At 72.4% G+C, this 54,368-nt stretch carries 59 protein-coding genes and 1 tRNA gene (1 of these 60 cut by a window edge); 38 read left to right on the forward strand and 22 right to left on the reverse strand.

The window, feature by feature from the left end:
* The first annotated feature begins 175 nt into the window (after window positions 1-175).
* On the forward strand, window positions 176-1,393 hold the full coding sequence (gene hemW, locus ACE3QY_RS10055) for a radical SAM family heme chaperone HemW (RefSeq protein WP_374455874.1): 1,218 nt from the start codon (window positions 176-178) through the stop codon (window positions 1,391-1,393).
* Window positions 1,394-1,740: 347 nt separating this feature from the next.
* Here the strand turns inward: hemW and ACE3QY_RS10060 are convergent, their stop codons facing one another.
* Window positions 1,741-2,586: a DUF3097 domain-containing protein gene (locus ACE3QY_RS10060; RefSeq protein ID WP_374455875.1), complete on the reverse strand. Its 846-nt coding sequence runs from the start codon at window positions 2,584-2,586 to the stop codon at window positions 1,741-1,743.
* A 46-nt stretch (window positions 2,587-2,632) separates the two neighbouring features.
* Between ACE3QY_RS10060 and ACE3QY_RS10065 the strand changes: the two genes are divergently transcribed.
* Complete coding sequence (locus ACE3QY_RS10065; RefSeq protein WP_374455876.1) at window positions 2,633-2,896, forward strand: hypothetical protein; 264 nt, start codon at window positions 2,633-2,635, stop codon at window positions 2,894-2,896.
* A gap of 17 nt (window positions 2,897-2,913) precedes the next feature.
* On the opposite strand, the gene ACE3QY_RS10070 is transcribed toward ACE3QY_RS10065, so the two are convergent.
* The 3 genes from ACE3QY_RS10070 to ACE3QY_RS10080 all read right to left on the reverse strand — a co-directional run bounded on the left by ACE3QY_RS10070 (window position 2,914) and on the right by ACE3QY_RS10080 (window position 4,926).
* Window positions 2,914-3,282 carry a hypothetical protein gene (locus ACE3QY_RS10070; RefSeq protein ID WP_374455877.1) on the reverse strand — a complete coding sequence of 123 codons (369 nt, stop codon included), beginning with the start codon at window positions 3,280-3,282 and terminating at the stop codon, window positions 2,914-2,916.
* Window positions 3,283-3,343: 61 nt separating this feature from the next.
* Entirely contained in the window at window positions 3,344-4,027 is a 684-nt protein-coding gene (locus ACE3QY_RS10075; protein WP_374455878.1) for a hypothetical protein, read from the reverse strand.
* Between the two features lie 47 nt (window positions 4,028-4,074).
* A complete protein-coding gene (locus tag ACE3QY_RS10080; protein WP_374455879.1) occupies window positions 4,075-4,926 on the reverse strand; it encodes an MBL fold metallo-hydrolase in 852 nt (283 codons plus the stop codon).
* An 81-nt stretch (window positions 4,927-5,007) separates the two neighbouring features.
* Here ACE3QY_RS10080 and hrcA point away from each other — a divergent pair, with 81 nt between their 5' ends.
* From hrcA to ACE3QY_RS10095, 3 genes are read left to right on the forward strand one after another with little or no spacing between them, the layout of a single operon-like run.
* A complete protein-coding gene (hrcA, locus tag ACE3QY_RS10085; RefSeq protein WP_374455880.1) occupies window positions 5,008-6,030 on the forward strand; it encodes a heat-inducible transcriptional repressor HrcA in 1,023 nt (340 codons plus the stop codon).
* Window positions 6,027-7,187, forward strand: coding sequence for a molecular chaperone DnaJ (gene dnaJ / locus ACE3QY_RS10090; RefSeq protein ID WP_374455881.1), 1,161 nt, complete (start codon window positions 6,027-6,029; stop codon window positions 7,185-7,187). The genes hrcA and dnaJ overlap by 4 nt, the downstream gene beginning before the upstream one ends.
* Window positions 7,188-7,195: 8 nt before the next feature.
* On the forward strand, window positions 7,196-7,936 hold the full coding sequence (locus ACE3QY_RS10095) for a 16S rRNA (uracil(1498)-N(3))-methyltransferase (protein WP_374455882.1): 741 nt from the start codon (window positions 7,196-7,198) through the stop codon (window positions 7,934-7,936).
* Between the two features lie 30 nt (window positions 7,937-7,966).
* On the opposite strand, the gene ACE3QY_RS10100 is transcribed toward ACE3QY_RS10095, so the two are convergent.
* From ACE3QY_RS10100 to ACE3QY_RS10110, 3 genes are all read right to left on the reverse strand, one after another.
* Complete coding sequence (locus ACE3QY_RS10100) at window positions 7,967-8,959, reverse strand: Gmad2 immunoglobulin-like domain-containing protein (RefSeq protein WP_374455883.1); 993 nt, start codon at window positions 8,957-8,959, stop codon at window positions 7,967-7,969.
* A complete protein-coding gene (locus tag ACE3QY_RS10105) occupies window positions 8,956-9,477 on the reverse strand; it encodes a SigE family RNA polymerase sigma factor (protein WP_374455884.1) in 522 nt (173 codons plus the stop codon). Before ACE3QY_RS10105 ends, ACE3QY_RS10100 begins: the two co-directional genes overlap by 4 nt.
* Window positions 9,478-9,552: 75 nt before the next feature.
* Window positions 9,553-10,494 (reverse strand): Gmad2 immunoglobulin-like domain-containing protein, encoded by a 942-nt coding sequence (locus tag ACE3QY_RS10110; RefSeq protein ID WP_374455885.1) that lies wholly within the window; start codon window positions 10,492-10,494, stop codon window positions 9,553-9,555.
* Between the two features lie 74 nt (window positions 10,495-10,568).
* Between ACE3QY_RS10110 and ACE3QY_RS10115 the strand changes: the two genes are divergently transcribed.
* The 5 genes from ACE3QY_RS10115 (at window position 10,569) to ACE3QY_RS10135 (ending at window position 15,192) form a co-directional block, all read left to right on the forward strand.
* Window positions 10,569-10,922 (forward strand): HIT domain-containing protein, encoded by a 354-nt coding sequence (locus ACE3QY_RS10115; protein ID WP_374455886.1) that lies wholly within the window; start codon window positions 10,569-10,571, stop codon window positions 10,920-10,922.
* Window positions 10,922-12,133 (forward strand): hypothetical protein, encoded by a 1,212-nt coding sequence (locus ACE3QY_RS10120; RefSeq protein WP_374455887.1) that lies wholly within the window; start codon window positions 10,922-10,924, stop codon window positions 12,131-12,133. Before ACE3QY_RS10115 ends, ACE3QY_RS10120 begins: the two co-directional genes overlap by 1 nt.
* A 231-nt stretch (window positions 12,134-12,364) precedes the next feature.
* Window positions 12,365-13,399: a PhoH family protein gene (locus tag ACE3QY_RS10125; protein ID WP_374455888.1), complete on the forward strand. Its 1,035-nt coding sequence runs from the start codon at window positions 12,365-12,367 to the stop codon at window positions 13,397-13,399.
* A complete protein-coding gene (gene ybeY / locus ACE3QY_RS10130; protein WP_374455889.1) occupies window positions 13,396-13,854 on the forward strand; it encodes an rRNA maturation RNase YbeY in 459 nt (152 codons plus the stop codon). The genes ACE3QY_RS10125 and ybeY overlap by 4 nt, the downstream gene beginning before the upstream one ends.
* Before the next feature lie 15 nt (window positions 13,855-13,869).
* Window positions 13,870-15,192, forward strand: a complete 1,323-nt coding sequence (locus ACE3QY_RS10135) for a hemolysin family protein (protein WP_374455890.1) — start codon at window positions 13,870-13,872, stop codon at window positions 15,190-15,192.
* Here the strand turns inward: ACE3QY_RS10135 and ACE3QY_RS10140 are convergent.
* Entirely contained in the window at window positions 15,173-16,003 is an 831-nt protein-coding gene (locus tag ACE3QY_RS10140) for a class I SAM-dependent methyltransferase (protein WP_374455891.1), read from the reverse strand. The two genes, ACE3QY_RS10135 and ACE3QY_RS10140, sit on opposite strands and share 20 nt — an antisense overlap.
* Before the next feature lie 115 nt (window positions 16,004-16,118).
* Between ACE3QY_RS10140 and ACE3QY_RS10145 the strand changes: the two genes are divergently transcribed.
* The 6 genes from ACE3QY_RS10145 (at window position 16,119) to era (ending at window position 21,776) form a co-directional block, all read left to right on the forward strand.
* Window positions 16,119-16,811, forward strand: coding sequence for a winged helix-turn-helix transcriptional regulator (locus ACE3QY_RS10145; protein ID WP_374455892.1), 693 nt, complete (start codon window positions 16,119-16,121; stop codon window positions 16,809-16,811).
* Entirely contained in the window at window positions 16,808-17,164 is a 357-nt protein-coding gene (locus tag ACE3QY_RS10150; RefSeq protein WP_374455893.1) for a cytidine deaminase, read from the forward strand. The genes ACE3QY_RS10145 and ACE3QY_RS10150 overlap by 4 nt, the downstream gene beginning before the upstream one ends.
* Before the next feature lie 77 nt (window positions 17,165-17,241).
* Entirely contained in the window at window positions 17,242-18,606 is a 1,365-nt protein-coding gene (locus ACE3QY_RS10155) for an FAD-binding oxidoreductase (RefSeq protein WP_374455894.1), read from the forward strand.
* Window positions 18,603-19,901: a class I SAM-dependent methyltransferase gene (locus ACE3QY_RS10160; RefSeq protein WP_374455895.1), complete on the forward strand. Its 1,299-nt coding sequence runs from the start codon at window positions 18,603-18,605 to the stop codon at window positions 19,899-19,901. The genes ACE3QY_RS10155 and ACE3QY_RS10160 overlap by 4 nt, the downstream gene beginning before the upstream one ends.
* 20 nt (window positions 19,902-19,921) lie before the next feature.
* A complete protein-coding gene (locus tag ACE3QY_RS10165; protein ID WP_374455896.1) occupies window positions 19,922-20,698 on the forward strand; it encodes a siderophore-interacting protein in 777 nt (258 codons plus the stop codon).
* The gene (gene era / locus ACE3QY_RS10170; protein ID WP_374455897.1) at window positions 20,691-21,776 is read left to right on the forward strand and encodes a GTPase Era; all 1,086 of its coding nucleotides are present in this window, start codon (window positions 20,691-20,693) and stop codon (window positions 21,774-21,776) included. Before ACE3QY_RS10165 ends, era begins: the two co-directional genes overlap by 8 nt.
* A 13-nt stretch (window positions 21,777-21,789) precedes the next feature.
* Here era and ACE3QY_RS10175 read toward each other — a convergent pair whose 3' ends face one another.
* From ACE3QY_RS10175 to ACE3QY_RS10190, 4 genes are all read right to left on the reverse strand, one after another.
* On the reverse strand, window positions 21,790-22,551 hold the full coding sequence (locus ACE3QY_RS10175) for an IclR family transcriptional regulator (protein ID WP_374455898.1): 762 nt from the start codon (window positions 22,549-22,551) through the stop codon (window positions 21,790-21,792).
* 23 nt (window positions 22,552-22,574) lie between these two features.
* On the reverse strand, window positions 22,575-23,828 hold the full coding sequence (locus ACE3QY_RS10180) for an MFS transporter (RefSeq protein WP_374455899.1): 1,254 nt from the start codon (window positions 23,826-23,828) through the stop codon (window positions 22,575-22,577).
* 109 nt (window positions 23,829-23,937) lie between these two features.
* The gene (locus tag ACE3QY_RS10185) at window positions 23,938-24,750 is read right to left on the reverse strand and encodes a septum formation family protein (protein ID WP_374455900.1); all 813 of its coding nucleotides are present in this window, start codon (window positions 24,748-24,750) and stop codon (window positions 23,938-23,940) included.
* Between the two features lie 2 nt (window positions 24,751-24,752).
* Window positions 24,753-25,241 (reverse strand): flavodoxin family protein, encoded by a 489-nt coding sequence (locus ACE3QY_RS10190; protein WP_374455901.1) that lies wholly within the window; start codon window positions 25,239-25,241, stop codon window positions 24,753-24,755.
* Between the two features lie 58 nt (window positions 25,242-25,299).
* On the opposite strand from ACE3QY_RS10190, the gene ACE3QY_RS10195 reads away from it, so the two are divergent.
* The 7 genes from ACE3QY_RS10195 to ACE3QY_RS10225 all read left to right on the forward strand — a co-directional run bounded on the left by ACE3QY_RS10195 (window position 25,300) and on the right by ACE3QY_RS10225 (window position 32,741).
* Entirely contained in the window at window positions 25,300-26,058 is a 759-nt protein-coding gene (locus ACE3QY_RS10195; RefSeq protein WP_374455902.1) for a class I SAM-dependent methyltransferase, read from the forward strand.
* A 176-nt stretch (window positions 26,059-26,234) separates the two neighbouring features.
* Window positions 26,235-27,962, forward strand: a complete 1,728-nt coding sequence (leuA, locus tag ACE3QY_RS10200; protein ID WP_374455903.1) for a 2-isopropylmalate synthase — start codon at window positions 26,235-26,237, stop codon at window positions 27,960-27,962.
* Between the two features lie 17 nt (window positions 27,963-27,979).
* On the forward strand, window positions 27,980-28,846 hold the full coding sequence (locus tag ACE3QY_RS10205; RefSeq protein ID WP_374455904.1) for an alpha/beta fold hydrolase: 867 nt from the start codon (window positions 27,980-27,982) through the stop codon (window positions 28,844-28,846).
* Window positions 28,847-28,890: 44 nt separating this feature from the next.
* Window positions 28,891-29,619, forward strand: a complete 729-nt coding sequence (gene recO / locus ACE3QY_RS10210) for a DNA repair protein RecO (RefSeq protein ID WP_374455905.1) — start codon at window positions 28,891-28,893, stop codon at window positions 29,617-29,619.
* 120 nt (window positions 29,620-29,739) lie between these two features.
* Window positions 29,740-30,918 carry an LCP family protein gene (locus tag ACE3QY_RS10215; protein ID WP_374455906.1) on the forward strand — a complete coding sequence of 393 codons (1,179 nt, stop codon included), beginning with the start codon at window positions 29,740-29,742 and terminating at the stop codon, window positions 30,916-30,918.
* Window positions 30,919-31,066: 148 nt separating this feature from the next.
* Entirely contained in the window at window positions 31,067-31,930 is an 864-nt protein-coding gene (locus ACE3QY_RS10220) for a hypothetical protein (protein WP_374455907.1), read from the forward strand.
* A 31-nt stretch (window positions 31,931-31,961) separates the two neighbouring features.
* Entirely contained in the window at window positions 31,962-32,741 is a 780-nt protein-coding gene (locus tag ACE3QY_RS10225) for an isoprenyl transferase (RefSeq protein ID WP_374455908.1), read from the forward strand.
* Here the strand turns inward: ACE3QY_RS10225 and ACE3QY_RS10230 are convergent.
* The 4 genes from ACE3QY_RS10230 to ACE3QY_RS10245 are packed head-to-tail and all read right to left on the reverse strand — an operon-like array spanning window position 32,738 to window position 35,889.
* Window positions 32,738-33,154, reverse strand: a complete 417-nt coding sequence (locus ACE3QY_RS10230; protein ID WP_374455909.1) for a Fur family transcriptional regulator — start codon at window positions 33,152-33,154, stop codon at window positions 32,738-32,740. The genes ACE3QY_RS10225 and ACE3QY_RS10230 overlap by 4 nt on opposite strands.
* Window positions 33,141-34,148 carry a metal ABC transporter permease gene (locus tag ACE3QY_RS10235; protein ID WP_374455910.1) on the reverse strand — a complete coding sequence of 336 codons (1,008 nt, stop codon included), beginning with the start codon at window positions 34,146-34,148 and terminating at the stop codon, window positions 33,141-33,143. Before ACE3QY_RS10235 ends, ACE3QY_RS10230 begins: the two co-directional genes overlap by 14 nt.
* Window positions 34,145-34,945, reverse strand: coding sequence for a metal ABC transporter ATP-binding protein (locus ACE3QY_RS10240; protein ID WP_374455911.1), 801 nt, complete (start codon window positions 34,943-34,945; stop codon window positions 34,145-34,147). The genes ACE3QY_RS10235 and ACE3QY_RS10240 overlap by 4 nt, the downstream gene beginning before the upstream one ends.
* Window positions 34,942-35,889: a metal ABC transporter substrate-binding protein gene (locus tag ACE3QY_RS10245; protein WP_374455912.1), complete on the reverse strand. Its 948-nt coding sequence runs from the start codon at window positions 35,887-35,889 to the stop codon at window positions 34,942-34,944. The genes ACE3QY_RS10240 and ACE3QY_RS10245 overlap by 4 nt, the downstream gene beginning before the upstream one ends.
* Before the next feature lie 129 nt (window positions 35,890-36,018).
* Between ACE3QY_RS10245 and ACE3QY_RS10250 the strand changes: the two genes are divergently transcribed.
* The 5 genes from ACE3QY_RS10250 (at window position 36,019) to ACE3QY_RS10270 (ending at window position 40,990) form a co-directional block, all read left to right on the forward strand.
* Window positions 36,019-36,348, forward strand: coding sequence for an antibiotic biosynthesis monooxygenase (locus tag ACE3QY_RS10250; protein WP_374455913.1), 330 nt, complete (start codon window positions 36,019-36,021; stop codon window positions 36,346-36,348).
* A gap of 70 nt (window positions 36,349-36,418) precedes the next feature.
* Entirely contained in the window at window positions 36,419-37,819 is a 1,401-nt protein-coding gene (locus ACE3QY_RS10255; RefSeq protein WP_374455914.1) for a glycine--tRNA ligase, read from the forward strand.
* 264 nt (window positions 37,820-38,083) lie between these two features.
* A complete protein-coding gene (locus tag ACE3QY_RS10260; RefSeq protein ID WP_374455915.1) occupies window positions 38,084-38,701 on the forward strand; it encodes a hypothetical protein in 618 nt (205 codons plus the stop codon).
* 37 nt (window positions 38,702-38,738) lie between these two features.
* Window positions 38,739-39,878 carry a tRNA dihydrouridine synthase DusB gene (dusB, locus tag ACE3QY_RS10265; RefSeq protein WP_374455916.1) on the forward strand — a complete coding sequence of 380 codons (1,140 nt, stop codon included), beginning with the start codon at window positions 38,739-38,741 and terminating at the stop codon, window positions 39,876-39,878.
* Between the two features lie 308 nt (window positions 39,879-40,186).
* Window positions 40,187-40,990 (forward strand): hypothetical protein, encoded by an 804-nt coding sequence (locus tag ACE3QY_RS10270; RefSeq protein WP_374455917.1) that lies wholly within the window; start codon window positions 40,187-40,189, stop codon window positions 40,988-40,990.
* Window positions 40,991-41,015: 25 nt separating this feature from the next.
* Here ACE3QY_RS10270 and ACE3QY_RS10275 read toward each other — a convergent pair whose 3' ends face one another.
* Window positions 41,016-41,435 (reverse strand): DUF5994 family protein, encoded by a 420-nt coding sequence (locus ACE3QY_RS10275; RefSeq protein ID WP_374455918.1) that lies wholly within the window; start codon window positions 41,433-41,435, stop codon window positions 41,016-41,018.
* A gap of 187 nt (window positions 41,436-41,622) precedes the next feature.
* Between ACE3QY_RS10275 and ACE3QY_RS10280 the strand changes: the two genes are divergently transcribed.
* On the forward strand, window positions 41,623-42,891 hold the full coding sequence (locus tag ACE3QY_RS10280) for a deoxyguanosinetriphosphate triphosphohydrolase (protein WP_374455919.1): 1,269 nt from the start codon (window positions 41,623-41,625) through the stop codon (window positions 42,889-42,891).
* Between the two features lie 7 nt (window positions 42,892-42,898).
* Here ACE3QY_RS10280 and ACE3QY_RS10285 read toward each other — a convergent pair whose 3' ends face one another.
* Genes ACE3QY_RS10285 through ACE3QY_RS10295 form a run of 3 tightly spaced genes read right to left on the reverse strand, consistent with a single transcriptional unit; the run spans window position 42,899 to window position 43,896 of the window.
* On the reverse strand, window positions 42,899-43,225 hold the full coding sequence (locus ACE3QY_RS10285; RefSeq protein WP_374455920.1) for a YtxH domain-containing protein: 327 nt from the start codon (window positions 43,223-43,225) through the stop codon (window positions 42,899-42,901).
* A 19-nt stretch (window positions 43,226-43,244) separates the two neighbouring features.
* Window positions 43,245-43,496 (reverse strand): DUF3618 domain-containing protein, encoded by a 252-nt coding sequence (locus ACE3QY_RS10290; RefSeq protein WP_374455921.1) that lies wholly within the window; start codon window positions 43,494-43,496, stop codon window positions 43,245-43,247.
* On the reverse strand, window positions 43,489-43,896 hold the full coding sequence (locus ACE3QY_RS10295) for a phage holin family protein (protein ID WP_374455922.1): 408 nt from the start codon (window positions 43,894-43,896) through the stop codon (window positions 43,489-43,491). Before ACE3QY_RS10295 ends, ACE3QY_RS10290 begins: the two co-directional genes overlap by 8 nt.
* Window positions 43,897-44,011: 115 nt before the next feature.
* Here ACE3QY_RS10295 and dnaG point away from each other — a divergent pair, with 115 nt between their 5' ends.
* From dnaG to ACE3QY_RS10310, 3 genes are all read left to right on the forward strand, one after another.
* Window positions 44,012-45,913, forward strand: a complete 1,902-nt coding sequence (gene dnaG, locus ACE3QY_RS10300) for a DNA primase (RefSeq protein WP_374455923.1) — start codon at window positions 44,012-44,014, stop codon at window positions 45,911-45,913.
* A gap of 61 nt (window positions 45,914-45,974) precedes the next feature.
* A complete protein-coding gene (locus ACE3QY_RS10305) occupies window positions 45,975-46,481 on the forward strand; it encodes a hypothetical protein (protein WP_374455924.1) in 507 nt (168 codons plus the stop codon).
* 52 nt (window positions 46,482-46,533) lie between these two features.
* A tRNA-Asn gene (locus tag ACE3QY_RS10310) sits at window positions 46,534-46,609 on the forward strand.
* A 55-nt stretch (window positions 46,610-46,664) separates the two neighbouring features.
* Here the strand turns inward: ACE3QY_RS10310 and ACE3QY_RS10315 are convergent.
* On the reverse strand, window positions 46,665-47,411 hold the full coding sequence (locus tag ACE3QY_RS10315; protein WP_374455925.1) for a hypothetical protein: 747 nt from the start codon (window positions 47,409-47,411) through the stop codon (window positions 46,665-46,667).
* A gap of 408 nt (window positions 47,412-47,819) precedes the next feature.
* On the opposite strand from ACE3QY_RS10315, the gene ACE3QY_RS10320 reads away from it, so the two are divergent.
* The 6 genes from ACE3QY_RS10320 (at window position 47,820) to ACE3QY_RS10345 (ending at window position 53,813) form a co-directional block, all read left to right on the forward strand.
* Entirely contained in the window at window positions 47,820-48,623 is an 804-nt protein-coding gene (locus ACE3QY_RS10320; RefSeq protein WP_374455926.1) for a hypothetical protein, read from the forward strand.
* Window positions 48,624-48,681: 58 nt separating this feature from the next.
* On the forward strand, window positions 48,682-49,566 hold the full coding sequence (locus ACE3QY_RS10325; RefSeq protein WP_374455927.1) for a LysR family transcriptional regulator: 885 nt from the start codon (window positions 48,682-48,684) through the stop codon (window positions 49,564-49,566).
* A 138-nt stretch (window positions 49,567-49,704) separates the two neighbouring features.
* Window positions 49,705-50,694 carry an ABC transporter substrate-binding protein gene (locus tag ACE3QY_RS10330; RefSeq protein WP_374455928.1) on the forward strand — a complete coding sequence of 330 codons (990 nt, stop codon included), beginning with the start codon at window positions 49,705-49,707 and terminating at the stop codon, window positions 50,692-50,694.
* Window positions 50,691-51,965 carry a glycine betaine/L-proline ABC transporter ATP-binding protein gene (locus tag ACE3QY_RS10335; RefSeq protein ID WP_374455929.1) on the forward strand — a complete coding sequence of 425 codons (1,275 nt, stop codon included), beginning with the start codon at window positions 50,691-50,693 and terminating at the stop codon, window positions 51,963-51,965. The genes ACE3QY_RS10330 and ACE3QY_RS10335 overlap by 4 nt, the downstream gene beginning before the upstream one ends.
* Window positions 51,958-52,863, forward strand: a complete 906-nt coding sequence (locus ACE3QY_RS10340) for an ABC transporter permease (protein WP_374455930.1) — start codon at window positions 51,958-51,960, stop codon at window positions 52,861-52,863. Before ACE3QY_RS10335 ends, ACE3QY_RS10340 begins: the two co-directional genes overlap by 8 nt.
* 26 nt (window positions 52,864-52,889) lie before the next feature.
* The gene (locus ACE3QY_RS10345; RefSeq protein ID WP_374455931.1) at window positions 52,890-53,813 is read left to right on the forward strand and encodes a TauD/TfdA dioxygenase family protein; all 924 of its coding nucleotides are present in this window, start codon (window positions 52,890-52,892) and stop codon (window positions 53,811-53,813) included.
* Window positions 53,814-53,899: 86 nt separating this feature from the next.
* Here ACE3QY_RS10345 and ACE3QY_RS10350 read toward each other — a convergent pair whose 3' ends face one another.
* Window positions 53,900-54,368: the 3' portion of a PIG-L deacetylase family protein gene (locus ACE3QY_RS10350; protein ID WP_374455932.1), read on the reverse strand. Its footprint extends 272 nt past the window's final position; 469 of the gene's 741 nt are visible here — the last part of the coding sequence; its start codon lies off the right edge, out of view; it ends in the stop codon at window positions 53,900-53,902.

Consider the following 54,368-nt stretch of genomic DNA (forward strand, 5'->3'; position numbering starts at 1 on the left):
TTGCCCGCCGAGCCCTCTGGCCCCCCGTGCCGGGGCCCACCCGACCCCCGGTGGGAGGGGTGCCAGCGGATACCGCTGGCACCCGTCCGCCATGTGGGGACCGGGCCGGACCTGTCACAGACGGTTACACCGCGACGGTGAACGGATGCCGTCCCGGGGGTGGTTGGATACCGCTGTGCCCCCCGCTCAGCCCGACGGCGACGTCGCCCCCGAGGACGGCCTGCTCCCCGAGGAGGCGAGGGCCGAGTTCGGCAGCAAGCCCTTCGGTCTCTACGTCCACGTGCCCTTCTGCAGCGTCCGGTGCGGCTACTGCGACTTCAACACCTACACCGCCCACGAGCTGGGGGACGAGGTCGGCGCCAGCCGGTCGTCGTACGCCGAGGCGGCGATCCGGGAGATCCGCTTCGCCCGCAACGTGCTGGGCCACCGCGACGTGCCGATCGACACCATCTTCTTCGGCGGCGGCACGCCCACCCTGCTCAAGCCGGCCGACCTCGGCGCGATCGTGGCCAGCGCCGCCGCCGAGTTCGGGCTGGTCGACGACGTCGAGATCACCACCGAGGCCAACCCCGACAGCGTCGCGGCGTGGGACCTCGAGGAGCTCCGCTCGCTCGGCTTCAACCGGATCAGCTTCGGTATGCAGTCCGCGGTCGACCACGTGCTCCGCACCCTCGACCGCACCCACGACCCGATGCGCGTGCCGGCCGTCGTCGACTGGGCACGGCAGGCGGGCTTCGAGGACGTCAGCCTCGACCTCATCTACGGCACGCCGGGGGAGTCGCTCGCCGACTGGGGGACCTCGGTCGACGCCGCCCTCGCCTGCCAGCCCGACCACGTCTCGGCGTACTCCCTCATCGTCGAGGAGGGCACCGCGATGGCCCGCCAGGTCGCGCGCGGCGAGCTGCCGATGCCCGACGAGGACGACCTCGCCGACAAGTACCACCTCGCCGACGAGCGCCTCGCCAGCGCCGGGATGAGCTGGTACGAGGTGTCCAACTGGGCGACCTCGCCCGACCACTGGTGCCGGCACAACCTCCTCTACTGGACCGGTGGCCACTGGTGGGGCGTCGGCCCCGGCGCGCACTCCCACGTCGGCGGCGTGCGCTGGTGGAACGTCAAGCACCCGGCGGCGTACGCCGAACGGCTCGGGCGTGGCGTCTCGCCCGCCCTCGCCCGGGAGGTCCTCGGCTACCGCGACCAGCGGACCGAGCGGATCCTCCTCGAGATCCGCCTCGTCGAGGGCCTTCCCGTCAGCGCCCTCGAGGCCTCCGGCCGCGCCCAGGTCGCCCGGATGGTCGCCGACGGGCTCGTCGAGCTCGCCGCCGAGCGACTCGTCCTCACCCAGCGCGGCCGCCTCCTCGCCGACGCCGTGGTCCGCGACCTGGTGGAGTAGGTCCGGCTGCTTCGGGCTGGGGACGGTGTTGTCTGGCGCTCGCTCCGCTCGCGCGTGCTCGGCGCCCTTCAAGACGTCGTCTTCCCTCGTCGCTCCCGAGCTGTCTCGCTGCGCTCGCCGCACTCGCTCCCTCCTCACTCCAGACGACGTCGGGCGCCGAGCGCGTGGGCTCGGGAGGCTGGGGCGATCCGGGCGGCGAGCGCCGGGGTACTTAGGGACGGACTGGTAGGTCGTGGATGTGCGTCACCTACCAGTACGTCCCTAGCTAAGTCAGGCGAAGGCGCGACGACGAACGAGCGGGTTACGAGCGCCGCGACACGCGCCGAAGCGAAGCGGAGGCGCCAGTGTCACTGCGTCGTGAAGTCGATGAGCTCCTCGACCCGGCCGAGGAGGGCGGGCTCGAGGTCGGCGTAGGAGCTGACCCGGCCGAGGATGTGCTTCCAGGCGCGGGCGATGTCGGCCTGGTCGCGGTGGGGCCAGCCGAGCTGCTGGCAGGTGCCCGACTTCCAGTCGATGCCCTTGGGGACCGAGGGCCAGCGGGGGATGCCGAGCCGGTCGGGCTTGACCGCCTGCCAGACGTCGATGAACGGGTGGCCGACGACGAGGACGTGCTTGCCGACGGGGGAGCGGGCGATGTTGGCGGCGATCCGCGCCTCCTTCGACCCGGGGACCAGGTGGTCGACCAGGACGCCGACGCGGCGCTGCGGTCCGGGCTTGAAGTCGCGGAGGTGGTCGGCGAGGTCGTCGACGCCGCCGAGGTACTCCACGACGACGCCCTCGATGCGGAGGTCGTCGCCCCAGACCTTCTCGACGAGCTCGGCGTCGTGGCGGCCCTCGACGAAGATCCGGCTGGCACGGGCGACGCGGGCGCGGGCGTGGGGCACCGCGACGGAGCCGGACGCCGTACGCGTGGGGGCCGCGGGTGCGCCGGCGCGGACGGGGCGGGTGAGGATCACGGGCTTGCCCTCGAGCAGGAAGCCCGGCCCCAGCGGGAACGTACGCCGCTTGCCGCGGCGGTCCTCGAGGGTCAGCGTGTCGATGTCGCGGTCCACGGCGACCACCTCGCCGCACCAGTCGGTGGTGACCTCCTCGACGACCATGCCGAGCTCCGTGGGGACCTCGACGGCGCGCCCGTTCCTGGGGACACGCCAGTCGCCGGAGAGGACGTCGGTTCCGTAGCGATCGTGAGGCACCGGGCTACGGTAGGCGGCCGACGACCAGATAGCCGGGGGGCACGCCGTGGACGCACGCGCAGCAAGAGCACGCACCGACGAGCGGCAGCGGCCGGTCCCGACGGTCGATCGCACGGACGCGGCCGGTGCGGGCCGGCGCCGGCGGGGGATCCGCGACCTGTTGCGCCGTGAGGAGGTCGAGGACGGCGTGTTCCGTCCGGTCCGGCTGCCGCTGTGGATCGACCTCGGCATCTCCGCGGCGATCGTCGTGGTCGTGATCGGCGGCTTCGCCGGCTTCATCTGGTTCCTCGCGAGCACCCAGGGACGCTGACGGCCGGCCGACCCGGCTCAGCCCTCGGCGACGCCGTCGCCCTCGGCGCCCTCGCCGCTGTTGGCGGCGGGCTCGTCCTCGGACTCCTCCTCGTCGGAGTCGCCGCTCGACTCGACCGTCGGGTTGCCCAGGTCCTCCTGGGTGGCGTCCATCTCCAGCTCGTCCTGGCTCTTGGTCGCCTCGTCGTCGGGATCGAGCGGCTCGGCGAGCGGATTGTCCTCACCGGGCTGGAGGTCCTCGGGCAGCTGGTCGTCGGAGATGCCGCCCAACGTCGCCTCGTCGGGGGAGGCGGTGCCGCCGGAGTGGTCCGAGTCGGCCGGGCTGGTGCCGCTCCCGGCCTCGGGGGTCTCGCCGGGGTCGGTCTGGGATCCGCTGTTCTCGGTCATCACCCAGTCCTACCGGTGCCCCGATGGGTCGTCCAGCCCCGTGGGGGTGGGCTCACGCGGCTCAGCAGATGCCCGCGTGGAGGTGCGAGCGCAGCGCCGCGCCGAGCTCCTGCGGGGAGGACACCGTGCGGAGGAAGTCGAGTCGCTCGGTGTGGGCACCGGCCGCGTCCAGCCACGACACGTCGACCCCGGAGGTGTCGACCCGCAGCAGGCTCGCCGCGAGCAGGGACTGGAGGGGGAGGCCGAAGGCCGCGGCCATCGCGGAGCGCAGCTCGCCCTCGTGGGCGTCGTTGGCGTGCTCGGCCGTGCGCTGGAGGTAGCCCTGGTTGAGGACGTGGCGACGGTCGCGGAACTGGGCGAGGCCGACCGGCACCGCGAGCGAGTCGCGGTAGAGCGTCACCGCGGTCAGCTCGACCGCCACCAGCGACCGCGGGTCACCGCAGCACTCGCAGCCGCTGCCGCGCACCGCGAGCTGCCCCTCGAGGACGAGGGTGAGCCGCCGCTCGCGCGAGCCCGGCGTCCCCAGCCCACTGGTCACCTCGACCACCCCGTCGACCCCCACGTGGGCGGCCGTGAGCAGGGCAGAGGTGTCGGACGCGCTGAAGACCGGGGTGCCGTGCACGTCGCAGGTGACGTCGTACGTCTCGTCGCGCAGCTCCTCGTCGGTGCCTCCCACCCGGAGGGTGATCGTGGCGGGGCACGACAGCACGCTCCGCGCGATCAGGGCTGCGTGGGCCGGGATCATCGCCACCTCCAAGGATTAGGTAAGGCAACCCTAATCTTGAAGGCGGTTCAGATCAACGGCAACCGCTTCTGGCTGCGCGGCAGGTGCTCGTAGCCGAGGCGTACGGCGCTCACGAGCCGCTCGGGGTCCCACGGCCACTCGCCCTGGGCCAGCGCCTCGGACTGGGGCACCCCGCGGGAGGCGAGGTCGCGGATGGTCTCGGCGATCACGCCGAGCTCGACGCGCTGGTCCTGCACGAACTCCTTGTCCACCACCTGGCCGTGGCCGGGGACCACGACGGTGGCGTCGGTCATCAGCCCGATCACCAGATCGAGGGTCGCCGGCCACTCCAGCGGCCAGGAGTCGTCGCCGATGAACGGCGGGTCGGACTCCTCGACCAGGTCGCCGCCGAGGACGACGTCGGCGTCGGGCACGCGCACCACCAGGTCGCCGGCCGTGTGGCCGCGACCGGGGTGGATCAGCTCCACGGCCCGGTCGCCGAGGTCGAGCTGCACGACCGAGGAGAACGTGTGCGTGGGCAGGTGCAGCGTGGTGGCGAGGACCTCGTCGCGGCGCGGGTTGTCGGTGGCCTGGTCGTACATCTCGAAGGTGCGGGCCGCCGACTCCTCGATGTGGTCGCGCGCCCACTCCGTGGCGTGGATCGGCATCTCGCCGAACTGCTCGACCATCGTGGCGTTGCCGAAGTGGTGGTCCCAGTGCTCGTGGGTGTTGACCAGGCCGGTCAGCGGACCCGCGCCGAGACGGCGTACGTCGTCGGCCACGAGCCGCGCCTCCGCGGCCGAGCCGTGGGTGTCGACCATCAGCAGTCCGTCGGACCCGCCGACGAGGGTGATGTTGACGTGCATCCAGTCGTAGTGCGCCACCCAGACCCGCGGCGCCACCTCGGTGAAGTCGGGCATGCTCGGGACACTACGGGCTGCTAGTAGAGTTGGCACTCCAGCCGAACGAGTGCCAGAACGACTGCCAGCAAGGAGGGCTCCATGGTCGACGACCGCAAGCTCGACGTGCTGCGCGCGATCGTGGAGGACTACGTCGCGACCGAGGAGCCGGTGGGCTCCAAGGCGCTGGTCGAGCGGCACGGCCTCGGGGTCTCCCCGGCCACGGTCCGCAACGACATGGCGGTGCTCGAGGAGGAGGGCTACATCCACCAGCCCCACACCAGCGCCGGCCGGGTGCCGACCGACAAGGGCTACCGGCTCTTCGTCGACAAGCTCGCGACCCTCAAGCCGATGAGCGCCGCGGAGCGGCGGGCCATCTCGACCCTGCTCGACTCGGCGGTCGACCTCGACGACGTGGTGCAGCGCTCGGTGCGGCTGCTCAGCCAGCTGACCCGCCAGGTCGCGATCGTCCAGTACCCCACGCTCTCCCGCTCGACCGTGCGGCACGTCGAGCTGGTGCCGCTGACGCCGACCCGGCTCATGCTGATCCTGATCCTCAGCACCGGTCGGGTCGAGCAGCGCCTGGTCGAGCTCGACGCGCCGCTGGGCGACGCCGACCTCGCCGAGCTGCGCGTGGCCATCAACCAGGCCAGTGCCGGTGTGCAGATCGCCGAGGCGGCTGCGGCGCTGGGCGTGCTGCCCGACGACGTACGCCCCGAGCAGGCCGACTCGGCGCGCGCCGTGGTGACGGTCCTCGCCGAGGCGATGTCCGACCACCGCAGCGATGAGCGCGTCGCGGTGAGTGGCACCGCCAACCTCGCCCGCTACGGCGACTTCGACACCGCCGTCCGGCCGCTGCTGGAGGCGCTGGAGGAGCACGTCGTGCTGCTCAAGCTGCTCGGGGAGTCGGGCGCCGACGCGGTCACCGTCCGCATCGGCCACGAAGGCCCCTACACCGAGCTCGCCGCGACCAGCGTCGTGGCCACCGGCTACGGCCCGCTGGAGAACCACCTCGGTTCGCTGGGCGTGGTCGGCCCCACCCGCATGGACTACCCCGGATCCATGGCAGCCGTGCGCGCGGTCGCGCGCTACGTCTCGCGGATCCTCGATGAAGGAAACCAGTGACCCAGGACCCCTACGAGATCCTCGGCGTCTCGCGCGACGCGAGCGCCGACGACATCAAGAAGGCCTACCGCCGCCTCGCGCGGCAGCTCCACCCCGACGTCAACCCCGACCCGGAGACGCAGGAGCGCTTCAAGGACGTCTCGCGCGCCTACGAGGTGCTGAGCGACCCTGGCAAGCGCGCGGCGTACGACCGTGGTGGTGACGCGTTCAGCCAGGGCTTCGGCGGTGCCGGGCAGGGCTTCTCGTTCACCGACATCATGGACGCGTTCTTCGGCGGCGGTGCCGCGGCCGGTGGACAGCAGCGCGGACCACGCTCGCGCGCACGGCGCGGCCAGGACGCCCTGATCCGGCTCGACGTGACGCTCGCGGAGGCCGCCTTCGGCGTCACCAAGGACCTCAAGGTCGACACGGCGCTGCGCTGCGAGGCCTGCGAGGGCCAGGGCACCGCACCGGGCACGTCGCCGACGACCTGCGAGACGTGCCACGGCCAGGGCGAGGTCGCCGTCGTGCAGCGCTCGTTCCTCGGCGAGATCCGCACGCTCCGTCCCTGCGCGGCCTGCCGCGGCTACGGCTCGATCATCCCCGATCCCTGCCGCGAGTGCTCCGGCGACGGCCGCGTCCGCTCGCGCCGGACGCTGACGGTGAAGATCCCCGCCGGCGTCGACAACGGCACGCGCGTGCAGCTCACCGGTCAGGGCGAGGTCGGCCCCGGCGGCGGCCCGGCCGGCGACCTCTACGTCGAGATGCACGTCGAGCCGCACAAGACCTTCACCCGCCACGGCAACGACCTCCACACCACGGTCTCGCTGCCGATGACCGCGGCGGCGCTCGGCACGCAGCTGACGCTTCCGCTGCTCGAGGCCGACCTCGCGTCCGAGGAGTCGGACACGCAGACGACGTACGACCTCGACGTCCGCGCCGGCACCCAGTCCGGCAGCGAGCAGGTCATCCGCGGCTTCGGCGTGCCGAGCCTGCGGGGCGGCCGCGGCGACCTCGTCGTCAGCGTCGTCGTCGACACCCCGACCCGGCTCGACCCGCGTCAGGAGGAGCTGCTGCGCGAGCTCGCGGCGATCCGCGGGGAGGAGTCGCCCGACGGCCAGGTCGAGGCGCCGCACAAGTCGATGTTCGGCCGGCTGCGCGACGCCTTCCAGGCCTGAGGCCGAGCGTGTCCCTCCCGGTCCACCTCGTCGAGTCGCTGGCCGGCGTCGGTGTCGGCTCCCTCGTCGAGGTGACCGGTGACGAGGCCCACCACGCCGTCGCCGTACGTCGTCTCCGCGAGGGCGAGCAGGTCGTGCTGACCGACGGCCTCGGCACCTCCGTCACCGGGGCGGTGGCCGCGACCGGCAAGCGGGTCTTCAGCGTCACGATCGCCGAGGTCGCGCACGAGGAGGCGCCGTCGCCGGCGATCACCGTCGTGCAGGCCCTGCCGAAGGGCGACCGCGGCGAGCTGGCCGTGGAGGTACTGACCGAGGTCGGCGTCGACCGGGTGGTGCCCTGGGCCGCGTCGCGCTCGGTCGCGGTGTGGAAGGGGGAGCGCGCCGCGAAGTCGCACGCGAAGTGGCAGGCCACCGCCCGCGAGGCCGCGAAGCAGTCGCGCCGCGCCTGGCTGCCGACCGTCACGCCGCTGGCGTCGACGGCCGACCTGGCCGCCGTGGTCGCCGAGGCCGACCTGACCCTCGTCCTCCACGAGGACGCCACCGCGCCGCTCAGCGCGATCGACGTACCCACCTCCGGGCGGATCGTGGTCGTCGTCGGTCCCGAGGGCGGCATCGCCCCCGACGAGCTCGAGGTGCTCGAGGCCGCGGGCGCCGTCACCGTGCGGCTCGGTGCCGAGGTGCTGCGCACCTCCACCGCCGGCGTCGTCGCCGTCGCCGCGCTGCTCGCCCGGACGCCCCGCTGGGCCTAGACCGCTCGCACCTCAACCACCGACGGAGGCTCAGTCGACGACCGTGATCCGCTTGGTGTCGGTGTCGGACATCCCCTGACCCGACGGGTCGTCGGTCTGGGCGATGACGACGTACTCACCGGCCGGGACGTCGAAGAGGTTGAGGCGCTCGATGAAGGGGTAGAGCCCCTCCCCGCCCCACCCCGCGATCGTCGGCACCTCGGCCACCACGGCCGTGCCCTCCCAGCGCTGGACGCGGATGACCACGTTGCCCTCGAAGGAGTTGGCCAGCCCCTCGACGACCAGGCCGCCGTCGTTGTCGACCTCCTGCCCCTCGTCGGGGTTCAGCAGGTTGACGCGCGAGAGCACGTCGAGGTCGGGTGCGGGCGCCAGCGGCTCGCTCGTCGGGACACCGAGCACCTGGTCGATCGGGTTGCCGTCGGCGTAGAACTGGACGGGTGCCGAGGACTCGGTCGCGACCTGGAGCGTGCGCACCACCTGCTCCACCGCCAGTGACGCTTCCTCGGGCGTGATCGACGCCGGCCGCTCGCGCACGGACGGGTCCACCGTGACGCCGATCTGCCCGTCGTCGCCGACCCCGTCGAAGGACCAGTCCCGGATCACGTCGGCCGGCCAGAGGGTGCGGTAGTCCGCGTCGAGGGGAGTGAGTCCCAGGGCGACGACGGCCGCGTCGACCGGGTTCGCGGCGTCCACCTGCCGGCGCTCGCGGTAGAGCCGGACGCCCGCTGGCGCCTCCCCGGCGTAGTAGACGGTCACGGAGAGGCCCTCAGTGCGGACCGGATCCGTCGCCGTGCTGGTGGGCGCCGGGGTGGCGACGTCGGGAGCGGCGCGCCTCGGCGAGCCCCCGGTGGTCAGCGCGAACGCGGTGACCACCGACGCGGCGACGAGCGCTGCCCCGCCGGCCGCCCACCACCCCCGGTGCGTACGACGCCCGGTGGCCGCGCGGATGGCGTCCAGTCGGTCGGCCGGCTCGATGTCGTCGGCCACCTCGTGGAGGAGGTCCCTCATCAGCTGGTCGTTCATGCCGGGTCCTCCCACCAGTCGCCGAGGAGGTCGCGCAGGGCGGCGCTGCCTCGGTGTGCGTGTGCCTTGACCGCGCCGCGCGAGATGTTCAACGCGTCGGCGATCTGTGCCTCGGACCATTCCAGGTAGTAGCGCAGCACCAGCACCTCGCGCTGGCGCTCGGACAGCTGGCGCAGGGCGTCCTTGACCGCGTCGCGCCGGGCGCCGCCCACCGACGGGCCGTCCACGACCACGTCGGCGACCGTGGTCCGCCGCGCGTGCCGCTCGACCACGCCGCGGTGGCGCAGCTGCGAGCGGGAGCGGTTCACGACCGCCTGGCGCAGGTACGCCAGCGCCTTGTCGGGGTCGCGCAGCCGCCCCCACTTGCCGTGCATCGCGACGAACGCGTCCTGCACGACGTCCTCGGCGGCAGCCTGGTCGTGGACGAGCAGCACGGAGAGCCGCACGAGCTGGCGCCAGTGGGCGGCGTACAGCTGCTCCACTGCGGTGTCCGCGTCGGCGGCGGAGAGGTCCGGCACCGGCAGCCCCCCGTGGCGCGGTCTGGTCTGGATGGTCACGCAGTGGGACGCGCGAGCAGGCGCGTCGGTTGACGGCTACCCGACGTGGATCAGCTTGGTGTCGACGCTCGGGCCGTCGCCCTCGGTGCCGCCGCTGGGGTCGTCGGTCTCGCACTGGAGCAGCACGTCGCCGGAGCCGACGTCGGCGAGCGGGAGCTCGACCTCGAACGGGAAGAGCCTGTCGTCCATCCAGCCCTCGGCCTGGTAGCCCTCGAGGGCCACCTCCTCGTCGCCGGCGATGAGGCGGCACGGGCCGCTGGCCTCGAAGGAGTTGGACACTCCCGTGACCGTCAGCGTGTCGCCGGTGACGGTGTCGCCCTCGGCGGGCGAGGTGATGTTGACCAGGCTGAGGGTGCGGAGCGGGCTCGCCTGCTCGTACGGCGTGTCCGACGGCAGGCCGAAGAGGCGGAAGTCGGTGCCGCCCCGCTTGACCTGCACCGGGGCCCGCTCCTGCTGCACGCCCTGCAGCGTGTAGACCAGCTGCTGCATCGCCAGCTCGGCGCCGCGCTCGGACATGCCGTCGGGTCGCTCGGTGAAGGCGTCGGAGGGGATGTCGACGACGAAGACGCCGTCGGGGCTGTAGGCCACCGACAGCTCGACCTGCGGCCACAGCGTGCGGTAGTCGGGGTCGTCGGGCTGCCCGCCGCCTGCCACCAGCCTCGCGGCCTCGGTCAGCGGGTCGCCGGTGACCCGGTGGAACTCCCGGAACAGCACCGGCTTCCCGCCCGGGCCGTCGCCGACGTAGTAGACGGGCACCACGGTGCTCGACGGCTCCGACGGCGACTCCGAGGCGGGCTGCTCGGTCGGCTCCTGTGAGGCCGACCGGCTCGGCTTCTTCGTCGGCTTGGCGGCGTCGGTGGCGTCACCCGACGCCGGCACCGGGTCGTCCGCGGCGCACCCGGCCAGCGCCAGGCTGCCGGCCACGAAGGCGGCGGCGCCCGCCCAGCGTCGTACGGACAGGGACATGGGGAAGGTCATGCGGCTCACGGTAGTTGGACGCGGAGCCGCGCCGATCGGTTACACGCCGCGTCGCCAGACCCTAGGCTTGGAGGATGAGCGACACGTCGGACGACTGCATCTTCTGCACCATCGTCGCCGGTGAGATCCCGGCCGAGGTCCTCGGCAGCAACGACCACGCGATCGCGATCAAGGACCTGCGCCCGCAGGCGCCGTTCCACGCCCTGGTGATCCCGCACGACCACCACGAGAACGCCGCAGCGTCCGCGGCCGCCGACCCGGCGATCATCGGGCACCTCGTCTCGCTGGCCGACGAGGTGGCCAGGGCCGCCGGCAATGCCGACTACCGGCTGATCGCCAACACCGGAGCGGGCGCCGGCCAGACCGTGTTCCACACCCACCTGCACGTGCTCGGCGGCTCGTCGCGGATGACGGAGTCCCTGATCTGATGTGCCGCACCCGTGCCCTCGCCGCCACCTTCCTCGCCGCAGGGCTGATGACGCTGTCCGCCTGCAGCGGATCCGACGGCTCGACCGACGGCTCCTCGTCGGAGGACCGGGCCACACAGCCGGCTCAACAGGCCTCGCCATCGGCGGAGGCCGCCGCTGAGGGGCACGGTCACTACGCCGAGCCGGCGAAGGCGCGGCCGCTGCGCGCGGGGGAGTCACGTACGACGATCGCGATGCCGGGCAGCTACACCCCGTCGGCCCCCTACGGCACCGGCACCGACGACTACCGCTGCTTCCTGCTCGACCCGGAGCTGCAGAAGGACGCCTGGCTCACCGGCACCCACGTCCTGCCCGGCAACCCGGACGTGGTGCACCACGTGATCCTGTTCCAGGTCCCGCCCGAGCAGGCCGCGGCGGCGGAGGCCAAGGACGCGGCGGAGGACGGTGAGGGCTGGACCTGCTTCGGCGGCACCGGCCTCGACGCGTTCCAGAACGTCGACGACGCCGCGTGGATCGGCGCCTGGGCGCCCGGCGGCAAGGAGTCGGTGGTCAAGCCGGGCTTCGGCGTCCGCCTGGCCAAGGGCAGCCGGATCGTGATGCAGGTTCACTACAACCTGCTCGCCGGCATCGGCCCCGACACCTCCGCCGCCCAGCTGCGGCTGGCGCCTGGCAAGCGCCCCTACGAGGCGCTGCACACGATGCTCCTGCCCGCGCCGGTCGAGCTGCCCTGCCGGGCCAAGCACGACGACGGGCCCCTGTGCGACCGCGACGCCGCACTGGCCGACGTCAAGGAGCGGTTCGGTGCCGAGGGCAACACCGCCGACCTCCTGCACGTCCTGTGCGGGACGAAGCCGCAGCCGGGCGAGGTGCAGTCGTGCGTGCGCACCCTCGCCGAGCCGATGACGATCCACGGCGTCGCCGGGCACATGCACCTGCTCGGCCGCTCGATCACGATCGAGGTCAACCCGGGGACGCCGCAGGCGCGGACCATCCTCGACATCCCGGTCTGGGACTTCGACGACCAGGGCAGCCGGCCGATCGCGCCCATCCACCTCGAGCCGTTCCAGCAGGTGAAGGTGACGTGCCGCCACGTCCAGTGGCTGCGCGACAAGCTCCCGTCGTTCGAGGGCCAGCCCGACCGCTACGTCGTCTGGGGCGAGGGCACCACCGACGAGATGTGCCTCGGCATGCTGCAGATCACCCGCCCCTGACCTTCCCGTTGCTTGCCCGCCTGAGGGTGGCGGCGCACGACATCGGATCGGGCGGTGTGGGTGTCGTACGCCGCCAGGGTGGCGGCAGATTGCACCGGAGGACGTGCCTGGAGTGCGATGTGCCGCCACCACGGGATGAGGCAGGCGTAACCGGGTGGGCCGTACGCCACCCGCTCGGTAGCATGGAAGGGCTCTGCCACCGACCCGGAAGGCCGCCCGTCACGGGCATCCATGACTGACACGACCCCACAGGTCCGACCGACCCACACCGTCGTCGTACCCAACAGCATCGACATGGTCTCGGTCCTGGGCCCGGGAGACGAGCACCTCAGGCTGATCGAGCGGGCGTTCCAGGCCGACGTGCACGTCCGGGGCAACCGCATCACGCTGACCGGCGAGTCCGCCGAGGTGGCGACGGCCGAGCGGCTGCTCGACGAGGTCGTCACGCTCGTGCGCACCGGCCAGGGCGTCACCGGCGAGACCGTCGAGCGGATCATCCAGATGCTGCGCACCGAGACGCAGGAGCGCCCGGCCGACGTGCTGAGCCTCAACATCCTGTCCAACCGCGGGCGCACGATCCGACCCAAGACGCTCAACCAGAAGCGCTACGTCGAGTCGATCGACAAGCACACCATCACCTTCGGCATCGGCCCGGCGGGCACCGGCAAGACCTACCTGGCCATGGCCAAGGCCGTGCAGGCGCTGCAGGCCAAGGAGGTCAACCGGATCATTCTGAGCCGTCCGGCCGTCGAGGCGGGCGAGCGGCTCGGCTTCCTGCCGGGCACGCTCAGCGAGAAGATCGACCCCTACCTGCGCCCGCTCTACGACGCACTGCACGACATGGTCGACCCGGAGACGATCCCCAAGCTGCTGGCCGCCGGCACGATCGAGGTCGCGCCGCTGGCGTTCCTGCGCGGCCGCTCGCTCAACGACTCCTTCATCATCCTCGACGAGGCGCAGAACACCACGCCCGAGCAGATGAAGATGTTCCTGACCCGGCTGGGCTTCGGCTCGCGCATCGTGGTCACCGGCGACACCAGCCAGGTCGACCTGCCGTCCGGCACCAAGTCCGGGCTCCGCGTGGTCGAGGGCATCCTCGACGGCGTCGAGGACATCTCCTTCTGCCGCCTCACCGGCACCGACGTCGTACGCCACCGGCTGGTGGGCCGCATCGTGGAGGCCTACGAGGTCTTCGACGCCCACAACGCGGCCAAGGGACCGAAGTCGGCGGGCAGCCGCCCCGACCGCGGACGGGGCCAGCGGTGAGCATCGAGGTCCTCAACGAGTCGGGCCTCGAGCTCGACGTACGCCGTCTCTCCCAGCTGGCGCGGTTTGTGATGGACGAGATGCGCGTCCACCCGCAAGCCGAGCTGTGCATCAAGGCCGTCGACGAGGACACCATCGCCGAGCTCAACGAGCAGTGGATGGAGAAGGAGGGCCCGACCGACGTGCTCGCCTTCCCGATGGACGAGCTGCGGCCCGGCAAGGTCAACGAGGAGCCCGAGGAGGGGGTGCTCGGTGACCTCGTGCTGTCGCCGTCCGTCGCCGAGCGCCAGGGCACCGAGGCCGGCCACGGGCGCGAGGCCGAGATCGACCTGCTCACCGTGCACGGCATCCTCCACCTCCTCGGCTACGACCACGCCGAGCCCGAGGAGCACGCCGTGATGTTCGGCCTGCAGGACGAGCTGCTCGGCAAGTGGCGCTCGTCCGAGACCTCGTGAGTCGGCGCTGCTGAGATGACCGCCGACATCTGGCAGCTCGCCTCGGCGACGCTGCTGGTCGTGCTCGCCGGCCTGTTCTCGGCCGCCGACGCCGCCCTCAACGGCTTCTCGCGCGCCCGCGCCGAGGAGCTCAAGGCCGAGGGACGCCCCGGTGCGACCCGCCTGGTCATGCTGCTCGGCGACCCCGCGCGCTACCTCAACACGGCCCTGCTGCTGCGGCTGCTGTGCGAGATCAGCGCGATCGTCCTGGTCGCGACGTGGGCACGCGACGCCTTCCACGGCGACCTGCTGCCGACGGTGCTCACCACGATCGGCGTGATGCTGGTCGTCTCGTTCGTGGCGATCGGCGTCGCCCCGCGCACGGTCGGCCGCCAGCACGACGTGAAGGTCGCCCTCCTCTCGGCCGGGCCGCTGTCGCTCGTGACCACGATCCTCGGCCCGATCCCGGCCCTGCTGATCATGCTCGGCAACGCGATCACCCCCGGCAAGGGCTTCAGCGAGGGCCCGTTCTCGACCGAGGTGGAGCTGCGTGAGCTCGTCGACTTCGCCGAGGCGTCCGCGGTGATCGAGTCGGGCGAGCGCAAGATGATCCACTCGGTCTTCGAGCTCGGTGACACGATCACCCGCGAGGTGATGGTGCCCCGCCCCGACGTGGTCTACATCGAGCGGCACAAGAACCTGCGCCAGACCCTCTCGCTGTTCCTGCGCAGCGGCTACTCCCGCATCCCCGTCATCGGGGAGAACCTCGACGACATCGTCGGCATGGCCTACCTCAAGGACCTCGTCCGACGCGACTTCGAGGCCCCCGACGTGGAGTTCACCCAGCGGGTGGACGAGGTGATGCGCCCGGTCCACTACGTCCCGGACTCCAAGCCCGTCGACGCGCTGCTCAGCGAGCTCCAGGCGCGCCGTCAGCACATCGCGGTCGTCGTCGACGAGTACGGCGGCACGGCCGGCCTGATCACCATCGAGGACGTGCTGGAGGAGATCGTCGGCGAGATCACCGACGAGTACGACGCCGAGGAGGTCGAGGTCGAGCACCTCGACGGCGGCGCCATCCGCGTCTCCTCCCGCTACCCGGTCGACGACCTCGACGAGCTGGTCGGCTTCGACGTCGAGGACGACGACGTCGACAGCGTGGGCGGCCTGATGGCCAAGCACCTCGGCAAGGTCCCGATCCCCGGCTCCGTGGTCGAGTGCCACGGCCTCCGGCTGGAGGCCGAGCGCGCGACCGGGCGCCGCAACAAGATCGAGACCGTGCTGGTGTCGGTGCTGCCCGCCGAGGACGACGCCGCCGAGACCGACGCCGCCCCCGGGGTCAACGCCTCCGGCCGCTGACCAGGACGTACTCCCAGCGCATCCGCCCCGCGGCGTCGCGGAACCCCGCCGCGAGCTCGTCGAGGGCGGCGTCGAGCTCCGCCGCGCGCTCCGGCTGGTCGGCCAGGCCGCGGTAGGCCACCAGCGTCGGGCCGTAGTTCTCGCGGAAGTAGGTCCGGAAGTCGCTCGGACCGCCGAACGCGTCCACGTCGACGTACGCCGTCTCGAAGGTCAGCCCCTCGACCCGGTCGCCGAGCAGCTCGCGCACGTGCGCCTCGCTGCCCCACAGCGGCGGCGGCTGCACGCCCGCGGGCGGCGGCGGCACGAACTGCTTCATCGTCGCGAACACCCGGCCGATGAAGCCGTCGGGGGTCCAGCTGGCCAGGCCGAACCGCCCGCCGGGGCGCAGCACGCGCACCATCTCGTCGGCGGCGACCTGGTGGTGCGGCGCGAACATCACGCCCACGGTGCTGAGCACGACGTCGTACGTCGCGTCGGGCCACGGCAGCGCCTCGGCGTCGGCCACGGCCCAGTCGATGTCCAGGTCGGGGTGCTGGGCCCGGCCGATCTCGAGCAGCTCGGGCGTCAGGTCCGAGGCCACCACCCGCGCGCCGGCGCGAGCGGCCGGGACGGACGCGTTGCCGTTGCCGGCGGCGATGTCGAGGACCCGCTCGCCGGGCGCGATGCCGAGCGAGGCGACCACGCGCTCGCCCAGCACCGGGATGATCTCGTCGGCGACCCGGTCGTAGTGGCCGGCCGCCCACATGGTGCGGTGCTTCTGCTTCAGTGCGGCATCCGCGTCGACGGGTGCCGCGGTGGTGGTGCTGGTCATTCCGTGCTCCTTCCAGAGCTCTCGTTGTCGTGTCCCGTCAACGCTAGGAACGGCGGCGACCAGCGACGAGTGCACGATCTGTACCACCCCCTCCGGGGCGGCGTAACGTGCCGCCATGGGAGCCAGCTACAGCCAGTTCTGCCCTGTCGCGAAGGCGATGGAGCTGCTCGACGAGCGGTGGACGCTGCTCGTGGTCCGTGAGCTGGTCATCGGCAGCGAGCACTTCAACCAGCTGCGCCGTGGCCTGCCGAGGATGTCGCCGACGCTGCTGTCGCGGCGGCTCCAGCAGCTGGTCCGCGCCGGCGTCATCACGCGCGAGGAGTCCGATGGCGAGGTGCGCTACCGGCTGACCGAGGCGGGGGAGGAGCTGCGGCCGGTGGTGATGGCGCTCGGCACGTGGGGCACGCGCTGGATCCCCGACCTCGCCGACCCTGACCTGGACCCCAAGCTGCTGCTGTGGGACATGCACCGCAACGTCGACCACGACCGGGTGCCGCCCGGGCGCACGGTCGTGGCCTTCGAGTTCGACGACGTCGACCCCAAGCTGGCCCGCTGGTGGCTGGTCCTGTCCCGGGACGACGTGGACGTGTGCGACGACGACCCGGGCGACGAGCCGGTCGCTGTCGTGCAGACCTCGCTGCGCACCCTCACCGAGGTGTGGCGCGGCGACAAGCCGTGGAGTGCCGCGCGCGGCGACGGATCGATGCGCGTCCTGGCGGGCCGGGACGTGGCCGCGGACCTGCCGGGGTGGTTCCTGCTCTCGCCCTTCGCCGGCGTGCCGCGCCCCCTCACTAGGCTGGCGCCATGAACGACCTGTCGGCGGACCTGGGCCCCGAGGACGCCAAGCTGGTGACCCTCGCGCGGGCGACGCGAGCACGAGCCCGGTCGCGCGAGGGCGCGGCGGTCCGCGACCTCGACGGACGGACGTACGCCGCCGCGAGCATCCGCCTCCCGCACCTGCGCCTGTCGGCCCTGGAGGTCTGTGTCGCGATGGCCATCTCGTCGGGCTCGACCGGGCTCGAGGCCGCGGTCGTGCTGACCGACGGCGACCTCACCGACGTCCAGGCGGCGAGCGACTTCGCCGGCGCGGGGGTCCCGGTCCTGGTGGGCGACCCGGCCGGTCGGATCCACACCCGCTCGACCACCCACGCACCTCACTGACGTACGCGCGACGACCGCGTGTGACGCCGTTCACAACGCACTCGCGACAGGCGCCCGCCTCGCGCTAGCGTGACGGCGTGGCACAGCCTTTGGGGTGGGAGGAGCACGAGCGCGGCGTGCGCAGGCTCCGGGAGTCCTACGCCGCGCTGCCGCCGGACGCGCCGGTCCGGCTGGCCAAGCGCACCAGCAACCTCTTCCGCGGGCGTCCCGAGCCCGGCACGGGCCTCGACGTGAGCGGCCTGCAGGGCGTGATCGAGGTCGACGGTGACGTCGCCGAGGTCCAGGGCATGTGCACCTACGAGCACCTCGTCGAGGCGACGCTCGCCCACGACCGGATCCCCCTGGTGGTGCCCCAGCTGAAGACGATCACCCTGGGCGGCGCGGTCAGCGGCCTGGGCATCGAGTCGACGAGCTTCCGCAACGGCCTGCCGCACGAGTCGGTCCTGGAGATGGACGTGGTGACGGGCTCCGGCGAGATCGTGACGACCAAGCCGGGCGACGACCTCTTCGACGCCTTCCCCAACTCCTACGGCTCCCTCGGCTACGCCACCCGGCTGCGCATCGAGCTCGAGCCGGTGCCGGCGTACGTCGCGCTCCGGCACGTGCGCTTCGACGACGCGACCGCGCTCGCGGAGGCCGTCGCCCGCATCGTCGACGAGCGCGCGTGGGCGGGCGAGCGCGTCGACGGGCTCGACGGCGTCGCGTTCGCGCCCGACGAGCTCTACCTGACCCTCGCCCGCTGGACCGACGAGCCCGGCCCGACCAGCGACTACACCGGGCAGCAGGTCTTCTACCGCTCGCTCCAGCAGCGGCCGATCGACCGGCTCACCGTCCACGACTACCTCTGGCGCTGGGACACCGACTGGTTCTGGTGCTCGCGCGCCTTCGGCGCCCAGCACCCGCTCGTCCGCCGGGTGTGGCCACGCCGCCTGCGCCGCTCCGACGTCTACTGGAAGCTCGTCGCGCTCGACCGCCGCTTCGGGATCGGCGACCGGCTCGACCGCCGCGCCGGCCGACCGCAGGGCGAGCGCGTCGTGCAGGACGTGGAGATCCCGGTGGGACGGCTCGCGGAGTTCCTCGACTGGTTCGACCGCGAGGTCGGCATGCGCCCGGTGTGGCTGTGCCCGCTCCGCCTGCGGTCCGAGGGCGAGGACCGCCCGTGGCCGGGCTACCCGCTCACCAGCGGCACGACCTACGTCAACGTGGGCTTCTGGGGCGTGGTCAACGTCGGGCCCGACGCACCCAGCTCCCCGCGCAACCGCGCGATCGAGGCGAAGGTCACCGAGCTCGGCGGCCACAAGAGCCTCTACTCCGAGGCGTTCTACGAGCGCGCGGAGTTCGACCGCCTCTACGACGGCGCCCACCTGGCCCGCGTCAAGGCGGTGCACGACCCCGACGACCGATTGACCGATCTCTACGACAAGGTGGTGGGACGACGATGAGCCTGATCTCCGGGGGGAGCCGGGTGCCGGCACGGATGTCCATCGGCGACGCGATGGACCGGCTCGTACGCGGCGGGCTGCCCGTGCGCTTCACGGCGTACGACGGGAGCAGCGCCGGCCCTCCCGACGCGCCGTTCGGGATGGACCTCCGCACCGAGCGCGGGCTGGCCTACCTGATGACCGCGCCCGGTGACCTCGGCATGGCCCGCGCCTACGTCAGCGGGGACCTCGACCTCACCGGCGTGCACCCCGGCGACCCCTACGACGCGATGGTGCTGCTCAAGGACCACACCAAGTTCCGGGTGCCGTCGCCGAACGAGGCCGTGCACATCGCACGCAGCCTCGGCCTGCAGAACCTCCGTCCGCCGGCCCCGCCGCCGCAGGAGCACCTGCCGCGCTGGCGCCGGGCCGTCGAGGGGCTGCGACACTCGATGACGCGCGACGCCGACGTGATCTCGCACCACTACGACGTCTCCAACCGCTTCTACGAGATGGTGCTCGGCCCCTCGATGGCCTACACCTGCGCTCTCTACGAGACCCCGGAGGTCACGCTCGAGGAGGCGCAGGCGGCCAAGTTCGACCTGGTCTGCCGCAAGCTCGACCTCCAGCCCGGCCAGCGGCTCCTCGACGTCGGCTGTGGCTGGGGCACGATGGTCCGCCACGCCGCGCGTGAGTACGGCGTCAAGGCGCTGGGCGTGACGCTCTCGCTCGAGCAGGCCCAGTGGGCCAAGGAGGCCATCGACCGCGAGGGCCTCGGCGACCTCGCCGAGGTGCGCCACATGGACTACCGCGACGTGGTCGAGAACGGCTTCGACGCGGTGAGCTCGATCGGCCTGACCGAGCACATCGGCGTGCGCAACTACCCGTCGTACTTCGCGCAGCTGCGCGACCGGCTCAAGCCCGGCGGCCGGCTGCTCAACCACTGCATCACACGGCCGCACAACCGCCGCCAGGAGACCGGCGCCTTCATCGACCGCTACGTCTTCCCCGACGGGGAGCTGATCGGCTCCGGCACGATCATCACCGCGGCCCAGGACGCCGGCCTGGAGGTGCAGCACAGCGAGAACATCCGGCTGCACTACGCCGCCACGCTGCGCGACTGGAACCGCAACCTCGTCGACAACTGGGACGAGTGCGTCGCCGAGGTGGGGGAGGGCACCGCGCGGGTGTGGGGCCTCTACATCGCCGGCTCGCGGATCGGCTTCGAGCGCGACGAGGTCGAGCTGCACCACGTGCTCGCCACCCGCAACCACCCGGGCGGGCGCTCCGACTTCCCGATGCGACCCGACTGGTGAGCGCTCGATAGCGTGACCCCGTGAGCACCCGGGCAGCACAGTTCCAGGCGCGCGTCGCGCGACGTGAGCCGCTGACCGACCACCTCGTCAGGCTGGTGCTCGACGGGATCGACGGCTTCGAGAGCACCGGCGTGCCCGACGAGTGGGTCGGCCTGGTCGTGCCCGGGCAGTTCCAGAGCCGCTACTACACCGTGCGGGCGCACCGGCCCGGCGAGCTGACCCTCGACGTGGTGGTGCACGACGTGGGGCTGGTGACCGAGTGGGCGATGCGTGACTGCATCGGCGACACGGTGACGATCACCGAGCCCAAGGCGTCGTTCGCCCCGCCGCCCGGCGCCGGCTGGCTGCTGCTCGTCGGCGACCTGACCGCGATGCCGGCGATCGCCCGGATCACCGAGACCCACCCCGACCTGCCGACGTACGTCCTGGCGGAGGTGCCCGACGACCTGTCCGGCTACCTCCCCGACACCGCGCAGGTCACCTGGCTCGCGCCGCCGGCGCCCGGGCAGAGCGCGCTCGCCGAGGTCGTCGAGGGCATCGACTGGCCGGCCGGGGAGGGCTACTTCTGGATGGCGGGGGAGTCCGCGCAGATGCGCGCGATCCGCAAGCACCTGATGCGCGAGGTGAAGCTCCCGACCAGCCACTACGACGTGATGGGCTACTGGCGCGCCACCGCCGCCCGGCAGCCGCGCGCCGTCGACCCCGGCCCCATCTGGCGCGCCGGCAAGGCGGCAGGGAAGAGTGACGAGCAGATCTGGGCGGAGTACGACGCGGCGCGGGAGGCGAGCGATGGCTGAGCACGAGGACCAGCACGAGCACGAGGACCAGCTGGAGGACGACCTCGACCTCACCGACGACGAGGACGACGACGACGAGGACGACGACTTCGAGGACGACGACCTCGACGACGACTTCGACCTGTCCGGGGTCGCGCCAGCGGGCGCGTTCTACCAGGCCCCCGAGGGCTTCCGGAGCGGCTTCGCCTCCTTCGTCGGCCGCCCGAACGCCGGCAAGTCCACGCTGACCAACGCCCTCGTCGGCCAGAAGATCGTCATCACCTCCTCCAAGCCGCAGACCACCCGCAACGTGGTGCGCGGCATCGTGCACCGCGACGACGCCCAGCTGATCCTGGTCGACACCCCCGGCCTGCACCGCCCCCGCACGCTGCTCGGCGAGCGGCTCAACGACCTCGTCCGGACGACGTGGGCCGAGGTCGACGTGGTGGCCGTGTGCTTCCCGGCCAACGAGAAGATCGGGCCGGGTGACCGCTTCCTGGTCACCGAGCTGGCCAAGGTGCGGCGCACCACCCGGATCGCGGTGGCCACCAAGACCGACCTGGTGACGCCCGAGCAGCTGGCCACCCACCTGATGGACATCGCCGCGCTCGGCGAGGAGACCGGGACGGCGTGGGCCGAGATCGTGCCGGTGTCGGCGAAGTCGGGTGACCAGGTCGACCTGCTCGCCGACCTGCTGGTCGGGCTGATGCCCGAGGGCCCGCCGCTCTACCCCGACGGCGACCTCACGGACGCACCGGAGGAGGCGCTGGCCGCCGACCTGATCCGCGAGGCCGCGCTGGAGGGGGTGCGCGACGAGCTGCCGCACTCCATCGCCGTGGTGGTCGAGGAGATGGGCCTGCGCGAGGGCCGTCCCGACGACAAGCCGCTGCTCGACATCGTGGCCAACCTCTACGTCGAGCGCGACTCCCAGAAGGGGATCATGATCGGCCACAAGGGCTCGCGGCTGCGCGCGGTCGGCACGGCCGCCCGCACGCAGATCGAGGCGCTGCTCGGCACGCCGGTCTACCTCGACCTCCAGGTCAAGATCGCCAAGGACTGGCAGCGCGACCCGCGCCAGCTCCGCAAGCTCGGCTTCTGAGCCCGGTCGGCGGCTACACGGAGCGGGCGGCGTCCAGCGCGCGGCCGACGCCGCGGGCGGCCACCTGGAGCGCCGCGACCAAGCGCTGCCGGTCGTTCCTGAGCGAGGGCACCACCAGGCCGAGCGCGGCGACGACCTCGCCCCCGCGGCGTACGGGCACCGCGACCGAGCAGGCGCCGAGGCTCATCTCCTCGCTCGTGGTCGCGTGGTCGTCGCGGAGCACGTGGGCGAGCTGGCGGCGCAGCCGCCCGGGCTGGGTGACGGTGTACGGCGTCACGCGCGGCAGGTCGGCCAGCACCTCCTGCTGCACCTCGAGCGGCGCGTGCGCCAGCAGCACCTTCCCGACCCCGGTCGCGTGCATCGGCAGGCGCGACCCGACGGTGCTGACCACGGGCACGGAGTCGCTGCCGCGCAGCCGGTCGAGGTAGAGCACCTCGACGCCGTCGCGCACCGCGAGGTGCACCGTCGCGTGGGTGGCGCCGTAGAGGTCGTGGAGGTAGGGCGAGGCGAGCTCGACCAGCCCGGCCTGCAGGGGAGCGAGCAGGCCGACGTCCCACAGCCGTCGCCCGATGACGTAGTCGCCGGACCCGGTGCGGGCCAGCGCACCCCACTCCACGAGCTCGGCGACCAGCCGGTGCGCGGTCGGCACCGGCAGTCCGGCCCGGTCGGCCAGGGCGGTGAGCGTCAGGCGCCGGTGGTCCTCGTCGAAGGCGCCGACGAGCGCGAGCGCGCGGCTGGTGACGGAGGCGCCCGGGGCGCCGGTGTTGCCGGCCATGCGCGGCAGTCTCGCACCCGCTTCTACTGGGCGGAAGCCTCCTCCCGGAGGTGCGCGGGCACCGTGGCGAGCGCGCCGACGGCCAGCACCGCGGTGATCGCGAAGGCGTAGAAGCCCCACGGGTAGGCGATCCCGGCGGTCACCAGGGCGCCGCCGAGCGACGGGCCGACGATGGCGCCGACCCGGCCGACCCCGGCGGCCATGCCGAGCGCCGTGCCGCGGATCTCCGGCGGGTAGAGGTGACCGACGAACGCGTAGACCAGCACCTGGGCGCTGAAGACGAAGATGCCGGCCAGCAGCACCGCGGCGTACACCAGGGCCGTGCTCTCCAGCTTGATCGACAGGAGGGCGAGGAAGACCGCCGCCAGCACGAACCACAGCACCGCGGTCGGCTTGTTGCCCCGCGCGTCGGACACCCCGCCGGCGACGAGCAGCCCGATCGCGGCGCCCACGTTGAGGGCGAGCAGCAGGCCGATGCCCCCCTCGATCGAGTAGCCGGCCTCGCCCATGATGGTGGGCAGCCAGGTGTTGAGGCCGTAGACCAGCAGCAGCCCGCAGAACGACGCGACCCAGAGGCCGATGCTCACCCGGAGGTAGCGACCGCGCACGACCTCGGAGCTCCGCGTGACCGGGGCGGTGCCGGCGTCGCGCGCCTCGACCGCCCGGAGGTACGCCGTCGACTCGGGCAGGCGGGCCCACAGCAGCGGCACGGTGAGCAGGCCGACGACGCCGCCGACCACGAACATCGACTCCCAGCCGTGGTCCTCCACCAGCCACAGCGCGAGGAGGGCCGTGAGCACGGCGCCGACGTGGTAGCCGGTCATCGTGCGCGTCACGGCCGAGGAGCGGCGCTCGCTGGGAGCGTGCTCGCTCATGAAGGCGAGCGCCGTGGGCAGGCACGCGCCGAGGCCGAGGCCGGCGAGGAAGCGGAGCAGGGTGAACTGGGTGACGTCCTGCGCCAGCGGCACCGCGAGGGTGAGCAGCGAGAACCAGGCGACGCAGCCGATCAGGCTGCGGCGCCGGCCGAAGCGGTCCGTGAGCGGGCCGATCGCGACGGCGCCGATGCCGACCCCGACGAGGCCCAGGGTGGCCGCGGTGGTGGCCGACGAGGCCGTGAAGCCGAGGGCGCCGGTGTCGATCAGGGTCGGGATGACGGCCCCGAGCACGACGAGGTCGAAGCCGTCGAGGGCCACGGCGAGCCAGCAGAGGGCGACCGGCCAGGCCGAGGACGTGGTCGTCGTGGGGACCGACGGGGCGGTCGACGAGGGGGTGGACATGCGTGCTCCTTCCGAGGTGCCGGCGCCGAGCGGCGCACCGGCCGAGCCACCACACCGTGACAGCCGTCACGCCCCCGGACCGACCGGGACCTTCCGTCCAGCGGAAGCGTCAGGCGGGGACCCAGCAGATGCCGTAGCGCCGCCCGGCGTCCCACTGCCCGGCGGTCGGGATCTCCTGCGACCAGCTGAAGTCGAGGGGGTCGCCGGCCCGCGAGCGTGCGGCGTCGCGGCACGGCGACTCCATGCGGTCGGCGATCGCGTCACGCGCGGGCAGCTTCCTGCCGGGGATGTCGACGGTCGCCACCGCGACCCAGGAGTGCCTCGCGCCGCACGTCACCCGCCTGAACCCCGGGGTGCCGGGCGCCGCGGTGGCGCACATCGCGATGGCCGCCGCGTCGCCCCAGCCCTTCGTCCGCCGGGGCAGGCGCAGCAGCTTCTTCTCCGAGGCCACCACGACGACGTCGCAGCGGAACCAGTCCGCCCCCGCCTCGGCGCGCGCGGGGCTCGGCGTGAACCACACCGCCTGCGCCATGCTGAGCCGCAGCTCGCGCGGCGTGCGGGCGAGGTGGCGGGGCAGGCGCGAGGTGCACGCGGCGCGAGCCTGGCGCTGGGCGGCCCGCGAGTCCACGCGTCGCATCTTCCCGGCCTTGGTGGCCAGCTCGAGCCGGCCCACCAGGAACGTCTCCGCCGTGTGACCCTTCCGGCAGGCGACCGGCTTCGTGCCACCGACCACCGACAGGGCCTGCCGGAAGGACAGGGCGTGGCACTCGCCGACCTTCGGCCGCGGACCGGGGTCGGGCGGCGTGGTCTCGGTCGTGGTGGGGGAGGAGGACGGTGGGTCCGCGTCGGGGTCGGAGCCGCCGGAGGTGCACCCGGCCAGCACCAGGACCATGCCGAGGGCGGCGACTACCGTGCGGAGCACGCTCACCCCTCCATCAGCAGAGCTGCGAGCGTCCCGCCCAGCTCGTACGCCGACTCCTGCTCCGTCGTGCCGACGTCGCCCAGCACCTCCAGCACCGGCGCGGCCTGGCGCCAGGGCAGCGCACCCACGATCGACTGCACGGAGCGCACCGCGCCGGTCGTGTCGTAGCGGCCGTGGACGTAGAGCCCGAAGGGTCGCTTGCCGCCATCGGCCGACGCGGCGGACCCGTCGTCGGTGAGGGCGCCGCCGGCCTGCAGGAAGATGGTGTCGAAGAAGTGCTTGAGGGCGCCGCTCATGTAGCCGAAGTTCGCGGTGGTGCCGAGCAGGTAGCCGTCGGCGCCCAGCACGTCGTCGGCGTCGGCCTCGAGGGCGGGGCGCACGACCACCTCGACGCCCTCGATCGCGTCGTCCGACGCCCCGGCCACCACGGCATCGGTCAGCGACCGGACCGACGGCGTCGGGGAGTGGTGGACGACCAGCAGCCGGGGCATGCGTCGAGGCTACCCATCGGGCCTCGTCGCGCGGTGCCGAACGGCGTACCGTGACGACGTGACGTTCGACGTGGCGGGCGACGCCTACGACCGCTTCATGGGGCGCTACTCCAAGCCCCTGGCGGCCAGGTTCGCCGACCTGCTCGAGGTGGCTGCGGGCCAGCGTGCGCTCGACGTCGGGTGCGGGCCCGGAGCGCTCACCCAGCCGCTGGTCGCCCGGCTCGGCGCCGACCGGGTCGCCGGCATCGACCCCTCGGCGCCGTTCGTGGAGGCGTGCCGGTCGAGGTTCCCGGGCGTCGACGTGCAGCAGGGGGCCGCGGAGTCGCTGCCGTGGGACGACGCCTCCTTCGACGTCACGGGCGCTTGCCTGGTGGTCCACTTCATGACCGACCCGGTCGGCGGCCTGTCCGAGATGAAGCGGGTGACGCGCGAGGGCGGCTGGGTGGGCGCCACGGTCTGGGACCTCGCCGGTTCACGCGCCCCCATGGCACCGCTGTGGACCGCCTTCGCCGAGGTCGCGCCCGAGCAGCCCGACGAGACCGACTTCCAGGGCGGCTCGCGCGAGAGCCTCCGCTCGATCCTCGAGGGCGCGGCGCTGCGCGACGTCGAGGTCACCGAGCTCGCGGTGACGGTCACCCACCCGACCTTCGAGGAGTGGTGGCAGCCCTACCTGCACGGGGTGGGCCCGGCCGGCGAGGCCGTCGCCTCCCTCGACCCGGACCGTCGACAGCGCGTCGAGCAGGCCCTGCGCCGCCACCTCGGCGACGGCCCGTTCGACCTCACCGCGGTGGCCTGGGCCGGGCGCGGTCGGGCCTGAGGTCCCGTCTCATCCAGCGGGAGACGGGGGACACCTCGGGGGGACGCGGGCTACTCTGGTCGGGTCATGATGCGCAGCCTCCTCCTTCGCTGCCGCAACGAGGCCTAGATCCGGCCCCCTCGTTGCGGAGAGTGGCGCGCGCCGGTCGCCCAGCCCGACCGACACCGAGGTAGACCATGACCAACCTGAGCAACACCGCGAACCAGCAGGGCTCCAGCCCGATGCCGTTCGCCCGCTACACGCCGTTCGTGCCCGTCGACGTGCCCGACCGCACGTGGCCGACGAAGAAGGTCGAGAAGGCGCCGCGCTGGCTCTCCACCGACCTGCGCGACGGCAACCAGGCGCTCATCGACCCGATGACCCCGGCCCGCAAGCTCACCATGTTCGAGCTGCTGGTCTCGATGGGTTACAAGGAGATCGAGGTCGGCTTCCCGAGCGCCAGCCAGACCGACTTCGACTTCGTCCGCAAGCTCGTCGAGGAGGACCGGATCCCCGACGACGTACAGATCTCGGTGCTGACGCAGGCCCGCGAGGACCTGATCGAGCGCACCGTCGACTCGCTGGTCGGCGCGCCGCGGGCCACGATCCACCTCTACAACGCGACCGCGCCGCTCTTCCAGCGGGTCGTCTTCAACGTCACCCCCGACGAGTGCCGCAACATCGCGGTCCGTGGCACCGAGATGGTGATGAAGTACGCCGAGGAGCGGCTGGGCGGCATCGTCGGCAGCCAGGACTTCGGCTACCAGTACAGCCCCGAGATCTTCACCCAGTCCGACACCGACTTCGCGCTCAGCGTGTGCGAGGCCGTCTCCGACGTGTGGCAGCCCGAGGCCGGCCGCGAGATCATCCTCAACCTGCCCGCCACCGTCGAGATGTCGACGCCCAACACCTACGCCGACCAGATCGAGTACTTCGGCCGCGGCCTGACCCGCCGCGAGCACTCCGCGATCAGCCTGCACCCGCACAACGACCGCGGCACCGCGGTCGCGGCGACCGAGCTGGCCCTGATGGCCGGCGCCGACCGCGTCGAGGGCTGCCTGTTCGGCCACGGCGAGCGCACCGGCAACGTCGACCTGGTCACCCTGGGCATGAACCTCTTCAGCCAGGGCATCGACCCGCAGATCGACTTCGGCGACATCGACGAGGTCCGCCGCACCGTCGAGTACTGCACCAACCTGCCGGTCCACCCGCGCCACCCCTACGCCGGCGACCTCGTCTACACCGCCTTCTCCGGCTCCCACCAGGACGCCATCAAGAAGGGCCTGGAGGACCTCGACAAGAAGGCGGCCGCGCTGGGGGTCGAGGTCGGGGAGCTGCCGTGGGAGGCGCCGTACCTCCCGATCGACCCCAAGGACGTCGGCCGCACCTACGAGGCCGTGATCCGGGTCAACAGCCAGTCCGGCAAGGGCGGCGTGGCCTACGTCCTGAAGTCCGAGCACAAGCTCGACCTGCCGCGCCGTGCGCAGATCGAGTTCAGCCGCGTCGTGCAGCAGCACACCGACACCGAGGGCGGCGAGATCACGCCCGAGGAGATCTGGTCGGTCTTCCGCGCCGAGTACCTCGACCGCGAGGCCCCGCTCAAGCTCAACTCCGTGCACACCTCCAGTGCCGCGGGGGAGAAGGACCAGCTCACCGTCGGGGTCTACGTCGACGGCGAGCGCCACGAGCTGACCGGGCAGGGCAACGGCCCGATCGCCGCGTTCGTCGACGCCGTCTCCGCGGTCGGGTTCGACGTACGCGTCCTCGACTACGCCGAGCACGCGCTGTCGGCCGGTGGCGACGCCATCGCCGCCGCCTACGTCGAGTGCGCCGTCGGCGAGAAGGTGCTCTGGGGCGTGGGGCTCGACGCCAACATCGTCACCGCCTCGCTGAAGGCCGTGATCAGCGCCGTCAACCGCGCCTGAGCGGTAGGTTCGCGGACATGCTGGTGAGCGAGCGGATCGGGCAGTTCTTCTTCGAGTCCGACGGCGGGCGCGACCGGCTGGAGTACACCGAGTACGGCTCCGGCGACCAGTGGGTCGTGCTGCTGCACGGCCTGCTGATGCCGCGCCGGATGCAGCAGCCGCTCGCGCGAGCGATGGCGGCGCAGGGCCTGCACGTGGTCACGCTCGACCTGCTCGGCCACGGTCGCTCGGACCAGCCCGCCGACCCGCTCGTCTACTCGATGACGGCGTTCGGACGCCAGGTCGTCGCGCTGCTCGACCACCTCGGCGCCGAGCAGGCCGTCATCGGCGGCACGTCGCTGGGTGCCAACGTCTCGCTGGAGGTCGCGGTCATCGCGCCGGAGCGGGTCAAGGGGCTGATCGTGGAGATGCCGGTGCTCAACAACGCGCTGGTCGCCGGCATCCTCGCCTTCGTCCCGATCATGCTCGCGGCGCGCTACCTGCCCTTCACGGCCAACTCGCTCCAGAAGCTCTCCCGCTCGGTGCCGCGCGGGATCGTGCCGTTCTGGGCGGGCGTCGGGCTCGACACCGTCGACCACCGGGCCGACTCCATCGCCTCCGTGCTGCACGGCGTGATCTTCGGCCGGCTCGCCCCGTCCTCCCGGCTGCGCCGGCAGATCCAGGCCCACGCCCTGGTCGTCGGCCACCCGATCGACCCGATCCACCCCTTCGTCGACGCCGACATGCTGGCCGCCGAGCTGCCCCACGTGCGCTTCGAGCGGGCGTCCTCGATCCTGGAGTGGCGGTTCCGTCCCGAGCGACTCACCGAGGCCGCGTCGGACTTCGCCCTCGACTGCTGGGCCGCCTCGACCACGCCCAAGGCCGCGCGCACCCGGAAACGCTGACGCCGCACCCGGCTCCAACGGGCTCCGTGGGGGAGAATGGTCCCGTGCCCCTCTACCGCGACGAGGCGGTCGTGCTGCGCACCCACAAGCTGGGCGAGGCCGACCGGATCATCACCCTGCTGACCCGTCAGCACGGGCGCGTGCGCGCGGTGGCCAAGGGCGTGCGGCGTACGACGTCGCGCTGGGGCTCCCGCCTCGAGCCGTTCACCCACGTCGACCTGCAGCTCGCCGAGGGGCGGAGCCTCGACGTGATCACCCAGGCCGAGACCATCGACCCGTTCCACGCGCGGCTCGGGCTCGACTACGACCGCTACACCGCCGGCACCGTGATGCTCGAGACCGCCGAGCGGCTGGTGACCGAGGAGAAGGAGCCCTCGGTCCAGCAGTTCCTGCTCCTCGTCGGCGGGCTGCGGGCGATGTCGGGCGGCGAGCACGGCGCCAAGCAGGTGCTCGACTCCTACCTCCTGCGCTCCCTGTCGGTCGCCGGCTACGCGCCTTCGTTCGACCACTGCGTGCAGTGCGGCGTCGAGGGTCCGCACCGGTTCTTCAACCCGTCGGCCGGCGGGGTGATGTGCGCCTCCGACAAGCTCCCCGGCTCCGCCACCCCCGCCCCGGAGACGGTCCGGGTGCTCGGCGCCCTGCTCGTCGGCGACTGGCCGGTCGTGCACGCGGCCGACCCGCGCCACCTCCGCGAGGCCAGCGGCCTCGTCTCGGCGTACCTCGCCTGGCACCTCGAGCGCGGCCTCCGCTCCATGGCGTACGTCGAGCGCTGACGCACCACCTCCGGCGGTGCCCCGCGCAACCAGACCGGCCCGCGATGCGTCTCCACGTCTGGGGGCACCTCGACCGTGCCCGCCCGCAACGACGAGCCCGCACCGACGAGACGAGCCCCGATGACTGACGAACCCACGACGCCGCCGGCCCCGAGGTCGCGTCGACGCACCGTCCTGCGCGTCGTGCTCGCCAGCGCCGTTGTGCTGGCGCTCGTGACCGGGCTGGGCACGTGGCTCTGGGTCCGCCACCTCGACGGCAACATCACGACCGGGTCGCTCGACGAGCTCGGCCCCGGTCGTCCGGAGCGGCAGTACACCGGCAACGGCCGGCCCCTCAACATCCTCGTGATGGGCAGCGACACCCGCGAGGGCGAGGGCAACCGCATCGACGGGGAGGCGGGAGCCGGCGGGTCGGACACGACGATCCTCGTGCACCTGTCCGCCGACCGCAGCCGGGCGTACGCCGTCTCGATCCCGCGCGACTCGATCGTCGACCGGCCGGCGTGCAACGGCGGGGAGACGCCCGCCGCCACCGACGTGATGTGGAACGAGGCGTTCACGCTGGGGGACGAGCTCTGCACCGCCGACCAGTTCGAGCAGGCCACCGACCTCCTCCTCGACCACTACGTCGTCATCGACTTCAACGGCTTCGGCGAGATGGTCGACGCCGTCGGCGGCGTCCCGGTGTGCGTGCCCGAGGACATCGTCGACCGGGCGAACGGCATCTTCGTGCCGGAGGGCGACCCCTCACTGCTCACCGGCGACCAGGCCCTCGACTACGTCCGGGCCCGCTACGTCGGCGCGTACGAGGAGCAGAACGATCTCTCCCGCATCCGGCGCCAGCAGGAGTTCATCGGCGCCCTCGTGCGCAAGGTGAAGTCCGCCGGCACGCTCGCCCGGCCCGACAAGGTCGTCCGCCTCCTCGAGGCCGCCACCCGGTCGCTACGCACCGACGAGGACCTCGGGTCGGTGATGAAGATCGCGCGGATCGCCCTGCAGCTGCAGGACATCGGCCTCGACCGGGTCCAGTTCGTCACCGTCCCGACGGAGTACTTCCCGTCGGACTCCGAGTTCCGCGGCAAGGTCCGCTGGACGCCGGAGGCCGACTGGATCTGGGACCTGCTCAACCACGACGAGGAGCTGCCGCCCGCCCTCCTCGGCGACGGTGCCGTCGACGCGGCGGGATCTGACTCGCCGAAGGACACCCCGAGCGGCAGTCCGAGCGGACCAGCCGACCCTGGTGACGACCAACCCGCCCAGGAGCGCGACGAGGAGCCCGTCTTCGGCGTCTGTGCGTGACCCGCACGGCCGGCGCTCTCCCAATTGGGGGAAACCGCCCAGTAGCTCCCGGCTGAGGCGTACCGGCCCGGCCCGGAGCCTCGTTGGCCCGAGTACGAGCCCGATGGGCCAGTCCGGCCCGGGCGAGAGCCATCCGGAGGCGTTCCCCATGACGAAGCAGGCAGCCCCACCACTCCGGCGGCGCCGCGTGCGCCGTACGTCGGTCACCGCCGGCGCCGTGCTCCTGATGTCGCTGTCCGTGAGCCCGGGCGCGCACGCGGACGAGGGCGACGGTCTGCTCGGCGGCGTGACCGGGGTCGTGGGAGGGGTGACCGAACCCGTCGTGGAGCCCGTCGTCGAGGTCGTGCAGTCGACCGTGCCGCAGCCGGTGCAGCAACCCGTCCAGGAGGCGGTGGCGCCGGTCGTCGAGCAGGTCGAGCAGGCAGTGGCACCCGTGCCCGGCGGCGAGCGGGCGACGCAGCCGGTCGTGAAGGCCGTGGAGTCGGTCGTGCGTCCTGCCGAGCGGCCGCGCGGGGCGGACGGAGGGGGACAGCGCGACCCGGTCGCGCGCGCCGAGCCGACCTCCACCCCGCCCGCGGACCCGGGAGACGGCGCGGTCCGCAGCAGCGACGGGCCCGGGCACCACCACAGCGATGGACAGGACGCCTCGACCCCCGGCGGGACGCACGGGAACGGCACGCCGGGTTGGACGCCGTGCGAGGGCCTGTCCGACCTGCCGCCCCGGGGGACGGACGTGGCAGTCCCGCGGTCCGGCACCTCGGCGGCGAGCGAGTCGTCATCGGGCGTGACGGACGACCTCGCGTCCCGGGCGAGCGCCGCCGACCGATCGGACGGGACCGACGTGCGGTCGCCGGACGCACGCCTGACCGACGTCCCCTGGTTCAGCTCGACGGGCGGAGGGCTCGGAGAGGGCGGCAGGTCGAGCACGGTGCCGGTGCTCGCCGGGCTGCTGGGGCTGGTCGGGCTGCTCCTCCTCGGGTGCGCGCTCGTCCAGTCGAGGCAGCACGCCTGACCCGAGGCCGGACCCGCCTAGGCTGTCGTCCGTGAAGCGACAGGTGAAGCAGCCGACCCCGCACCCCAGCGGCGCGACGCCCCCGCCGGTGCCGAAGGACCTCGTCCCCGAGCACGTCGCGATCATCATGGACGGCAACGGGCGGTGGGCGAAGGAGCGCGGACTGCCGCGCACCAAGGGCCACGAGCAGGGCGAGCACACGCTCTTCGACGTCGTCGAGGGCGCCATCGAGATCGGCGTGAAGGCCATCTCGGCCTACGCGTTCTCGACCGAGAACTGGTCGCGCTCGCCCGACGAGGTGCGCTTCCTGATGGGCTTCAACCGCGACGTGATCCGACGCCGCCGCGACGAGATGCACGAGCTCGGCGTCCGCGTGCGCTGGGCCGGCCGCGCGCCCCGGCTGTGGAAGTCGGTGATCAAGGAGCTCCAGGTCGCCGAGGAGATGACCCGGGACAACGACGTACTCACGCTGACGATGTGCGTCAACTACGGCGGCCGCGCCGAGCTCGCCGACGCCGCCCGGTCGATCGGGCGCGAGGTCGCCGCCGGCCGGCTGAACCCCGACAAGATCGACGAGCGGACCTTCGCCCGCCACCTCTACGTCCCCGAGCTGCCCGACGCCGACCTCGTCTGGCGCACGTCGGGAGAGCAGCGGCTCTCCAACTTCATGCTCTGGCAGGCGGCCTACAGCGAGATGGTCTTCACCGACGTGCTCTGGCCCGACGTCGACCGGCGGCACCTCTGGGCCGCGGTCGAGACGTACGCCAGCCGCGACCGCCGCTACGGCGGCGCGCTCCCCAACCAGGCCTAGCGGCAGGCCGGGCAGGTCCCGAAGATCTCCAGCGTGTGGCTGATGTCGGCGTAGCCGTGCTCCTGTGCGATGGCGTTGGTCCACCGCTCGACCGCGGGTCCCTCGACCTCGACCGTGGCCCCGCAGGTGCGGCAGACCAGGTGGTGGTGGTGCGTGTCGGAGCAGCTGCGCCAGATCGCCTCGCCGTCCTCGTTGCGCAGCATGTCGACCTCGCCGGCGTCGGCCAACGCGGCCAGCGTGCGGTAGACCGTCGCCAGGCCGACCGAGTCGCCCTGGCGGGATATCAGGTCGTGGATCTCCTGGGCGCTGCGGAAGTCGTCGAAGCCCGCGAGCGCGGCCGCGACGGCACGCCGCTGGCGCGTGGGCCGGACCGCCGGACGCTGGGCGTCGGGGTGCGGGTCAGTGCTCGTCATAGTGCTCTCCGTGTACGGCGTGCCGGTGGCCGTCGTGGACGTAGTCGACATGGTCCCCGTGCGGGACCGCCCGGTGCCCGCACGCCTCGCCGTGCTCGTGCGGGTGCTGGTCGGTGGAGCGGTGCGGGGTCGCGGTCACCTCGGGGAAGGGTGTCATCAAGCGGGTGCGGTGCCGCAGCCACACGCCGAGCGGCCAGGTGGCGGTGAACATGGCCAGCGCCAGCAGCACGATCGTCGGGCCCGGAGCCACGTTGACCCGGAACGACAGCGCGGCGCTGAGCACGAGACCACCCACGGCAGCCACGCAGCCGACCAGCATGGCCCCGACCAGCGTGGCGCGGAACGACCGGGCGACCTGCTGGGACGTCGCGACCGGCACCACCATCAGGGCCGAGACCAGCAGCAGCCCGACGGTGCGCATCGCCACGGTGATGCTGACGGCCGCGAGGACGGCGATGAGCAGGTTGTACGCCCGCACCCGCAGCCCGGCGACGCGGGCGAAGTCCGGGTCGCTCGCCACCGCGAACAGCTGCGGCGACAGGCCGAGGGCGGCGACCATCACGACGACGCTCAGCACGATGGTCGACCACAGGTCCGCGAGCGAGATCGCGTTGAGCGAGCCGAAGAGGAACGCCTGCAGCGTCGCGGCGCCCTCGCCGGCGATGCCGGTGATCAGCAGGCCGCCGGCCAACCCGCCGTAGAACAGCAGCGCGAGGGCGACGTCGCCGTTGGTGTGCCCGCGCTCGCGGATCAGCTCCATCAAGACCGCGCCGGCCACGGCCACGAGGACCGCTGTCCACGTGGGGGAGGTGCCGGTCAGGAGGCCGAGGGCCACGCCCGTGACGGCCACGTGGCCGATGCCGTCGCCGAGCAGGGCGAGCCGGCGCTGCACAAGGAACGTGCCGATCGCCGGTGCCGCGAGCCCGGTGAGCAGCGCCGCGATCAGGGCGCGCTGCATGAACTCGTACGAGAAGAGCTCGAGGAAGCTGCTCACCTGGTCCTCCGCTCGAAGTCCAGGGGGGAGGCGACGTGCGGCGCGTGGTCGTGGCTGCCGGGCCCCTCGTGCGTGTGGTCGTGCGCGTGGTGCGTGTGCGACGCCACCTCCTGGGTGAGCGGCGGGCCGTCGTACGCCACCCGCCCGTCGCGCATCACCACCGAGCGGTCGATCAACGGCATCATCGGGCCGATCTCGTGCGCCACCAGGAGGATCGTCGCGCCGCGGGCCTTGAGCCGGCCGAGGGCGTCGGCGAGCGCCTGCTGGTTGGGCAGGTCCACGCCGGCCGTCGGCTCGTCCAGCACGAGCAGGTCCGGCTCGCCCGCCAGCGCCCGGGCGATGAGCACCCGCTGCTGCTGGCCGCCGGAGAGCTGGGAGATGCCCTGGGCCGCACGGTCGGCCAGGCCGACCACCTCGAGCGCGGCCTGGACGGCCGCTCGGTCCGACGCGCCGGCCGGGCGCAGCAGCTTGCGGCGACCGACCCGGCCCGACGCCACCACCTCACGGACGGTGGACGGCACCCCGCCGGCGGCGGACGAGCGCTGCGGCACGAAACCGAGCCGCTGCCAGTCCCGGAAGTCCTCGATCGGGGTCCCGAACAGCCGGACGGCCCCCCGCGTGTGTGGCAGGAGGCCGGTGACGGCGCGGACGAGCGTGGACTTGCCGGACCCGTTCGGTCCCAGCAGCGTCACCACGTCGCCCGAGCCGACCGTGAGGTCGACGTCGCGCAGGATCGGCCTGCCGCCGATGGCGACGGAGACCTGGTCGAGGACGACGGGTGAGGGGGACGGGTTCACGCGCAGCCGTTCGCCTGCTGGAGCTCGGTGAGGTTCTCGCGCATGAGGGAAAGGTAGTCCTCGCCGGACGTGTCGTCCGAGAGGCCCTCGATCGGGTCGAGCACCGCAGTGGTCACGCCCATGTCGTCGGCCAGGGTCTCGGCCAGCTTGGGGCTGACCAGTCGCTCGGAGAACACGGTCGTCACGCCGTCCTCGGTGATGAGCTCCTGGAGGTGCGCCAGGTCGGCGGCCGTCGGCTCGGCGTCGGGGGAGAGCCCCGCTATCGGCTCGAAGTCGAGGCCGTAGCGCGCCAGGTAGCCGAACGCCTGGTGGCTGACGACGGTCGTGGTCCGCTCGCAGGACGCGAGCCCGGCGACGTACTCCTCGTCGAGGGTCTCGAGCTCGGCGCGCAGCCCGGCGGCGTTGTCGGCGTACGCCCGGGCGTTGTCGGGGTCGACCTCGCCCAGCTGGTCGGCGACGGCGTCCGCGAGGTCGGCCACCAGCAGCGGGTCGAGCCAGAAGTGCGGGTCCACGTCGCCGTGGTCGTGGCCCTCCTCGCCCTCGCCCTCGTCTGCGTGCTCGTGGTCGTGGGCGTCCTCGCTGGCGGGCAGCAGGTCGACCACGGCGGCGGCGTCCACGACGTCCGCGTCCGTGGTCTCGGCGGCGGCGTCGACGGCGGGCTGGAAGCCCTCCTCCAGCACGACGAGGTCCGCCTGCTCGAGGGCGGCGGTCTGGGCGATGCTCAGGTCGAGGTCGTGCGGCTCCTGACCGGGCTGCGTGAGGTTGTCGACGGTCCAGCCGTCGCCCGCCACCTGCTCGGTCACCCAGGCCAACGGGTAGAACGACGCGACTGCCCGGCGACCATTTCCGGACGAGTCGTCACCCAGCGCGGCGCACCCGGCAAGGAGGACGGTTGCGGCGAGCAGGCCTGCGGTGACGGGAAGGGAGCGGATGGCGGGCGACATGAGAACGATTCTCACCGTCGTTGAGAACCATTGTCAACTCGGCGCGGGGTAGTCCAGTGGCAGATGGCTGTCGCGAGGCCCTCAGGACGACCATTCGTCACTGGACTACCCCGGACCTAGGGTGATCCCGTGCTCGTCGTCACCCGCCTCCGTACGCCGCCCTCCGGTGCCGCCGCCGAGGGCGAGCTGCGCGCCGGCCTCCTCCACGCGCTCGGGATCCTGGCCGGCAAGCCCGGCTACGTCGGCGGCGAGGTCGGCCGCAACGTCGACGACCCGACGCTCTGGGTGCTGACCACCCGCTGGGAGAACGTCGGCTCCTACCGGCGCGCGCTCGGGTCGTACGAGGGCAAGATGCACATCCAGCCGCTGATGGTGCACGCCCTCGACGAGCCCAGCGCCTACGAGGTGGTCGAGGAGGGGACCGACCTCAACGAGGCGCACCCCCGGTCGATAGGCTGACCGCTCTCCCATCTTCGAAGACACAGCCGAGCCGGCAGCCAGCCGGCCCGACCAGAAGGAAAATTCCACCGTGGCCAAGCCCGCTCCGACCGCCCTGGACAACGTCGTCTCCCTCGCCAAGCGCCGAGGTTTCGTCTATCCCTGCGGTGAGATCTACGGCGGCACCAAGTCCGCCTGGGACTACGGCCCGCTCGGCGTGGAGCTCAAGGAGAACATCAAGCGCCAGTGGTGGAAGTTCATGGTCACCCGTCGCGACGACGTGGTCGGCCTCGACTCCTCGGTCATCCTGCCGACCCGCACCTGGGAGGCCAGCGGCCACCTCAGCACCTTCAGCGACCCGCTCGTGGAGTGCCAGTCCTGCCACAAGCGCTTCCGCGAGGACCACCTCCAGGAGGACTACGCCGCCAAGAAGGGCATCGACGATCCCGACTCGGTCGACATCAACGACTCGATCGCCTGCCCCAACTGCGGCACCCGCAACGCGTGGACCGAGCCGCGCAACTTCAACATGATGCTCAAGACCTACCTCGGCGTCATCGAGGACGAGTCGGGCCTGCACTACCTCCGCCCCGAGACCGCGCAGGGCATCTTCCTCAACTTCGCCAACGTGGTGACCTCGAGCCGCCAGAAGCCGCCCTTCGGCATCGCGCAGATGGGCAAGAGCTTCCGCAACGAGATCACCCCGGGCAACTTCATCTTCCGCACCCGCGAGTTCGAGCAGATGGAGATGGAGTTCTTCGTCAAGCCGGGCGAGGACGACGAGTGGTTCCGCTACTGGATCGAGGAGCGCACCCGCTGGTACGTCGACCTCGGCATCAACCCCGACAACCTGCGCCACTACGAGCACCCGCAGGAGAAGCTGTCCCACTACTCCAAGGGCACGACCGACATCGAGTACCGCTTCGGGTTCTCCGGCCGTGACTTCGAGGAGCTCGAGGGCATCGCCAACCGCACCGACTTCGACCTCAAGCAGCACAGCGAGCACTCCGGCAAGGACCTGTCCTACTACGACCAGGCCAACGACGAGCGCTACCTGCCCTACGTCATCGAGCCGGCCGCCGGCCTGACCCGCTCGCTGATGGCGTTCCTGATCGACGCCTACACCGAGGACGAGGCGCCCAACACCAAGGGTGGCGTCGACAAGCGCGTCGTGCTCAAGCTCGACCCGCGCCTCGCGCCGGTCAAGGTCGCCGTCCTGCCGCTGAGCCGCAACGCCGACCTCTCGCCCAAGGCCAAGGCCCTCGCCGCCGAGCTCCGGGAGAACTGGAACGTCGAGTTCGACGACTCCGGCGCCATCGGCCGGCGCTACCGCCGCCAGGACGAGATCGGCACCCCGTTCTGCGTCACGGTCGACTTCGAGACCCTCGACGACGACGCGGTCACCGTCCGCGAGCGCGACACCATGTCCCAGGAGCGCGTCAGCCTCGACGGCATCAGCCGCTACTTCGCGGAGAAGCTCCTCGGCTGTTAGGGCTGTGCTTGTCGGCGCTCGCTCCGCTCGCGCGTGCTCGGCGCCCTTCAAGACGTCGTCTTCCCTCGTCGCTCCCGAGCTGCCTCGCTGCGCTCGTCGCACTCGCTCGCTCCTCAGTCCAGACGACGTCGGGCGCCGAGCGCGTGGGCTGGGGAGGCTGGGGCGATCCGGGCTCACCCCCGGTGGTTGAGGTGCGAGCGAAGCGAGCCTCGAAACCATGCTGATCCGTGGCACCTGCGCGTCTCGAGCGTGGATGATGGCGCCATGCGGCGCTCCCTGCTCCTGACGACGGCCCTGGCGCTGTCGCTGGCCGGGTGCGGCGGCTCCGACCCGGAGCCGGGAGGCGAGCCGACGGTCGCGGCCACCACTGCTGTCGAGGCGGGCACCGATCCCGGCACGGAGCTGGCGTTCGGGGAGCCCGCGACCTTGGTGTGGAAGCCGTCGTCAGAGGTGACGGGCGAGCTCGAGCTGAGCGTCGACGCCGTCGCCGAGCAGCGGCCGTCGGTCTTCGACGGCTGGTCCCGCGACGAGGCGATGGCGGCCGCGCGGCCGTACTTCGTCACGGTGTCGCTGACCAACGCGGGGGAGTCCGACCTGGGCGGGCAGGTCGTGCCGGTCTACCTGCGCGACGACCGCGGCACGCTCGGCGCGCCGTGGACCCTCGGCGGCGACTTCACCGCCTGCCAGAGCGGGCCGCTGCCCACCCCGTTCGGTCCCGGTCAGAGCGCCGAGCTGTGCCTGGTCTACCTCGCGCCCGACGGGTCCCGGGTGGAGGACATGGTGTTCGAGCCCACCGAGGGCTACGACCCGATCAGCTGGAGCGGTGACGTGGGTCGGCCCGGGAAGCCGAAGCCCGGGGGACGCACGGGGAAGCGCGGCTGATTTGGGGCGGGCGCGGCCACGGTTCGACAATGGACCAATGACCGCCGTGCCCGACTCCCTCACGCTGGGGTCCCTGCGCGTCGACACCCCGGTGGTGCTCGCGCCGATGGCCGGCATCACCAACGCGGCCTACCGCCGCCTGTGCGCCGAGCAGGGCGCCGGGCTCTACGTCTGCGAGATGATCACCAGCCGCGGCCTCGTCGAGGGGGACGAGACCACGAGGAAGATGCTCGTCTTCGACGACCTCGAGTCGGTCCGCTCGGTCCAGCTCTACGGCACCGACCCGGTCTACATCGGCAAGGCGGTGGAGATCCTCTGCGCCGACTTCGGCGTCGCGCACGTCGACCTCAACTTCGGCTGCCCGGTCCCCAAGGTGACCCGCAAGGGCGGCGGGGGAGCCCTCCCGTGGAAGCGCGGCCTGCTCGGGGAGATCCTCGAGCACGCGGTCGCCGCCGCAGCGCCGTACGACGTCCCGGTGACGATGAAGACCCGCAAGGGCCTCGACGACGACCACCTCACCTACCTCGACGCGGGGCGCATCGCGCAGGAGTCGGGCGTCGCCGCGATCGCGCTGCACGGCCGCACCGTCCAGCAGGCCTACTCCGGCGAGGCCGACTGGGACGCCATCGCCGCGCTCGTTGACCACGTCGACATCCCGGTCCTGGGCAACGGCGACATCTGGGAGGCGGCCGACGCGCTGCGGATGGTCGAGCAGACCGGTGCCGCCGGGGTCGTCGTGGGCCGCGGCTGCCTCGGACGTCCGTGGCTGTTCCGCGACCTCGCCGCCGCGTTCCACGGCGAGGACGTCGCCACCCTGCCCACCCTCGGCGAGGTGAAGGCGATGATGCGCCGCCACGCCGAGCTGCTCTCGGAGCACATGGGGGAGGAGCGCGGCTGCAAGGAGTTCCGCAAGCACATCACCTGGTACCTCAAGGGGTTCCCCGCCGGCGGCGAGCTGCGCCACCAGCTGGCCCTGGTCGACTCGCTGGCCTCGCTCGACACGCTGCTCGACGGGCTCGACGACGGGGCCCCGTTCCCCGAGCGCGAGCTCGGCACGCCGCGCGGCCGGCAGGGTGCCCCGCGCAAGAAGGTCGTGCTCCCCGACGGCTGGCTGGACGACACGGACGGGCGTGGTTCGCACCTGCGCGAGGACGCCGACGAGACCACCGGAGGGTGATCGCGGCGCGGCAGGGCCGACCTGTCGTCGTACCCACCGATCCGTGCCACGTGAGCCGAAACACCCGGATTTTTACTTGGGGAGATTGGGACACCGCGGAAATCGTGTGCTTCACTCGATGATCGCGTCGACGTGGGCACGAGGCTTCCCCCGTCTTCTCCTCGTGGTTCGGCGCAGTCCCCCGTCAGCAAGTGCAAAGGATCAGCGCTGTGGCTCAGCATCGCCACAAGCGGGAAACCCCTGCTACCCGTACCCCCCGAACCCCTCGAATCCCCCGTTCCGTCCAGGTCTCCGCACCGCTCGCCGTCGTGGCGACGCTGTCCGCGGTGTCGATGGGCGTCCTGTCGGCCGCACCCGAGTCGTCCGGCTCGGACCTGCTGGCCGCGTCCAGCAACAGCCAGTCGATCTCCAACGCGAGCGCCCTGTCGCGCCGCGGTGAGGCCACCGTGTCGCGGTCCCAGATCCGCACCGCCGCGAAGGCCGAGTCGGCCGCGCGCAAGGACCTCGAGGTCGACCAGCAGGCACGTCGCCTGGCCAAGCGCCTCGACGACACCATGTGGACCACCGAGGCCCTCAACCTGTGGGACGGCCCCAGCGAGAAGTCCGACAAGCTGGGCGTGCTCGACGCGCTCCGGCAGGTCGCGGTCACCGGCCGCGAGCAGGCCGGCCGCACCCAGGTCGTCATCGACGGCCAGTCGCGCTGGGTGACCAGCGACTACCTCTCCGCGGACAAGCCCGAGCCCGAGCCCGCCGGCCCGAGCCTGGGCGGCACCTGCGCCAACGGCTCGTCCATCGACGCCGGTCGCGCCTCCCTCTACGAGATCCACGACGTGGTGTGTGCCAACTGGCCGCAGATCACCAGCTACGGCACGTGGCGCGGCGACGGTGAGCACGGCCAGGGCCGCGCGATCGACATCATGACCAGCGGCGAGACCGGCTGGGCGGTCGCGAACTTCCTGCGTGCCAACTACTCCTCGCTGGGCATCGAGTACATCATCTTCGCCCAGAACATCTGGTCCGTGGAGCGTGCCGGCGAGGGCTGGCGTGGCATGTCCGACCGTGGGTCGACCACCGCCAACCACTACGACCACGTGCACGTGACGGTCTACTGACGGCTGCCGGGGTCCCTCGCGCGGGTCACCCGTCGGCTGGCCACAGGTCCCTACGGTCGATGTCCGGGTGCTCGGTGACCGTCTCGAGGAGCTCGGTCGCGGAGTGCGCATTGCCGTGGGTGGCGGCGGCGAGCAGAGCTTCATCGCCTTGGTCGTCGGAGTAGCCAGGCGGCACCACGAGCACGCGGAGCAGGGTTCGGTTCGACGTGGTGAGGGTGATCAGGTGAGTGTCGTCCCGCGGGAACGACCCCACCTTCACCATGCCGCGTGCGACCCGCACGCTGCGGGGCCGGTCGTCCCAGTCCGGCGGCGACACCAGGACCCGCGTGACGTGGCCGAGGGCGGCCGGGAAGTGGTCGGCGAGCTCGACGAGCTCGGTCGCGAGCTCGCGGCTGCGCGGCCACCAGCCGCCGTCGAGGGTGTCGCGACCGAGGGTGCGCGCCATGCGGAGCCGCAGGGGCCCACGCGTCGGCGAGACATCAGGGACATGGATCGGATCGTTCGACGTCGACATGACGTCCGCCTCTCGACCGGTCCGGGCGCCCGGCCGGGAGCTGCTCGCCGATCTGTTGTCCCCATTGTAGTCCGGTTGCCCACAGCTCGGCCGCCGCGCTCGCTAGGCTGACCGGCCGATGAGCATCGAGGACCTGTACGACGACTCGGCGCGCGAGCGCCTGGTCGCCGAGCCGCCCAAGCGCGTGGACGCCCCCGTCCGACTGGCGTTCGAGCGCGACCGGGCGCGGGTGGTCCACGCGGCGGCGTCGCGCCGGCTCGCGGCGAAGACCCAGGTCGTCGGTCCGCAGACCGACGACTTCGTCCGCAACCGCCTCACGCACAGCCTGGAGGTGGCGCAGGTCGCCCGCGACCTGGCGCGCGCCCTGGGCACGCACCCCGACATCGCCGAGACCGCGGCGCTGGCGCACGACCTGGGCCACCCGCCGTTCGGCCACAACGGCGAGCGGGTGCTGGCCGAGCTCAGCGCGGACTGCGGCGGCTTCGAGGGCAACGCCCAGACCCTGCGCCTCCTGACGAGGCTGGAGTCGAAGACCGTCGACGCCGAGGGTCGGTCGGTGGGGCTCAACCTCACCCGGGCCACCCTCGACGCGTGCACCAAGTACCCCTGGCCGCGCTCCGAGGCCACCGGGCCGCACGGCGTCCACGCCGACGGCACGCCCCGGGTCGTGGTGAAGTTCGGCGTCTACGACGACGACCGCCCGGTCTTCGACTGGATGCGCACCGGCGTCGAGGGGCGGCGGCGCTGCCTCGAGGCGCAGGTGATGGACCTGGCCGACGACGTGGCGTACTCCGTGCACGACGTGGAGGACGGCATCGTCGCCGGTCGACTCGACCTCACCCGCCTCGACCGCGACGGCCTGTGGGAGACCGTGCGCTCCTGGTACCTCCCCGGCACCGACGACGATGTCCTCGACGAGGCGCTCGCGGGGCTGCGTGCCGTCGGCAGCTGGCCGCAGGCGCCGTACGACGGCTCGCGCCGCAGCCTCGCCGCGATCAAGAACCTCACCAGCGACCTGATCGGTCGCTTCTGCGGCAGCGTCCAGCAGGCGACCTTCACTGCGACCGGCGGCGACCCGCTCGTGCGGCACCGCGCCGACCTGGTGGTTCCGGGGCAGACGGAGGTGGAGATCGGCGTGCTCAAGGGCATCGCGGCCCACTACGTCATGCAGGCCGACGACCGGGTGTCGCTGATGAAGCGCCAGCGCACGCTGGTCGCCGAGCTCGTGGAGGGGCTCTGGTCGCGTGGCGTCGACGGCCTCGACCCGGTCTTCGTCGAGGACTGGGAGGCGGCCGGCGACGACGCCGCGCGACGCCGGGTCGTCATCGACCAGGTCGCCTTGCTCACCGACGCCAGCGCCGTCACCCGCCACGCCGCCCTGACGTAGACCGCCCCTACGGCAGGTCGCCCTGCGGGTAGGGGTCGTCCTGCAGTGCCACGTTGTCGGGGTTGAGCTGGTCCTCGAGGTCGGACCTGTGGTGGCCGTTGCCCGAGGGCGTCACCTTGTCGGCGGCGGTGCTCGCGGCGGACGCGACCTTGTCCTTGACCACCGGTGCCTTCTCCTTGGCCAGGTCGGCGGCCTGGTGGGCCTTCTCCTGGACGCGTGGGTCGTCCTTGACCCGGGTGGCGGCCTTCTTGATCTGCTCGTAGCGCTCCCGACCGGCTCTCGTGCCGAGCACGTACCCGGCCGCGGCGGCGATCAGCAGGGGCAGCTTCTTCATGGGGGATCCTTCCGGTTGGTCAGCGGTTGCGGCGCAGGCGCCAGACGATCAGGACGAGGGCCATCGCGGCGAGGGAGCCGCCCGCAGCCAGCACCTCCGGGCGGGGCGCGCCGGTGTCGGTGGTGGCGGAGTCCTTCAGGTCGGCGACCTTCTGCTGGGCCTGCGACTTCACGTCGAGCTTCGCGGCGAGGTCGTCGACCGTCCCGGCGAGCTGCTCGCGCTGGAGCGCGACCTCGGCCTCGAGCTCCTCGGGGCTCTTCTGCTCAGGCATGGTGGTCTCCCTTCACCGTGGCGATGTCCTCCTTGAGGCCCTGGATGGCACGCTCCGGGGCAGGCGGGGCTGCCTCGGTCACCTTGTTCTTCCCCACCAGGCCGGCGACGGCGGCGCCGACGAGGAGGACGACCGCGACGATGAGCGCGGCGAGCCAGGCATCGACGACGGTCGCGAGTCCCAGGATCGCCGTGGTGATCAAGGTGGCCAGGGCGAAGAAGCCGAGCAGGCCGGCGACGCTGAACATGCCGATGCCGACACCTACGCGCTTCCCCTTCTGCGCGACCTCGGCCTGGGCCAGCCGGATCTCCGAGCGGATGAGCTCGGGGATCTGCTGGGACAGCTGGTGGACGAGTGCTCCGAGGGTCTGACCCTCTGGCGCTCCGTGCTGAGCGGTCATGGCTCGACCTTCGCAGACGTCTCGACGCCACACCAGCACGGTTCCCCCGAAGGGGTGCAGCGACGATGTGGAGACCCCGCCGCAGGAGTGGGTGCGCGCCCGTAGACTCCCGGGCGTGGCAGGCCGGATTCGCGACGACGACATCGCCGAGGTGCGCGAGAAGGCGCGGATCGACGACGTCATCTCGGGCTACGTCACGCTCAAGCGGGCTGGGGCCGGCACCCTCAAGGGCCTGTGCCCGTTCCACGACGAGAAGACTCCGTCGTTCAACGTCAACCCGTCGCGCCAGTTCTTCCACTGCTTCGGCTGTGGCGAAGGTGGCGACGTCATCGCGTTCCTGATGAAGGTCGACGGGCTCACCTTCACCGAGACCGTCGAGCGGCTCGCCGAGAAGTACGGCGTCCAGCTCCGTCGCGAGGACGGCGACGACGAGCCGCAGCGTCCGCGCGGCCCGGCCCGCGGGCGGCTCATCGAGGCGCACAAGGTCGCCCAGGAGTTCTACGCCGAGCAGCTGGCCACCGCGGACGCCGTCGTGGCCCGCCAGTTCCTGCACCAGCGCGGCTTCGACCAGGCCGCCGCCGCGACGTTCGGGGTCGGCTTCGCGCCGCGCGACGGCGAGGCGCTGCTGCGCCACCTCCGCGGGCGCCGGATCACCGACGAGGAGTCGGTCGCAGCCGGTCTCGTCGCCCTCGGCCGCTCCCACTACGACCGCTTCCGCGGGCGTCTCGTCTGGCCGATCCGCGAGGCCAACGGCGACACCATCGGTTTCGGTGCGCGCCGGATCTTCGACGACGACCGCATCGAGGCCAAGTACCTCAACACCTCCGAGACCGCGATCTACAAGAAGAGCCAGGTGCTCTACGGCATCGACCTGGCCCGCACGGCGATGAAGGACAGCCAGCAGGCGGTCGTCGTGGAGGGCTACACCGACGTGATGGCCTGCCACCTCGCCGGGGTGAAGACGGCCGTCGCGTCGTGCGGCACCGCGTTCGGCACCGACCACGCGCGCGTGCTGCGCCGCTTCATGGGTGACCACGGCACCGGCGGTGAGGTGATCTTCACCTTCGACGGCGACTCGGCCGGCCAGAAGGCCGCGATGAAGGTGCTCGAGAGCGACCAGGTCTTCGCCTCGCAGACCTACGTCGCCGTCGCGCCGGAGGGGATGGACCCCTGCGACCTGCGCCTGGAGGAGGGCGACGAGGCGGTCCGCGAGCTGGTCGCCAAGCGCCAGCCCCTCTACCGCTTCGCCCTCGACAACATCCTCGCCCGCTACGACCTCGACCGTGCCGACGGGCGCGTCGACGCCCTGCGCGACGCCGCGACGCTGGTCGCGAGCATCCGCGACAAGACCAAGGTGGAGTCGTTCTCCCGCGAGCTCGCCCACATGGTCGGGATGGACGTCGACGACGTGCGCGCCGAGGTGCGCCGCGTCGCCAGCCGCCCTGCGCCGCGCCCGGACGAGCGCCGTACGTCCCGCGCGCCGGAGCCGGCCGCGGCGCCCGAGCCTCCCCGTCCCGCCTTGCCGAGCCTCTCCGACCCGCGCTTCCTCATCGAGCGTGAGCTGCTCAAGCTGGTCGTCCAGCACCCTGCGAGCGTCGGCCGGACGACCACGCACGTCACGGTCGACGACTTCACCCACCCGACCTTCCAGGGCGTGTGGGCGGCCGTCTCGGGCGCTGGCGGCCCGGCAGCGGGCGCGCAGGACCCCGGCTGGTCGACCAGGGTGAGGGGGGCGACCACGGACCCCGCCGTCGCGGCCGCGATCACCGAGCTCGGCGTCGAGCCGGTGCGCGGCACGTCCGACCCCGACCCGTCCTTCGCCGTGGCCTACGTCTACAAGCTCCAGGAGCGCACGACCGCGCGCCGCATCGCCGACGTCAAGGCACGGCTCCAGCGGACCAACCCGGTCGACAACGCGCTCGACTACAACCGGATGTTCGGCGAGCTGGTGATGCTCGAGCAGCACCGCCGCAAGCTCCAGGAGGGCGCCGTCGGCCAGGGGAGCGGTCAGCCATGAACACCCCACGACGTTCTTCTCCTCCGCTGCGCTCCTCCGAACAACGCCGCAGGGACCCCGCATGAGCCCGCGCTTCGGACGTACGTCGTCCCCGGACGTCGCGGTCGCGGCGGGGGAGAAGGTCCTGGCGTCCACCACCGCGGCGGACGGGACGGTCCTCGCCGGCACCCGCGACGCGTTCTACGTCGTCGCGGCCGGCGGGACCCGCCGGGTGCCGTGGGAGCAGGTCGAGGCGGCCGACTGGGACCGCGACACCGACACCTTCCGGCTCTCTGAGGTCGGCACGTGGGGCGAGCAGCGTCCGGTGCACACCGCCACGCTCGACGAGCCGGGCCGGCTGCTCGAGCTGGTCCGCGAGCGCGTCACCGCGAGCGTCGTCCTGCAGCGCCACGTCGCGGTGGCCGGGCGTCGCGGGCTGCGGGTCATCGCCCGTCGCGCGCCGGCGGGCAGCGGCGCGATCCAGTGGGTCTACGAGTACGACGAGGGTGTCGACCCCGACGACCCGGACGTGCGCGAGGCGGCCCGCGCCGCCCTCGAGGCGATGCGACGCGACGTGGGGCTGCCCTGATTTCACCCGCGGTGTCCGGGCTTGCTAAGGTTTCGCCTCGCTGCACAAGCGATCCCCTGTAGCACCCCGGGCAGAGCATTCGGCTGTTAACCGGTGGGTTGTTGGTTCGAGTCCACCCGGGGGAGCCAGAGAAGGGCCCGTGGCGATCCGCCTCGGGCCCTTCGTCGTGCTGGTGCTACCGCGTCACTTGACGCGGACCGCCTTGGAGGTCGCACCCGGGACCGGCGGGCCGCCGCTGCCGACGATGACCTCACCGGCGCCGGCGAAGACCGCACGCACGCGGTCGCCCTTCTTGGCCTTGAACTTCGCCTTCGCCACGCCCGCGGCGTCGGTCGTGCCCTTGGCGACCTTCTTCCACTTCTTGCCGACCTTCTTCTGGAAGGTGACCTTGCCGCCCTCAGCGACCGGACCGGTGGTCGAGCCGACGGTGACGGACACCTTCGCGGTGGCGGTGACCTTCGCGCCCTTGCGCTTGGCCTTCAGGCCGACCTTGGACTTCGCCTGGCCGACGACCTCGATGGTGCCCTCGACCTGCTTGGCGCCGAAGACCGTGGGGCCGGTGCCGACCTTGTAGTCGGTGGTGGTGGCGACCGTGTAGGTGCCGTACTTCTCGTAGACCGAGCAGAGCTGCAGGGCGCCGGAGTTGGCGGCCGGTGCGCCGTTGAAGGTGCCGAAGGACTCGCGGTGGGCGTTGGTGCCGTCCGGGGCGATCAGCTCGATCACGATCGACCAGTTCGTGGTGCCCTCGGGGAGCTCGACCGAGTAGGTGTAGGCGTGGTCGATGCAGGTGTTCTCCGGCAGCACCGCCGTCGGTGCGAACGTGAGCGTCGCGTCACCGGGCGCAGCCTGTGCGGGCGACGCGATCGACAGGGTGGACATCGCCAGTGCTGCGACGGCGACAGCGCCGCCGAGGCGCGTGAGGATCTTCATGCAGTGGATCTCCTTGGTCGTGTCCGGACGGTTCCGGACCTGGGTGGGACACAGGCCCGTACGTCACCGCACGCAACCCCCGTTGTGCGCGGGAAAGGTAGCAACCGCCCCCGCGTGGTCGGTCTCCTACCCCGGTCGGGCTCGACCCAACCCACCTGGCAGGACGTCGACGCACCGGGACGCACGACGGGGCCCGACGCCGAGCGCCGGACCCCGTACCTCGCACGCCGTTGTGCGACGCGTCCCGGGAACCCCATGCCACGCGCCCGGGCTGCTCCTCCACCCTGCGACGCCGACGTTTCGGTCCGGGGCGGTCCCCGGTTGCCACCACGTAACGCTTTCGCCCGGCCCTGTGAACTGTGCGTTACACCGTCGGGTACGCCGCTCGCGCTACGCAAGGGTGGTGGCATGAGCGCGGATCCCGGCCCGGTCGACCCGGCCGTCTTCGTCGTACGCCCTGACGGCACCGTGGTGGGGGACGACGGTGCGGCGGGCGCGCTGGCCGCCGCGCTGCCCCACACCGGGCGGCTCGCCCGCCGGATGGGGGAGCTCGTCGACGCAGGCGACCTACGGGCCCTCGAGGCGCTCGGCCTGGCGCGCCTCGCCGTGGGGGTGACGTGGACACCCGCAGGGGAGGGCACCTACCGGGCCCGGGTGACGCCCCTGGAGGCCCGCACGGTCCCGACCTACACGGTCGTCGGGGCGGTCGACACCTCGGCCGCCGTCACGCACTGCCTGACCCGCATCATGTCGGTCGAGGGCGTGCAGTGGAGCTCGGTCGTGACGGCGGGCTCCCGGGTGGTCGCCGCTCTGGGCGACCGCGAGGAGCTGCACCACCTCGCCGAGGTGGGCAACCGCATGCTCGGCATCCTGCGCTCGCTCGAGGACCGGCACACGACCGGCTTCATCCGGCTTCGCTTCGAGCGCGGCGACCTGATCGGCGCCTCGCTCGGCCGCCACGCGCTCGTGGCGTGTGCGATCTCGGCCGCCGACGACGCGCTCGTCACGACGATCGACGAGGTGAGAGCCGTGCTCGCCGGCCACGACCTGTCGACCGTGACCTCCGAGATCCACCGCGACGCCACCGAGCCGGCGACGGAGGCGGCCGAGCCGCAGCCGGTCACGCCGCCGCCGCTGGTCGGCGCGCGGTTCGCCGGGGCGGGCGAGCGCGCGCCGCGGACGCGGAGGCGCTCCCTCTTCCGCTCCCGATAACCTGACCTCGTCCACAAACAAGGTGGACAATGGGACGGCAGGAGCGGGAGGACACCCGATGGAGCGCAGGCACCTCGAGTTCTTCCTCGCCATCGCCGACGCGGGGAGCTTCACCCGCGCGGCCCAGGTCCTGCACATCGCGCAGCCGTCGCTGTCGTACTCGATGCGCACCCTGGAGGCCGAGCTCGGCGCCGCCCTCTTCGAGCGGCACGGACGAGGCGTGCGGCTCACCGCTGCCGGTGAGGCGCTCGTCGGCCCGGCCCGCCGCGCCGTGCGGTCCTTCGGCCTGGCGGCGAGCGCCGTGCGCGGGGTGACCGACGGTGGCTTCGGGCTGCTCCGCATCGTCTCGAGCACGACGTGGGCGGTCCACCCGCTCGTGGGGCTGATCGGCCAGTTCCGGCGGTTGCGACCGCACGTGCGGTTCGAGGTGACGGACCCGGCCGCCCGCACCGTGGTCCTCGACCAGGTCCGCACCGGGCAGGTCGACTTCGGTCTCGTCGACGGGCCGCCTCCGGCCGGCGCGCTCGCCAGCCTCGAGCTGGCCGAGCAGCAGCTGCTCGCGGTCCTGCCTCCCGGCAGCGGCCAGGGCCTGACTTCGACGGTCGAGGAGCTGGTGCGGCACGGCCTCATCGGCACGCCCCGCGGCACCGCGCTGCGGGGCCTGCTCGACACGCACCTCGAGGCAGCCGGGCAGGCCACGGACGTGATGGTCGAGACCGCCCACGCCGCGTCGGTCGTGCCGCTGGTCCTCTCGGGCGCCGGGGCCGCCGTGCTGACCGAGGGGATGGCCACCGACGCCGCGACGAAGGGGGCCCGGGTGGCGCGCCTGGAGCCGGAGGGCCGCGCCGCGGTCTCGCTGGTCTGGCAGGGCGCCGGGCTCGACGGCGTCGCCGCCGACTTCCTCGACCTGGTGCGCGAGCACCGTGCCGACCCGGCGTCCTGACCGGGAGTCATAGAGACCGTCTATTCCTGCCGCTCACAAGCGGTCTGGGAGAGGGTGCGGCTGCGCTTGGATCCGTGTGTCACGTAAGTCTATCGTTTCACTCATATATTGAGTCAGCCTTCCGGACCAGGAGCACCCATGACCCACCGCACCACCACCCGTCGCGGCCGCGGCGCCCGCCTCGCCGTCGTCGCCACCCTCGGCCTGAGCGCGGCGCTGACCGGCTGCGCGTCCGACAGCGACTCCGACGACGGGTTCGCCAGCAGCAGCTCCGGCGGCGGCACCGACTCCGTCGTCTTCGCCGAGCAGCCCTGGGTCGACCTGCAGGTGGAGAACGAGATCGCCGTGCAGATCCTCGAGGAGCTCGGCTACGACGCCTCCATCAAGAAGAACCTCTCCGTCGAGAACGCCGCCTCGGCGCTCGGCACCGGCGACATCGACGCCTACCTCGGCAACTGGTGGCCGTCGCAGGAGCCGACCTTCGGCGAGCTGATCGACGGCGGCGACGTCGACGTGGTCTCCACGATGGTCACCGGCACCGAGTACGCGCCGGCCGTGCCCGGCGACGTCGCGGAGGAGCTCGGCGTGAAGTCCCTGGCCGACCTCGACGAGCACGCCGACGCGTTCGGCCGCACGATCTACGGCATCGAGGCCGGGTCGCCCGGCAACGAGACCATCCAGGCCGCCATCGACGCCGACGCCTACGGACTCGGCGACTGGGAGCTCGTCGCGAGCGGTACGCCGGCGATGCTGGCACAGGTCGAGAAGTCCGAGAAGGCAGGTGACCCCATCGTCTTCCTCGCGTGGAGCCCGCACTGGATGACCGTGCAGTTCGACACCGTCTTCCTCGAGGACCCCGACGAGGTCTGGGGCGGCGCCGGCGAGATCCGCACCGTCACCCGCGCCGGGTTCGCCGACGACAACCCCGAGATCAACGAGTTCCTCGGCAACCTGGCCTTCACCACCGACCAGGCGGGCGAGTTCTACTACGCCCACGACAAGGACGGCCAGGACCTCGCCGACATCGCCTCCGAGTGGATCGACGCCAACCCCGACGTCGTCGCGTCCTTCCTCGAGGGCGTGGACGACGCGGACGGCAAGCCCGCGGCCGAGGCGTTCGCGTCGTGACCGCGGGCCAGCACCGGGCCGACGAGCCCGCCGCCGAGCAACCGGCCATCGAGGGCCGGTCGCTCTCCAAGGTCTACGGCCTCGGGGACCGCCAGGCCGCGAAGGCCCTCGCCGCCCCGGACCCGGCGCGTGCGGTCGCCGCCGCCGGCGGCTACCTCGGCGCCAGCGACGTCAGCCTCTCGATCGCCCGCGGCGAGATGTTCGTCGTGATGGGCCTCTCCGGGTCGGGCAAGTCGACCGTCCTGCGGATGATCAACCGCCTCAACGAGCCCACCGCGGGTGAGCTGCTCATCGACGGCGAGGACATCACCGGGGTCAGCGACAGCCGGCTGCGCGAGATCCGCAACAACGACATCGGCATGGTGTTCCAGCACTTCTCGCTCTTCCCGCACCGCACCGTGCGCGACAACGCGGCGTACGGCCTCAAGGTGCGTGGTGTGGGCAAGGCCGAGCGCCGCGAGCGCGCCGACGCCGCGCTCGCCCGTGTCGGGCTGGGCGACCGCGGCGACAAGCTGCCCCACGAGCTGTCCGGCGGCATGCGGCAGCGCGTCGGCCTCGCCCGGGCGCTGGCCGTCGACCCGCCGATCCTGCTGATGGACGAGCCGTTCTCCGCGCTCGACCCGCTCATCCGCCGCGACATGCAGGACCTGCTGCTCCAGCTGCAGGCCGAGGACCGACGCACCACGGTGTTCGTCACCCACGACCTCAACGAGGCGATGCGCATCGGCGACCAGGTCATGGTGATGCGCGAGGGCCGGGTGGTGCAGTGCGCGCCCGGCGCCGAGATCGTCGCCCACCCGGCCGACGACTACGTCAGCGAGTTCGTCGCCGACGTGGACCGCGCGCGGGTGCTCACGGCGTACGACCTGCTCCGTCCCGCCCGGCTCGTGTTCTCCGTCGCCGACCGGCCCGACGAGGCGCTGCGCCGGCTCGGCGACAACGAGGCCCAGGGTGCCTACGTCACCGCGGCCGACGAGCGGCTGCTCGGCGTCGTCACGGACGCCGCGCTGCTCGCCGCCGCCAACCGCGGCGACCGCGACCTCGCGGGAGCGGTGTCGCAGGACTTCCACCGCGTCGAGCCGACCGCGCTGATCGGTGACTTCATGCACCGTGCCGGCCGTCAGGTCGTCCCGGTGACCGTGGTCGACGAGCGCGGCCGCCTCAGCGGCGTCGTGCCCCGGGCGACCATCCTCTCCGCGCTGTCCACGGCCTCGCCGCAGGAGCGCGACCGGGAGGAGCGGGAGCTGGAGCTGGAGGTGGCCCGTGCCTGACCTGCGCATCGGTGAACGCGGCGAGAGCGTCATCGACTTCATGACCGAGCACCTCGGCGGCTTCTTCGACCTGCTCAAGGAGGTCCTCAACCTCGGCCTGCGCACGGTGTACGACGCGCTGACGGCGCTCACGCCCGTCGCCATGGTCGTCGTCCTCGTGGTCGTCGCGCTGCTCGCGACCCGGCGGGTGCTGCTGTCCGTGGGCCTGGGCCTGGGGCTGCTGCTCATCCAGTCCATGGACCTGTGGGCGGAGACGATGCAGACGATGGCGTCGGTGGTGGTGGCGACGGTCGTCGCCCTGCTCATCGGCATCCCGCTCGGCATCTGGTCGGCGTTCGACCCGGTGGTGCGGAGCATCCTGCGACCGGTGCTGGACCTGATGCAGACCCTTCCGGTCTTCGTCTACCTGCTGCCGACGATCCTGTTCTTCGGCGTGGGCGACGCGCCCGGGCTGGTGGCGACCATCGTCTTCTCCGTCCCGCCCGCGGTGCGACTGACCCAGCTCGGCATCAACCAGGTGGACGCCGAGACCGTCGAGGCCTCCGTCGCCTTCGGCGCCTCGCGCCGCGAGGTGCTGCGCGAGGTCCAGCTCCCGCTCGCGATGCCGTCGATCATGACCGGCGTCAACCAGGTGATCATGCTCGCGCTCTCGATGGTGGTCGTCGCCGGCCTCGTCGGCGGCGCTGGCCTGGGCGGGGTCGTGGTCAACGCCGTCCAGGGCCTCCAGATCGCCGCCTCCATCGAGGGCGGCCTGGCCGTCGTCGTGATCGCCATCTACCTCGACCGGGTCACCGCGGCCCTCGGTGGGCAGGGCCGGGCCGAGCCCGCCTGGTGGCCGCGCCGCCGGCCCACCGCACGCCTGGCCCCGGCGCCTGCCGAGCCCGCAGCCGCCGCCTGACCGCTTCTGAGAAAGGAACCTCCACCATGACCTCGACCCTCGACCGTCCCACCGTCACCGTCCAGCAGCTCGGCGGGCGGATCGGCGCCCGCATCGACGGCGTCCGCCTCGGGGGCGACCTGCCCGACAGCACGGTCGCCACGATCCGGGAGGCGCTGCTGCGCCACAAGGTGGTCTTCTTCCGTGGGCAGGACCACCTCGACGAGGCGGGCCACCAGGCCTTCGCCGAGACCTTCGGCCCGCTGACCACCGCCCACCCGACGGTGAGCACGGGCAGCGGCCGGGTCTTCAAGGTCACCGCCGACAAGGGCATGGCCGCCAACGCGTGGCACACCGACGTCACCTTCGTGGACCGGGTGCCGGCGATCAGCGTGCTGCGGGCCGTGCACCTGCCGCCCTACGGCGGCAACACGGTGTGGGCCAACACCGTGGCGGCGTACGACGCCCTCCCGGCGCCGCTGCAGGCGCTGGTCGACGGCCTGTGGGCGGTGCACACCAACAGCTACGACTACGCGCAGCGCGACGAGGACTCCGAGCAGCCCGACGCCAACTACACGCGGGCCGACTTCGCCTCGCAGCTGTTCGAGACCGAGCACCCGGTGGTGCGCGTCCACCCCGAGACGGGGGAGCGGTCGCTGGTGCTCGGCCACTTCGTGAAGTCGTTCAGCGGCTTCAACAGCGCCGAGTCGATCGCCCTCTTCACCCTCCTGCAGAACCGCATCACCCGGCTGGAGAACACCATCCGCTGGACCTGGCAGCCCGGCGACCTCGCCGTGTGGGACAACCGGGCGACCCAGCACTACGCAGTGGCCGACTTCGGCACCGAGTACCGCGAGATGGCCCGCATCACCGTCGCCGGCGACGTCCCGGTGAGCATCGACGGGCGGCCGAGCCGGGTCATCCACGGCGACGCCGAGGCGTACTCCCGCCTCGACGAGCTGATCAGCTGATCGCTTATCGGCTGAGAGGTCCGGGGACGGCGCCGGCACGCGCACGGGGGTGTGCCGGCGCCCTCACCCCCGCCGTCACCCCACCCTCACCCCCAGCCGAGCGGGAACACCTCGAACGTCGCCGCGTGCGTGACGCCGAGCCCCTGCCCGCCGGCGCGGAGGATCCCGTCGAGGAACTCCTCGGGGTCCCAGCCCTCCCAGCCCAGTCCGTCGATGTAGGCCTTGTGCTCCTTGAGCGACGCCACACCGGCGTCGAAGGTGTCGCTGACGTCGACCGCGTGCGTCGACTGCGGCGATCCCGCCGCCCAGACCGCGCGCACACCGCCCCACGGCTCGAGCCCCTCGGTGAGCTGCTCGGGGAAGATCCACCGGTTCCCCGCATCCCGTACGGCGTCCAGCAGGGCCTTGCCCACGGCGATGTGGTCGGCCTGGTTGAGGTTCGTGCCGCCGAAGGTCTCCCGGAAGTTGATGGTCACCGCGACGTCGGGCCGGTGCCGGCGCACGACCTCGGCGATCCTCGCCCGCAGCGCGACGCCGTACTCCAGCACGCCGTCG

The sequence above is a fragment of the Nocardioides sp. genome (genome assembly GCF_041913365.1).
Classification (GTDB): domain Bacteria; phylum Actinomycetota; class Actinomycetes; order Propionibacteriales; family Nocardioidaceae; genus Nocardioides.

Bases quoted from the DNA above. Each gene is read 5' to 3' on its own strand.
- ACE3QY_RS10110 (WP_374455885.1), bottom strand. From the start codon at position 10,494: ATGACCTTCCCCATGTCCCTGTCCGTACGACGCTGGGCGGGCGCCGCC.
- ACE3QY_RS10280 (WP_374455919.1), top strand. From the start codon at position 41,623: ATGAGCATCGAGGACCTGTACGACGACTCGGCGCGCGAGCGCCTGGTC.
- ACE3QY_RS10190 (WP_374455901.1), bottom strand. From the start codon at position 25,241: ATGCCCCGGCTGCTGGTCGTCCACCACTCCCCGACGCCGTCGGTCCGG.
- ACE3QY_RS10150 (WP_374455893.1), top strand. From the start codon at position 16,808: ATGAACGACCTGTCGGCGGACCTGGGCCCCGAGGACGCCAAGCTGGTG.
- ACE3QY_RS10330 (WP_374455928.1), top strand. From the start codon at position 49,705: ATGACCCACCGCACCACCACCCGTCGCGGCCGCGGCGCCCGCCTCGCC.
- leuA (WP_374455903.1), top strand. From the start codon at position 26,235: ATGACCAACCTGAGCAACACCGCGAACCAGCAGGGCTCCAGCCCGATG.
- ACE3QY_RS10205 (WP_374455904.1), top strand. From the start codon at position 27,980: ATGCTGGTGAGCGAGCGGATCGGGCAGTTCTTCTTCGAGTCCGACGGC.
- era (WP_374455897.1), top strand. From the start codon at position 20,691: ATGGCTGAGCACGAGGACCAGCACGAGCACGAGGACCAGCTGGAGGAC.
- ACE3QY_RS10070 (WP_374455877.1), bottom strand. From the start codon at position 3,282: ATGACCGAGAACAGCGGATCCCAGACCGACCCCGGCGAGACCCCCGAG.
- ACE3QY_RS10220 (WP_374455907.1), top strand. From the start codon at position 31,067: ATGACGAAGCAGGCAGCCCCACCACTCCGGCGGCGCCGCGTGCGCCGT.
- ACE3QY_RS10285 (WP_374455920.1), bottom strand. From the start codon at position 43,225: ATGAAGAAGCTGCCCCTGCTGATCGCCGCCGCGGCCGGGTACGTGCTC.
- ACE3QY_RS10175 (WP_374455898.1), bottom strand. From the start codon at position 22,551: ATGGCCGGCAACACCGGCGCCCCGGGCGCCTCCGTCACCAGCCGCGCG.
- ACE3QY_RS10305 (WP_374455924.1), top strand. From the start codon at position 45,975: ATGAGCCCGCGCTTCGGACGTACGTCGTCCCCGGACGTCGCGGTCGCG.
- ACE3QY_RS10245 (WP_374455912.1), bottom strand. From the start codon at position 35,889: ATGTCGCCCGCCATCCGCTCCCTTCCCGTCACCGCAGGCCTGCTCGCC.
- ACE3QY_RS10320 (WP_374455926.1), top strand. From the start codon at position 47,820: ATGAGCGCGGATCCCGGCCCGGTCGACCCGGCCGTCTTCGTCGTACGC.
- ACE3QY_RS10260 (WP_374455915.1), top strand. From the start codon at position 38,084: ATGCGGCGCTCCCTGCTCCTGACGACGGCCCTGGCGCTGTCGCTGGCC.
- ACE3QY_RS10080 (WP_374455879.1), bottom strand. From the start codon at position 4,926: ATGCCCGACTTCACCGAGGTGGCGCCGCGGGTCTGGGTGGCGCACTAC.
- ACE3QY_RS10290 (WP_374455921.1), bottom strand. From the start codon at position 43,496: ATGCCTGAGCAGAAGAGCCCCGAGGAGCTCGAGGCCGAGGTCGCGCTC.
- ACE3QY_RS10135 (WP_374455890.1), top strand. From the start codon at position 13,870: ATGACCGCCGACATCTGGCAGCTCGCCTCGGCGACGCTGCTGGTCGTG.
- ACE3QY_RS10295 (WP_374455922.1), bottom strand. From the start codon at position 43,896: ATGACCGCTCAGCACGGAGCGCCAGAGGGTCAGACCCTCGGAGCACTC.
- ACE3QY_RS10100 (WP_374455883.1), bottom strand. From the start codon at position 8,959: ATGAACGACCAGCTGATGAGGGACCTCCTCCACGAGGTGGCCGACGAC.
- ACE3QY_RS10120 (WP_374455887.1), top strand. From the start codon at position 10,922: ATGTGCCGCACCCGTGCCCTCGCCGCCACCTTCCTCGCCGCAGGGCTG.
- ACE3QY_RS10215 (WP_374455906.1), top strand. From the start codon at position 29,740: ATGACTGACGAACCCACGACGCCGCCGGCCCCGAGGTCGCGTCGACGC.
- ACE3QY_RS10075 (WP_374455878.1), bottom strand. From the start codon at position 4,027: ATGATCCCGGCCCACGCAGCCCTGATCGCGCGGAGCGTGCTGTCGTGC.
- ACE3QY_RS10125 (WP_374455888.1), top strand. From the start codon at position 12,365: ATGACTGACACGACCCCACAGGTCCGACCGACCCACACCGTCGTCGTA.
- ACE3QY_RS10145 (WP_374455892.1), top strand. From the start codon at position 16,119: ATGGGAGCCAGCTACAGCCAGTTCTGCCCTGTCGCGAAGGCGATGGAG.
- ACE3QY_RS10325 (WP_374455927.1), top strand. From the start codon at position 48,682: ATGGAGCGCAGGCACCTCGAGTTCTTCCTCGCCATCGCCGACGCGGGG.
- ACE3QY_RS10275 (WP_374455918.1), bottom strand. From the start codon at position 41,435: ATGGCGCGCACCCTCGGTCGCGACACCCTCGACGGCGGCTGGTGGCCG.
- hrcA (WP_374455880.1), top strand. From the start codon at position 5,008: ATGGTCGACGACCGCAAGCTCGACGTGCTGCGCGCGATCGTGGAGGAC.
- ACE3QY_RS10230 (WP_374455909.1), bottom strand. From the start codon at position 33,154: ATGACGAGCACTGACCCGCACCCCGACGCCCAGCGTCCGGCGGTCCGG.
- ACE3QY_RS10115 (WP_374455886.1), top strand. From the start codon at position 10,569: ATGAGCGACACGTCGGACGACTGCATCTTCTGCACCATCGTCGCCGGT.
- ACE3QY_RS10315 (WP_374455925.1), bottom strand. From the start codon at position 47,411: ATGAAGATCCTCACGCGCCTCGGCGGCGCTGTCGCCGTCGCAGCACTG.
- ACE3QY_RS10160 (WP_374455895.1), top strand. From the start codon at position 18,603: ATGAGCCTGATCTCCGGGGGGAGCCGGGTGCCGGCACGGATGTCCATC.
- ACE3QY_RS10140 (WP_374455891.1), bottom strand. From the start codon at position 16,003: ATGACCAGCACCACCACCGCGGCACCCGTCGACGCGGATGCCGCACTG.
- ACE3QY_RS10180 (WP_374455899.1), bottom strand. From the start codon at position 23,828: ATGTCCACCCCCTCGTCGACCGCCCCGTCGGTCCCCACGACGACCACG.
- ACE3QY_RS10345 (WP_374455931.1), top strand. From the start codon at position 52,890: ATGACCTCGACCCTCGACCGTCCCACCGTCACCGTCCAGCAGCTCGGC.
- dusB (WP_374455916.1), top strand. From the start codon at position 38,739: ATGACCGCCGTGCCCGACTCCCTCACGCTGGGGTCCCTGCGCGTCGAC.